At 66.5% G+C, this 51,675-nt stretch carries 50 protein-coding genes (1 of these 50 cut by a window edge); 26 read left to right on the top strand and 24 right to left on the bottom strand.

The annotated features are described in order from the left end of the window. The 13 genes from ISF28_RS27640 to ISF28_RS27580 all read right to left on the bottom strand — a co-directional run. Positions 1–306 (bottom strand): helix-turn-helix domain-containing protein (locus ISF28_RS27640; protein WP_198120389.1); only part of this gene is annotated, 306 nt, incomplete at its 3' end. A 57-nt stretch (positions 307–363) separates the two neighbouring features. Continuing rightward, positions 364–768 carry a hypothetical protein gene (locus tag ISF28_RS27635; RefSeq protein ID WP_198120388.1) on the bottom strand — a complete coding sequence of 135 codons (405 nt, stop codon included), beginning with the start codon at positions 766–768 and terminating at the stop codon, positions 364–366. 1 nt (position 769) lies between these two features. Then, a complete protein-coding gene (locus ISF28_RS27630) occupies positions 770–979 on the bottom strand; it encodes a hypothetical protein (RefSeq protein WP_198120387.1) in 210 nt (69 codons plus the stop codon). A gap of 116 nt (positions 980–1,095) precedes the next feature. Next, on the bottom strand, positions 1,096–1,491 hold the full coding sequence (locus tag ISF28_RS27625) for a hypothetical protein (RefSeq protein WP_229519429.1): 396 nt from the start codon (positions 1,489–1,491) through the stop codon (positions 1,096–1,098). 2 nt (positions 1,492–1,493) lie between these two features. Further along, entirely contained in the window at positions 1,494–2,024 is a 531-nt protein-coding gene (locus ISF28_RS27620) for a M74 family metallopeptidase (RefSeq protein ID WP_198120386.1), read from the bottom strand. Positions 2,025–2,035: 11 nt separating this feature from the next. Then, on the bottom strand, positions 2,036–2,527 hold the full coding sequence (locus tag ISF28_RS27615; protein ID WP_198120385.1) for an Hcp family type VI secretion system effector: 492 nt from the start codon (positions 2,525–2,527) through the stop codon (positions 2,036–2,038). A 97-nt stretch (positions 2,528–2,624) separates the two neighbouring features. After that, on the bottom strand, positions 2,625–2,813 hold the full coding sequence (locus ISF28_RS27610) for an oxidoreductase-like domain-containing protein (protein ID WP_370663507.1): 189 nt from the start codon (positions 2,811–2,813) through the stop codon (positions 2,625–2,627). Beyond that, the gene (locus ISF28_RS27605) at positions 2,810–3,193 is read right to left on the bottom strand and encodes a BlaI/MecI/CopY family transcriptional regulator (RefSeq protein ID WP_198120384.1); all 384 of its coding nucleotides are present in this window, start codon (positions 3,191–3,193) and stop codon (positions 2,810–2,812) included. The genes ISF28_RS27610 and ISF28_RS27605 overlap by 4 nt, the downstream gene beginning before the upstream one ends. A 497-nt stretch (positions 3,194–3,690) precedes the next feature. Next, positions 3,691–3,972, bottom strand: coding sequence for a hypothetical protein (locus tag ISF28_RS27600; protein ID WP_198120383.1), 282 nt, complete (start codon positions 3,970–3,972; stop codon positions 3,691–3,693). Positions 3,973–4,064: 92 nt separating this feature from the next. Then, positions 4,065–4,763: a hypothetical protein gene (locus tag ISF28_RS27595; protein WP_198120382.1), complete on the bottom strand. Its 699-nt coding sequence runs from the start codon at positions 4,761–4,763 to the stop codon at positions 4,065–4,067. Between the two features lie 408 nt (positions 4,764–5,171). Beyond that, positions 5,172–5,528, bottom strand: a complete 357-nt coding sequence (locus tag ISF28_RS27590) for a hypothetical protein (protein WP_198120381.1) — start codon at positions 5,526–5,528, stop codon at positions 5,172–5,174. A gap of 89 nt (positions 5,529–5,617) precedes the next feature. After that, on the bottom strand, positions 5,618–6,295 hold the full coding sequence (locus tag ISF28_RS27585; protein ID WP_198120380.1) for a response regulator: 678 nt from the start codon (positions 6,293–6,295) through the stop codon (positions 5,618–5,620). Continuing rightward, positions 6,292–7,836 carry an ATP-binding protein gene (locus ISF28_RS27580; RefSeq protein WP_502572578.1) on the bottom strand — a complete coding sequence of 515 codons (1,545 nt, stop codon included), beginning with the start codon at positions 7,834–7,836 and terminating at the stop codon, positions 6,292–6,294. The genes ISF28_RS27585 and ISF28_RS27580 overlap by 4 nt, the downstream gene beginning before the upstream one ends. A gap of 170 nt (positions 7,837–8,006) precedes the next feature. Here ISF28_RS27580 and ISF28_RS27575 point away from each other — a divergent pair, with 170 nt between their 5' ends. After that, on the top strand, positions 8,007–9,446 hold the full coding sequence (locus ISF28_RS27575; RefSeq protein WP_198120378.1) for a methyl-accepting chemotaxis protein: 1,440 nt from the start codon (positions 8,007–8,009) through the stop codon (positions 9,444–9,446). A gap of 47 nt (positions 9,447–9,493) precedes the next feature. On the opposite strand, the gene ISF28_RS27570 is transcribed toward ISF28_RS27575, so the two are convergent. After that, on the bottom strand, positions 9,494–10,906 hold the full coding sequence (locus ISF28_RS27570; RefSeq protein WP_198120377.1) for an OmpP1/FadL family transporter: 1,413 nt from the start codon (positions 10,904–10,906) through the stop codon (positions 9,494–9,496). 89 nt (positions 10,907–10,995) lie between these two features. Beyond that, a complete protein-coding gene (locus ISF28_RS27565) occupies positions 10,996–12,207 on the bottom strand; it encodes an SGNH/GDSL hydrolase family protein (RefSeq protein ID WP_198120376.1) in 1,212 nt (403 codons plus the stop codon). A 196-nt stretch (positions 12,208–12,403) separates the two neighbouring features. On the opposite strand from ISF28_RS27565, the gene ISF28_RS27560 reads away from it, so the two are divergent. After that, positions 12,404–13,789, top strand: a complete 1,386-nt coding sequence (locus tag ISF28_RS27560; RefSeq protein ID WP_198120375.1) for a carboxylesterase/lipase family protein — start codon at positions 12,404–12,406, stop codon at positions 13,787–13,789. On the opposite strand, the gene ISF28_RS27555 is transcribed toward ISF28_RS27560, so the two are convergent. The 4 genes from ISF28_RS27555 to ISF28_RS27540 all read right to left on the bottom strand — a co-directional run bounded on the left by ISF28_RS27555 (position 13,783) and on the right by ISF28_RS27540 (position 17,414). Next, positions 13,783–15,150 carry a sulfite reductase subunit alpha gene (locus tag ISF28_RS27555; protein WP_229519428.1) on the bottom strand — a complete coding sequence of 456 codons (1,368 nt, stop codon included), beginning with the start codon at positions 15,148–15,150 and terminating at the stop codon, positions 13,783–13,785. The genes ISF28_RS27560 and ISF28_RS27555 overlap by 7 nt on opposite strands. Further along, positions 15,129–16,136 (bottom strand): FAD:protein FMN transferase, encoded by a 1,008-nt coding sequence (locus ISF28_RS27550; RefSeq protein ID WP_229519427.1) that lies wholly within the window; start codon positions 16,134–16,136, stop codon positions 15,129–15,131. Before ISF28_RS27550 ends, ISF28_RS27555 begins: the two co-directional genes overlap by 22 nt. Positions 16,137–16,228: 92 nt before the next feature. Further along, positions 16,229–16,741 (bottom strand): DUF2271 domain-containing protein, encoded by a 513-nt coding sequence (locus tag ISF28_RS27545; protein ID WP_198120374.1) that lies wholly within the window; start codon positions 16,739–16,741, stop codon positions 16,229–16,231. Positions 16,742–16,760: 19 nt separating this feature from the next. Next, positions 16,761–17,414: a PepSY-associated TM helix domain-containing protein gene (locus tag ISF28_RS27540; RefSeq protein WP_198120373.1), complete on the bottom strand. Its 654-nt coding sequence runs from the start codon at positions 17,412–17,414 to the stop codon at positions 16,761–16,763. Positions 17,415–17,714: 300 nt separating this feature from the next. Here ISF28_RS27540 and ISF28_RS27535 point away from each other — a divergent pair, with 300 nt between their 5' ends. The 6 genes from ISF28_RS27535 to ISF28_RS27510 all read left to right on the top strand — a co-directional run bounded on the left by ISF28_RS27535 (position 17,715) and on the right by ISF28_RS27510 (position 25,736). Then, a complete protein-coding gene (locus ISF28_RS27535; RefSeq protein WP_198120372.1) occupies positions 17,715–20,570 on the top strand; it encodes a 2-oxoglutarate dehydrogenase E1 component in 2,856 nt (951 codons plus the stop codon). A 70-nt stretch (positions 20,571–20,640) separates the two neighbouring features. Then, positions 20,641–21,903: a 2-oxoglutarate dehydrogenase complex dihydrolipoyllysine-residue succinyltransferase gene (odhB, locus tag ISF28_RS27530; protein ID WP_198120371.1), complete on the top strand. Its 1,263-nt coding sequence runs from the start codon at positions 20,641–20,643 to the stop codon at positions 21,901–21,903. A gap of 59 nt (positions 21,904–21,962) precedes the next feature. Next, positions 21,963–22,295 (top strand): PspC domain-containing protein, encoded by a 333-nt coding sequence (locus ISF28_RS27525; RefSeq protein ID WP_198120395.1) that lies wholly within the window; start codon positions 21,963–21,965, stop codon positions 22,293–22,295. 51 nt (positions 22,296–22,346) lie between these two features. Then, the gene (lpdA, locus tag ISF28_RS27520; RefSeq protein WP_198120370.1) at positions 22,347–23,780 is read left to right on the top strand and encodes a dihydrolipoyl dehydrogenase; all 1,434 of its coding nucleotides are present in this window, start codon (positions 22,347–22,349) and stop codon (positions 23,778–23,780) included. A 141-nt stretch (positions 23,781–23,921) separates the two neighbouring features. Then, positions 23,922–25,019: a cell division protein ZapE gene (gene zapE, locus ISF28_RS27515; RefSeq protein ID WP_198120369.1), complete on the top strand. Its 1,098-nt coding sequence runs from the start codon at positions 23,922–23,924 to the stop codon at positions 25,017–25,019. 18 nt (positions 25,020–25,037) lie between these two features. Then, positions 25,038–25,736 carry a hypothetical protein gene (locus tag ISF28_RS27510; protein WP_229519425.1) on the top strand — a complete coding sequence of 233 codons (699 nt, stop codon included), beginning with the start codon at positions 25,038–25,040 and terminating at the stop codon, positions 25,734–25,736. A gap of 31 nt (positions 25,737–25,767) precedes the next feature. Here the strand turns inward: ISF28_RS27510 and ISF28_RS27505 are convergent, their stop codons facing one another. Then, positions 25,768–26,535 carry a PP2C family protein-serine/threonine phosphatase gene (locus tag ISF28_RS27505; RefSeq protein ID WP_198120368.1) on the bottom strand — a complete coding sequence of 256 codons (768 nt, stop codon included), beginning with the start codon at positions 26,533–26,535 and terminating at the stop codon, positions 25,768–25,770. A gap of 174 nt (positions 26,536–26,709) precedes the next feature. On the opposite strand from ISF28_RS27505, the gene ISF28_RS27500 reads away from it, so the two are divergent. From ISF28_RS27500 to rlmD, 9 genes are all read left to right on the top strand, one after another. Further along, entirely contained in the window at positions 26,710–26,910 is a 201-nt protein-coding gene (locus ISF28_RS27500; RefSeq protein WP_166865309.1) for a YdcH family protein, read from the top strand. 38 nt (positions 26,911–26,948) lie between these two features. Further along, positions 26,949–28,988 (top strand): DNA repair helicase YoaA, encoded by a 2,040-nt coding sequence (gene yoaA / locus ISF28_RS27495; protein ID WP_502572577.1) that lies wholly within the window; start codon positions 26,949–26,951, stop codon positions 28,986–28,988. Positions 28,989–29,196: 208 nt separating this feature from the next. After that, the gene (locus tag ISF28_RS27490; protein WP_198120367.1) at positions 29,197–29,805 is read left to right on the top strand and encodes a toll/interleukin-1 receptor domain-containing protein; all 609 of its coding nucleotides are present in this window, start codon (positions 29,197–29,199) and stop codon (positions 29,803–29,805) included. A gap of 8 nt (positions 29,806–29,813) precedes the next feature. Further along, entirely contained in the window at positions 29,814–31,334 is a 1,521-nt protein-coding gene (locus tag ISF28_RS27485; RefSeq protein ID WP_198120366.1) for a hypothetical protein, read from the top strand. A gap of 83 nt (positions 31,335–31,417) precedes the next feature. Next, positions 31,418–32,155 carry a 5'/3'-nucleotidase SurE gene (gene surE / locus ISF28_RS27480; RefSeq protein ID WP_198120365.1) on the top strand — a complete coding sequence of 246 codons (738 nt, stop codon included), beginning with the start codon at positions 31,418–31,420 and terminating at the stop codon, positions 32,153–32,155. Continuing rightward, complete coding sequence (locus ISF28_RS27475) at positions 32,152–33,006, top strand: protein-L-isoaspartate(D-aspartate) O-methyltransferase (RefSeq protein ID WP_198120364.1); 855 nt, start codon at positions 32,152–32,154, stop codon at positions 33,004–33,006. Before surE ends, ISF28_RS27475 begins: the two co-directional genes overlap by 4 nt. Before the next feature lie 33 nt (positions 33,007–33,039). Then, a complete protein-coding gene (locus ISF28_RS27470) occupies positions 33,040–33,936 on the top strand; it encodes a peptidoglycan DD-metalloendopeptidase family protein (RefSeq protein WP_198120363.1) in 897 nt (298 codons plus the stop codon). A 9-nt stretch (positions 33,937–33,945) separates the two neighbouring features. Beyond that, a complete protein-coding gene (rpoS, locus tag ISF28_RS27465; protein ID WP_198120362.1) occupies positions 33,946–34,959 on the top strand; it encodes an RNA polymerase sigma factor RpoS in 1,014 nt (337 codons plus the stop codon). A 78-nt stretch (positions 34,960–35,037) separates the two neighbouring features. Continuing rightward, complete coding sequence (gene rlmD / locus ISF28_RS27460; protein WP_198120361.1) at positions 35,038–36,423, top strand: 23S rRNA (uracil(1939)-C(5))-methyltransferase RlmD; 1,386 nt, start codon at positions 35,038–35,040, stop codon at positions 36,421–36,423. On the opposite strand, the gene ISF28_RS27455 is transcribed toward rlmD, so the two are convergent. The 4 genes from ISF28_RS27455 to ISF28_RS27440 form a co-directional block, all read right to left on the bottom strand. Continuing rightward, complete coding sequence (locus tag ISF28_RS27455) at positions 36,398–39,064, bottom strand: hybrid sensor histidine kinase/response regulator (RefSeq protein ID WP_198120360.1); 2,667 nt, start codon at positions 39,062–39,064, stop codon at positions 36,398–36,400. The genes rlmD and ISF28_RS27455 overlap by 26 nt on opposite strands. Positions 39,065–39,398: 334 nt before the next feature. Continuing rightward, positions 39,399–41,405 (bottom strand): TonB-dependent receptor, encoded by a 2,007-nt coding sequence (locus tag ISF28_RS27450; protein ID WP_198120359.1) that lies wholly within the window; start codon positions 41,403–41,405, stop codon positions 39,399–39,401. 86 nt (positions 41,406–41,491) lie between these two features. Further along, positions 41,492–41,836, bottom strand: a complete 345-nt coding sequence (locus tag ISF28_RS27445; protein WP_198120358.1) for a hypothetical protein — start codon at positions 41,834–41,836, stop codon at positions 41,492–41,494. 350 nt (positions 41,837–42,186) lie between these two features. Further along, a complete protein-coding gene (locus ISF28_RS27440; RefSeq protein ID WP_198120357.1) occupies positions 42,187–42,870 on the bottom strand; it encodes a Bax inhibitor-1/YccA family protein in 684 nt (227 codons plus the stop codon). A 266-nt stretch (positions 42,871–43,136) separates the two neighbouring features. On the opposite strand from ISF28_RS27440, the gene ndk reads away from it, so the two are divergent. The 9 genes from ndk to der all read left to right on the top strand — a co-directional run. Beyond that, the gene (gene ndk, locus ISF28_RS27435) at positions 43,137–43,562 is read left to right on the top strand and encodes a nucleoside-diphosphate kinase (protein ID WP_198120356.1); all 426 of its coding nucleotides are present in this window, start codon (positions 43,137–43,139) and stop codon (positions 43,560–43,562) included. Positions 43,563–43,681: 119 nt separating this feature from the next. Continuing rightward, a complete protein-coding gene (gene rlmN / locus ISF28_RS27430) occupies positions 43,682–44,854 on the top strand; it encodes a dual-specificity RNA methyltransferase RlmN (protein ID WP_198120392.1) in 1,173 nt (390 codons plus the stop codon). Then, a complete protein-coding gene (pilW, locus tag ISF28_RS27425) occupies positions 44,854–45,663 on the top strand; it encodes a type IV pilus biogenesis/stability protein PilW (protein WP_198120355.1) in 810 nt (269 codons plus the stop codon). Before rlmN ends, pilW begins: the two co-directional genes overlap by 1 nt. 10 nt (positions 45,664–45,673) lie before the next feature. Beyond that, complete coding sequence (locus tag ISF28_RS27420) at positions 45,674–46,684, top strand: helix-turn-helix domain-containing protein (RefSeq protein WP_198120354.1); 1,011 nt, start codon at positions 45,674–45,676, stop codon at positions 46,682–46,684. A 16-nt stretch (positions 46,685–46,700) separates the two neighbouring features. Then, a complete protein-coding gene (ispG, locus tag ISF28_RS27415; protein WP_198120353.1) occupies positions 46,701–47,981 on the top strand; it encodes a flavodoxin-dependent (E)-4-hydroxy-3-methylbut-2-enyl-diphosphate synthase in 1,281 nt (426 codons plus the stop codon). 112 nt (positions 47,982–48,093) lie between these two features. After that, on the top strand, positions 48,094–49,437 hold the full coding sequence (gene hisS / locus ISF28_RS27410) for a histidine--tRNA ligase (RefSeq protein ID WP_198120352.1): 1,344 nt from the start codon (positions 48,094–48,096) through the stop codon (positions 49,435–49,437). Positions 49,438–49,475: 38 nt separating this feature from the next. After that, the gene (locus tag ISF28_RS27405) at positions 49,476–50,126 is read left to right on the top strand and encodes a YfgM family protein (protein WP_198120351.1); all 651 of its coding nucleotides are present in this window, start codon (positions 49,476–49,478) and stop codon (positions 50,124–50,126) included. A 44-nt stretch (positions 50,127–50,170) separates the two neighbouring features. Further along, positions 50,171–51,325 carry an outer membrane protein assembly factor BamB gene (gene bamB, locus ISF28_RS27400; protein ID WP_198120350.1) on the top strand — a complete coding sequence of 385 codons (1,155 nt, stop codon included), beginning with the start codon at positions 50,171–50,173 and terminating at the stop codon, positions 51,323–51,325. A 7-nt stretch (positions 51,326–51,332) separates the two neighbouring features. After that, positions 51,333–51,675, top strand: the 5' end (the start) of a protein-coding gene (gene der / locus ISF28_RS27395) for a ribosome biogenesis GTPase Der (RefSeq protein WP_198120349.1). Its footprint extends 1,001 nt past the window's final position; only the first 343 of its 1,344 coding nucleotides appear in the window; it begins with the start codon at positions 51,333–51,335; its stop codon lies off the right edge, out of view.

The raw sequence follows: 51,675 nt of genomic DNA, 5'->3' as shown, positions 1-51,675 counted from the left end.
CACGCTTCCGCCCTCGGAATGGGCCAACGCGCCAAGAGCCTGCTGCTGTTGGGGTGTCCATTTCCTGGGCCGACCGGTATGACGTCCCTCGTACAATCCGGCCAGACCAAGCTTGTTCCAGCGTTGCCGCCACTGCTCGACGCTGTTCAGGTGCACTCCGAATTCGTCTGCCGTTTTCTGCAGCGTCAATCCCTGACTCAACCGCAAAATTCCCTGCGCCCGCATCCGCGTGCGAGCATGCGGGTGGAACACGCCCATCTCACGCAGCGTGCGCCGCTCGTCCTCGGACAGCTCCAAGTGCTTCATCGCCCAACCCCTGCTGCGTGATCAATTCAACTTTGACAGCAAAAATTGGGCGACTACTTAGCAACTTATCGTGCCGACCGTATCGCCAGTTCTGAGATCCATGCCGATCCAGCACCGGTACGGTCCATCCTTGTCCTTCTCGTCCTCGGCGGTGTAAAAGCACACGATGCCTTTCTTGCGACGATGCCGGTCGCCTTTGGCATCGGAACACGTTTCCGGGTAATCCGGACCTATCGAATCAAAAATCTCCTTCGCGGTTTTTCCGTCCAGTAACACGGTCAAGCGTCGTTCGTTGCTCGTCGGCGGACTCGCATCGGCCACGAGCCCCGAATGGAATTTGTAGACCGCTCCACGTAACGGTTTCCATAAACCATAAGGGTCTCCGGAAAGATCCACGGCCAGCGCCAGAGAGAATGTTGCGGTGAGCGCGGCGCCAGATATTAGCCAAGTCGTGATTTTCACCTCAACCTCGCAGTTCGATATGCATGTGGTTGTCGTGGTCGGGAAACGGCCTGACGAACGGAACACGCGCGTCATTGAATAAGACTTTAATGACCGGCGTAAAAGTGCGGAACAATTCCAGCAGCTTTTTCGTGGCTTCCAGATCGTACTCGGCTTCGAACCATCGCACCGGTTCTTCGCGCCCATCTTTTCGCAGTGGACGAATGTCCACCTGTAGACCATCTCTGTGTGAATTATGGTCGGTCGGCTTCCTTCCACCCGGTAAGCTGACGTTACCGACGTCAGCCACCGCTCGGCGGAGCGGCGACGATGGCAGTTCCCATCAAGCTAGCATGCGACCCGCACGTCTCCGTCGCCCGTGCGTAAGTTGATACCGATCCAGCACCGGTAATGGGAGTCTTTTGGATCGTTGAGCTGCGCCGTATAAGTGCACTCGACTCCTTTTCTGCGGCGCTCCCGATCGCGATTGTCGGGGCTGCATTGGGGATGGGCGTCGGGACCGATCAGGTCGAACACCTCCTTGGCGGCGTTGCCATCGATGAGCACAGTCAGTGCCCGATCGCTTTTCGTCGGCGGCTCCGCATAGGTGGCCGAACCGGAATGGATGATGTATTTGGCATGCACTGCATCCCATTGGCCCGGCTGGTCATCGCCCTCTCCGGCGATAGAAAGTCGGCAGACCGCAGCCAGACCGCATATCAGCAATAGAGCGGGTTTATGCATGCTTAACCTTTCAACTCGACGTGAAAATGATTATCATGACCCTTCAATGGCAGCACAAAAGGTATGCCAAGGTCGTTGAAAAACACCCGCGTGACCGGGGCGAAAGTGCGGAAAAGTTCGATCAGTTTTGCGGTCCCGGCCTGATCATATTGTCCGTCCATCCAAGTTACAGGCACCTCGAGCCCATCCTTGCGTAACGGTCGAATGTCGACTTGCAGACCGTTCATGTGCCCTTTGTGATCGTCATTTTGCCGGCCGCCCGGCAAGCTGATGTTACCCACGCCAAACCGTCGACTGTCAATGGCCTGCCACTCCAGCCCGACGCGCAGGATGGCCGTCATCATGATCGGATGCGCGTATTGATAAGCACCCTTGTCCGGCTTGTGATACAGCATGCCATAGGTGTAGTAACCGGATTCCATCGGCGCCTGCGGGAGCATGAAGTAGCCGCGCGAATCTTGCGGCGGGCGTGGGCGCAGCGGATCGGGACATTTGTCATTGTCCTCGAGCGCAAAATCGGATGTATTTGACATCGGCCGCTCCTTCAAGCGACCTTGTTGGCCGCGAGATCCCAGCCGCCCGATGTATTGCCGCCCGCGCCACCGCTGATCTTCTGCTGGGTGTACGACCACTTCACCTTCGAGAATCGCAGGCCGATATTGTCGTGCAGGATGCTGCCCTGGCTGATCATCTGCTCCATATTCGCGATCATGACGTTCTCCAACTCGACCTGGTAATACTTCACGGGCTTGCCGTCGGCATCGGCGCGCATGAACTCCAGCTTCGCTTTTGGAATGGTTTTGCCCATCGAGCAGTGCTGCATCAGCAGAGGCGATGCCAGGTCGGCCAACTTGGACACCGCCAGGGCACGGTGCTCGCAACGTTCGGCCGTGTGACCGCCAGCGGTGGAGGCGGTTGCACTCCTGGGTTGAAGCACGCCCCATTGGGCCGAAGTCAATTCGATCCAACCCTGGTGAGCGGAATCCTGGGATTCGCCCTTGATGCCGTCGATCTGCAGATATACGTCGATTGCCATGATGTCTCCATTGTCGAGTAACGAGACATCGTTGCAGAGCCGGGGCGCCAGCGGTTTGGCTACAGTCAACGAAAGGTCCGGCGCGGCCGGCAGGCGATCAATCCCGGGTCGGGCTCTCCGTCTCCGCCGGATGTCGCGTCTCCCACGCCGCCAGCGCCTCCTTGTAATTGGCGAGCAGCATCTGGTAGACGTCGATGATGCAGTTTGGGCAGCCCGAGCCGCAGCAATCCTCCAGCGCGGGTTCGATGGGCGGCAGCGGGCGCGGGTCGGATTCGGGTACGGTCACGATTCTTTCTTGTCGTTGAGGATGGCCTGGATTTCCTCGCGTTCCTTGGCGCTCAGGTGGCCGCGCAGGGCGGCCAGCACGAGGGCCTTGCCGGAGCCGGAAAAGACCTTGTGGATCAGGTCGGAGACGAGGCTCGTCTGCAGCGTGTCCTGCGGCTGGGCGGGCGCGTAGACGTGGGCGCGCTGGCTTTCGTCGCGCAGCAGCAGGCCCTTGCCGTGCATGAGCTGCAGCAGGCGCAGCACCGTGGCGGCGGTCATGTCGGGACGCTCGGCCGCGACGGCTTCATGCACCTGTTTCGCCGTCGCGGGGCCGATCTGCCACAGGATGCGCAGGAGTTCCAGCTCGGACGGCGTGGGCTTGGGCGGGACGGGGGAGGACATGCGGGCGAGCATACCCAATCGCGCCGCGAAAGTCGAGGCGCGGCCGCCTTGCCTGCGGCCGCTCAGCCGTTCAGATCATCGTCGGACGACACGTAAATCTGCATTGGCGACACATAAAGCTGCGCCCGACGATGCATAAAGCTGCATGCAAGGTGAGCCATCAGGTAACTGGCACTCGTGCACCGGAATAGCCGAGCTTCGATCTGGCTGATTCACGGATGACAACCCACGCGATGATAGCGAGAACCAAATCCGACCACGATGGCATGGGCGTTCTTCGACGACTTCACCGCTTCTTCCACTGGCTGGCGAAATAGAGCAAATCAAGCATAGTCGTACGCTCAGTCGTCATCGGCAAAGATTTCCCGCAACTGGCTTTCAGTAAGCCAACCGAAGCCCGATTCAAATCGAGTTGAAGGTCCGAGAGAAGGGTGTCACGTCTCTCGTCGTCTCGCATACTGCATACTGATGGCAGCGACAAAAGGTCAGCACACGGATCACTCGCCTCGCTCTTCGATCCGCTTGGTGACATCGTTTCTGACTCGGGCGTTGTCAGCTTTAATCCGCGTCTTTGCTGCGCGTCGAATCTTTTCCAACTCTGCTATAAGCCCATCAACTGCGTAGTCAACTTCCCCGTCAGTCGCAAGTTGCGCACTTATCAGCAACTCCCCATTCGGAAGCGCAATGTGTTCGTTAACTCCAATCGAAACAAACGCATTCGCAGGGCAGTCGCCTGACTTCCAATTTTGTAAATTAGAAGATACAAAAAATTTACTCATGAATCCTCCGCTATTTCGAGGCAACCGGGATCGTGTTCTTCACGAACAACTGCGAAGCGACAGCGACACACGCCGCCGCCCCAAACTACATACTACGGTGCCATTTTCTCCTCAAGTACAGCGAGGCGTAGGCGAGCCTTGGGATCATAGTAAATTCCTCGCGCTTGTTCTCGTAACTTTCGCCACTCAAAGATAGGGGAGCGGCTACTTATGTTGACGTGCACATTGGGACCGCCAAGACGGGTCGCCCGAACTTCAAATCCGAGATGCAGTGCGGCGCAAATGAATGAACCGTTTGATACGTAGTCGCCGCTGTCGTGCTCACTGGGGAGTGTTCGGCAAAAATACTCAACTTGGTGCTTCAAGCCGTAGCTAGAACCGGCTCTTGGATTGATCGTTTTGCGTTTCTCAGCATGCATCAAGAAGCGAGCCGCGCGGTTGCACTCATCGACCGCAGCCTTGAGCCGTTCGCGGTTTTCCGCCAAAGCAATATGGTAAGGCTTCTCGGTGCGCGCGCTTACTTCGAATCCAAAGTGATTAAGCGTGGGCCACCTTTCCATCACCGCGAGAATATCGTTGGCGGTCATGATCGCTCTGGAGTGGCGAGGCGCGATGCAGTGACCATCGAGAGTTGACAGAGCGCGTGCCCATGAATGCGCGCCACCGTTCGCGATTGCCACGCGGTCTTGAGCTTCGCACAGCGGAATACGGTCTTGCCGCGCCAGGCGCTTAGCATCTTTGCGGCAGTTACCGACCGAGCGGCCGGATGGGAACTTCAATAAGTCAGACATGATCGTCTCCAACGAAAGGCAGGCAGCCGACAAACCGTACCTGAGTTAGAGGACGGACTGACAATTTATTACCCGCTGATCTGAGGCGATCTTCGCCATGCATGCGCAAGGTCGGCTTACAGGCCGGACGGTCGGCCTTCAGCGAATTCTAGCAGCATTTTGGCAATACAAGGCTCAGGTGATCGATCTCCCCACAAAGTTACCCAAAATCAATTCTCGAGCGTATATGCGCAGCGCAAGGTTATGGAAGTGCTGATTTAATCGATTTTCCGCGAGTGAGCACCTCGTAAGTCATTGATCTGTAAGAGACTCAACTTCCGGGGAGCGAATAAATCAGCGGTTCCTTATGTGTCGTTTTCAGCCCGTAGCGCAGCCTTATGTGTCGTCCGGTGCAGATTTATGTGTCGCTCAACGCTCATAGCTACGCAGCACGAACACCATCTTGCCGTCGCGCCGGGCGCAGACGCCTGTCATGACGCCGCCCTCGCTCAGGTCCCACGTGAGGGCGCTGCCGGCAGGCTTGGACGCGCAGGCCGCGTGCGCCTCGGCCGGGACGGACGGCAGCCTGGGCGGCGGAGGTGGTGCCGGTGGTGCGGGTGGTGCGGGCGGAACCGGTGGCGCGGGCGGCGGCTTGCATTTGCCGGTGTCCGTCTCGCAGTGGATGCGCACGTGGACGGGCGCGTCGCGGTCATGGTCATCCGTCGTTTGCGCCAGCGCGGGCAGCGCGGCGGCGCCCAGCAGGATCGCGAAGGTGGCTGCTTTCATGGTCTTCTCCTTGTCGAAGCCCGCGCCGAGCGGCGGGGCATGCGTGCATCCTGCCGCCCGATTGTGGAGAAAACATGAAGATGCCCGGATCAGGGATCGAACCGGTAACCGAGCCCGTAGATCGACCGGATGGCGTCCACGCCCGGCAGCGCCGCGTCCAGTTTTTTTCGCAGGTTCTTGACGTGGCTGTCGATGGCGCGGTCCGTCACGTCGAGGTTCGCGTTGCCCTCGCGCGCCACGTCGAGCAGCTGGGCGCGCGAGAACACCTGGCCCGGGCGGCGCGCCAGCGCGGCCAGGATGCCGTATTCCGTCGGCGTCAGGTCGAGCGCCTTGCCGTGGACGGCGATGCGGCGCGCGGCCGTGTCGACGGCGATGACGGGCGCCGGGCTTCCCGCGCGCCGCAAAATCGCCTTGATGCGCGCGATGAGTTCGCGCGGGCTGAAGGGCTTGCACAGATAGTCGTCGGCGCCCGCGTCGAGGCCCAGCAGGCGGTCGATCTCTTCCACGCGCGCCGTCACCATCACGACGGGCAGGCCGGCCAGCACGGGGTTCGCGTCCGCGCGCAGCGCGCGGCACAGGGACAGGCCGTCGAGGCCGGGCAGCATCAGGTCGAGCACGACCAGCGCCGGCGGGTCGCGCCGCACGGCATCCAGCGCGGCGGCGCCGTCGCCGAATATGTCGGCCGTGTAGCCGGCCGCGCGCGCGTAGTCGGCCACGAGCGCGGCCAGTTCCGGCTCGTCCTCGACGATGGCGATGCGCGCGTTCATGCGCCGTCTCCCGCGAGCGGCAACGTGACGATGGCGCGCAGGCCTTTCGTCGGCGCATGCGCGAAGGCGAGCGTGCCGCCCTGGGCTTCCAGCAGGCGCCGGCACAGCGCGAGTCCCAGGCCGGCGCCGCCGTGGGCGCGGCTGCGCGAGGCGTCCACGCGATAGAAACGTTCGGACAGGCGCGCCAGCGCGGCGTCCGGCACGCCGGGCGCGCTGTCGTCCAGGAACAGGTGGAGGCGGCGGCCGTCCGCGCGCGCATGCAGGTGCACGCGGCCGCCGGGGGCCGTGTAGCGCAGGCTGTTCTCGAACAGGTTGTCGAGCACCTGGCGCATGCGGTCGGGGTCCGCGCACACGGCCGCCGCGTCCGGCGCCGGCCCGAGTTCCAGCGCGAGGCCGGCTTGCGCGAGGCGCGCTTCGACGCCGCGCGCGTGGTCGCAAGCGAGCGCCCACAGGTCGAGCGTCACGGGTTTGCAGTCGAGCGCCCCGACGTCGGCGCGGGCCAGCGCATACAGCTCGTCGATCAGCTTGTTCAGCGCGAGCACCTGACGCAGCATGGCGTCCAGCGTGTCCGGCGTGGCGCTGCGCACGCCGTCCTGCAGCGCTTCCAGCTGGGCGCGCAGCACGGCCAGCGGCGTGCGCAATTCGTGCGACGTGTCGGCGACCCATTGGCGGCGTGCGGCTTCCGCGCTGGCCAGCCGGCCCGCGAGCGCGTTGAAGTGGCGCGCCAGGTCGCCCAGTTCGTCGCTGCGGCGCGCATCGAGGCGCACGTCGAAATCGCCTTCGGCCAGTGCCCGGCTGCCCGCGGCCAGTTGCCGGATCGGGCGGCGGAAGTGGCGCGCCAGCAGCACGGCGGCGAGGGCGCTCAGCAGCACGGCGAGCCCCACGATCTGCCACAGGCTGCTGGTGAGCTGGCGCAGGAAGGCGTAGGCCAGCGCGTCGCTGGGCCGGGCGCTGCGGGCGACGGCGAGGTAGCCGACCGTGCGGCCGTCGACGGCCAGTGGGCGCCGTGCCAGCGCGGTGACGGAACCGGGACGGCGGCCCGCGAGCCAGGCGCCGTGCGCGTCGAGCAGGGTGATGCGGCGGGCCAGCGGCAGCGGGCCGGGATCGGGGACGGGCGTCGGCACTGGCGGGACGTCCGGTACGGTTGGTCCGGGCAGCGGCGGCAGCGGCGGAGCCGGGGGCGCCGGCGGGGCCGGTGGCGCGGGCGGCGCGGCCGGGGCGGCGACGCCCGGCACGCCGGCCTCGCGCACGCGCTGCAGGCGCGCGAGCTCGCGCGCGATCCAGTCCTGGCGGTCGTCCCGGGGGATGAAATCCCAGCCGCCGCGGGTGCGGTACTGGCGCGCGAGCGCGGTCGACAGTTCGTCCAGGCGGTCCAGCTCGATGCCGACGGCGTAGTCGCCGAAGCCGGCCAGCACGTTCTGGCGCAGCAGGACGACGGCGCAGACGGCCACGGCGAGGACCGCCAGCAGGACCGAGGCAAACAAGCGGTGGCCGATCGAGAATGTCAAGGCAGGGAGAAGCTGACCGTGGCGATGGGCCATTTTAAGATATTTCGTGTGGTAAATACGACGTGATGGCTGCATTTACCCGATTTAGCTAGACAGAATATTGATTTTTGCCGAATGATACATGTATCCAGGGTGAACCTATACTTTCTATAAATTAAGTCGGCCGTCGAACAAATAGAGCCGATCCCCCGAGGGAGACATGAATGTTGAATTGGTTGAAAGGGACGCTGGTGCCTTACGCATCCGCGTTTGCGCCGACCGGAAGGTCCGGCATGACGGCCCGCGTGCGCAGCCTCGTGCTGAATGCGCGCGACGGCAGCATTCGCACCGCGATCAACGCGGCGCGCTTGCGCAAGGAGGTCGATCAGTCGCTCGACAAGGCGCGCCAGCAGTATGCGGCCGCGCGCGAGCTGGCGGCGTCGGCGCGCGACGTGACGGCGCTGTCGGCCAGCGTCAAGGCCGGCACCGACGACATCGCCGGCACGGCGGACCGTAACCTGGGCGTCGCGCGCGCGTCGATGGACGAACTGGTACGCCTGGAAGCGCGCATGCGCGCGATCGAGGACAAGGTGGACGGCTTTGCGCGCACCGTCGGGCAGCTGGATCACCATGCCCGTTCGATCAGCGAATTCGGCGGCATCATCCAGCGCATCGCCAACCAGACCAATCTGCTGGCCATCAACGCCGCGATCGAGGCGGCGCGCGCGGGCGAGGCCGGGCGCGGCTTCGCCGTCGTGGCGGCCGAGGTGCGGCGGCTGTCGCAGCTGGTCAACGAGGAGACGTCCAAGATCGCGGGCGTCAACAGCGAGATGCGCACGCTCGTCGAATCGACGACCGGCGCCACGCACGACATCCTGGACGGCGTGAACGTCTCGGCGCGCGAGATCGGCATGGCCGCCGGCCACTTCAAGACCTTTGTCGCCGACTTCGAGCGCATGACGGGCACCGTCAACGAGATGGCCGCGGCGATGCAGTCGCTGGACACGGTCAGCCAGGCCATCGGCCGCCAGGTGGACGACATGGCGACGAATGCGTCGGAGACGGGCAAGTCGATGGCCGATGCGTCGCGCCGTGTCGACGAAGTGCGCGCGACCACCGAGGAGATGCAGGGCGTGCTGGCCGAGTTCCGCACGGGCGGCACGCCGTTCGACGGTCTCGTGGACGCGACGACGCACCTGCGCGACGCCGTCGGCCGCAGCCTGGCGGGCCATCTGGCGCGCGGCGTCGACATCTTCGACCAGGCGTACCGGCCGATTCCCGATTCCGACCCGCCGCGCTTCACGACGGGCTACGACCGCGCGGTGGAGCACGACCTGCAGGCGCTGTACGACCGCGTGCTGGCCGACCTGCCGGGCTGCACGTACGCGCTGGCGGTCGACGCGCGCGGCTATGCGCCCACGCACAACAGCAAGTTCTCGCAGACGCCGACGGGGCGCCGCGAGCACGACCTGGTCTATTGCCGCAACAAGCGCATCTTCGACGATCCGGTCGGGGCGAAGCTGGCGGCGAACCGCAAGCCGTTCCTGTTCCAGACCTATCTGCGCGACACGGGGGAGGTGATCAACGACCTGTCGATGCCGCTCGAGATCGGCGGGCGGCATTGGGGGGCGGTACGGGTCGGGTTCGATTCCTCGAAGTTGTAAAAAGTTTGGTGGGCACTCCGTGCCCACCATGCATCACGCAAACGCGATCAGAACTTGTAGTTGTACGCGAGACCGATCAACTGCATGCGCGTCTTCCACGTCCCGCGCGTGGTCTCGCCGTTGCCGGTGCAGGCCGTCTGCGCCGGGTTGCAGTCGTTCGTGTAGTTGCCGCTCGCATCGCTGAAATGCAGCCAGCTGTAGGCCAGGTCCAGCGACGAGGCCGGGGTCAGCTTCCAGTTTGCGCCGAACGACAGTTGCAGGCGGTCGGCGTCCGGCAGGGCGGCGTGGCGCAGCGTGTCGTTGCGGACCGGCGCGTCGTCGTGGGCGATGCCCGCGCGCAGGACCGTCGTGTCGTCCAGCCGGTAGTTCGCGCCGAACGCCACGCGCACCGTGTTCTTCCACTGCTGGCGGATCACGAGGTCGCCCACGCCGGCGCCCACGAACTGGATGTTGATGTCCTGCAGGCGCGAGTTGCGCGTCCAGGTCACGTCGGCCATGCCGGCCCATTTCGGATCGAACTGGTGGAACGCGTTCACCGACAGCGTCTCGGGCGTGCTGATGTCCACGCGCGACGCCGAGTTGACGTGGTGCGAGGCGCCCTGCAGCACCTTGTTGACGACGGCGTCGCCCGTGACGGTCGAGAAGTCCCACACCGCGCCGCCCTTCAGTTCATGCTTGATCGACGAGCGGTAGGCGATGCCGAAGCGCGTGTCCGGCGTCGGCGAGTACAGGTAACCCAGGTTGAAGCCATAGCCCCAGTCCTTGCCGTCCACGCCCGCGTGGGCGTCGCGCGCGGTCGCCAGGGCGGCCGGGTTGCCGCCCAGCGCGGCGATCTGGCCCACCAGCGCGGCGCCGCTGCCCGTGGCCTGCGCGGCGGCGATGGAGCCCGGCACGTCCACGGCCTGGCCCAGGCTCGCCTTCATGTATTCCATGTCGATGCCGAAGCCGAAGCTGTGCTGCTCGGAGAGCTTGAACGCCACCGACGGGTTCACCGTCACCGATTGCAGCTTGATGTTGGTGAGCGAGTAGCGCCCCGACCAGTCGTTGTCGTAATCCAGCTTGGTGCCGTACGGGACGAACACGCCGACGCCGGCCGTCCACTGGCCGTCGATCTTCTGGCTGTAGTACAGCGACGGGCCGGCGACGACGCCCGGCACGTAGTCGTCCTGCGACGCCAGGCCGCCCGCGGGCGTGTGCGTGAAGCGGGTCGAGCCGGCGTCCTGGTAGGTCGAATGGGGCACGACGGCCGTGATGCCGCCCATGATCTGGCGGCCGTCCAGGCGCGACAGGCCGGCCGGGTTGGCGAAGATGGTGGATGCGTCGGCAGCTTCGGCGCCGTTGGCCTCCGCCGTGCCCTGGGCGGATACGCTCTGGGAGCCGAAGCGGTAGCCGGAAGCCGTCGCATCGAGCGACGTGCCCAGGGCCAGGGCGACGAGCAGGGTCAGGTGTTTCTGGTTCATCGGTCTCACTCCAAGTATGGGGTGCCGAAGCATACACCATTTCGCACGACCGTTCTATTTGCGTTGTGAAAGAGACACACGTTCGCTTTTTAACGATTCAGCAGCCGTAGATCGACCTGTTGCGCCATCAGGCGGTGGCCCGGTTCGTTCGGGTGCAGGTGGTCGCCGCTGTCGTATGCCGGGTTCAGGTGCGCGGGGGCGGCCGGGTCGCGCAGGGCGGCGTCGAAATCGACGACGGCGTCGAACACGCCGGCCGTGCGGATCCACGCGTTCACGGCCTGGCGCTCGCGTTCGACCGCATCGGAATAGAACCGCCTGGTGCCGGCCAGCGGCGTCAGGGTGCCCGCGAAGATGCGCACGCCCCGGGCGTGGGCGCGTTCGGCCAGCGTGCGCAGGCCCGCTTCGATCTGCGCGGCCGTCACGTGCTGCGCGGGCGCGGCCAGTATCTGCGCGGCCGTGATGTCGTTCACGCCTTCGTGCACGAGGATCCAGCGCACGCCGGGCTTGGCCAGCGCGTCGCGCTCGAAGCGGGACAGCGCGCTCGGGCCGACGAAAGGAGCGGCGGCGTCGTTCAGCAGGCGGTTGCCGGCGATACCCCCGTTCGCGATGCCGATCGAGGCAAGGGCCGGATCCTCCTGCAGGCGGGCGGCCAGCGCGTCCGGCCAGCGGGCGTCGTGATCGGTCCCGGAACCGATGCCGTCCGCGATCGAGTCGCCGACGATGGCCAGCGTGCGTCCCGCGTCCGTTCCGAACACCTCGACGTCGGTGAGGAAGTAGCGCCTGTCGTCCGTCGCTGCGGACGGGAAGTCGGCGGCCCCGGTCGCGTCGCCGGGCGCGTTCAGGTAGGCGGTCTGCAGCGCGGCGCCGTGGATCGTCGACACCTCGACCCTGGCGGGCAGGTACAGGCTGACGGCCAGCAGTTGGCGCGCGCCGACGGCGAGGTCGACGGGATCGGACAGCGCGCTGGCGCCCGCCGCGATCGTCACCGTGGGCCGGCCGCCGAACCGCAGGGCGCGGTCGGCGCCGGGCGCGACGCGCGATCCGCCGGCGGACAAGCCCACGCGGGCCGCGCCGACCGTCAGCGGCGCCTTGCCGAACAGGTTCGACAGGCGGATGCGCACGCGCGTGCCGGACGTCGACGCGCGCACGACCTGGCGTAGCGTTTGCGCGGGCAGGGCGGGGCCGGCCGAATCGGGTGCGGTCGACCAGGCCGTGCGCCAGTCGTCGTGCGGCGCGGGCGCGGCCGCGGCCACGGTCAAGGTGAGAGAAAGCAGCAGAGCAGTCGATACGCGTTTGAACATGGTCGGAGCGTCGGAACGTCGGAGTGAAAGAGATTGCATGCTCGCATTCTATTGCCGCCGGGGCAACTATTACGTGTGCTCATTGACGAACCGACATCCCGTCATTAGCATCGAGCGCATTCCCATACGAGAATCAAGGAGACTGTTCATGCACCGTCCACGCGCGCTTCCCCTGTTGATGTTAGCGGTAACTGCGATGTTCGCCACGGCCCCGGCCGGCGCGCACGGCGGCCCGGTCGTCGCCACCGACGCGGGCAAGGTGCAGGGCGCCGTCGCCGGGGGCGTGGCCAGCTGGAAGGGGATTCCGTTCGCCGCGCCGCCCGTGGGCGACCTGCGCTGGCGCGCGCCGCAGCCGCCCGCGCCGTGGTCCGGCGTGCGCGAGGCCACGGCGTACGGCAACGACTGCATGCAACTGCCTTTCCCCAGCGACGCCGCGCCGCTCGGCACGCCGCCGGCCGAGGACTGCCTGTACGTGAACGTGTGGCGTCCGGCCAAGGCCAGGGCGTCGGCCAGGCTGCCCGTGATCGTGTGGATCTACGGCGGCGGCTTCGTCAACGGCGGTTCGTCGCCGCCGACGTATGCCGGCGCCGCGCTGGCGAAACAGGGTGTCGTCCTCGTCAGCTTCAACTACCGGCTGGGCCGCTTCGGTTTCTTCGCCCATCCGCAGCTCACGCAACGGGCGGACGGCGAGGCGCTCGGCAACTACGGCTATATGGACCAGCTGGCGGCGCTGCGCTGGGTCAAGCGCAACGTGGCGGCGTTCGGCGGCGACGCGTCCAACGTGACGATCGTCGGCGAATCGGCCGGCGGCATGTCCGTCAACGCGCTGCTGACGTCGCCGCTGGCGCAGGGCCTGTTCGCGAAGGCCGTCGTGCTGTCCGGCGGCGACGGCACGTCGCCCGATCCGGGCCTGGCGGCCGTCGAACAGGTCGGCGTGAATTTCGCGCGCGCCAAGGGCATCGCGGCCGACGATCCGCACGCGCTCGAGAAACTGCGCGCGCTGCCGGCCGACCAGGTCGTCGACGGCATGAACCTGGCCAACCGCGCGCCGCAGGATCCGTCCACGTATTTCGGCCCGTTCGCGGACGGCAAGGTGGCCGTCGACGCGGGCGCCGCGTTCGCGGCGGGCCGCTTCGCCAGGGTGCCCGTGATGATCGGCGCGACGAGCGCGGACATCGGCGGCAGGACCGGCTTCATGGTCGCGGGCGCGCGCAGCCTGGCGCGCCGCCTCGCCGCCCAGGGCGTGCCCGTGTACGCGTACCGCTTCTCGTACGTGGCCGACAGCATAGGCCAACCCGGCGCGCAGCACGCGAGCGACATCCCGTATTTCTTCGCGACGGTCGACGTCAAATACGGCGCCGCGGCCACGAAGAAGGACGTCGCGATGGGCCGCGCGATGAGCGCCTACCTCGTCAACTTCGCGAAGAAGGGTGATCCGAACGGCCGCGCGCTGCCGGCGTGGCCGCGCTACGCGGGCGACCAGGACGTGATCATGGACTTCGCGGCCAGCGGCAAGCCGGTTGCCGGGCGCGATCCGTGGGGACCGGAGATCGACGCGACGACGGTCGCGCACGCTCAGTAGACGTCGCGCCGGTAGCGGCCCTCGTTCGCCAGCCGCTCCAGCGCTTGTTCGCCGAGGATCGCGGCGAGCGCCTCGTGCACGCCGCCGGCCATGCCCTGCAGGCTGCCGCATACGTAGATCGCGGCGCCGCGTTCCACCCAGTCGCGCACGCGCGCCGCTTCGTCGCGCAGCACGTCCTGCACGTAGCGGCGCGCGGCCTGGTCGCGCGAGAACGCGAGGTCCAGGTGCGCCAGCCGGCCGCTGTCGCGCCACGCCTGCAATTCGTCGCGCAGCAGGAAATCGTGGATCTGGTTGCGTTCGCCGAACAGCAGCCAGTTGTCGTGCCGTCCAGCGTCGATGCGCGCCTTGAGCAGGCCGCGCAGTCCCGCGAGGCCGCTGCCGTTGCCGATGGCGACCAGCGGCCGCCCGGCATTCGCGCCCAGGCGGAAGCGCGCGTGCGCGCGCAGGCGCAGGTGGACGGCGTCGGTGCCGCCGGCCCGCGTGCACAGCCAGCTCGACGCCGCGCCCGGGCTGCCGTCGTCTCGCGCCTGCAGGCGCACCAGCAGTTCCAGCCGGCCTTCGCCCGGCAGCGACGCGATCGAGTATTCGCGCGGATGGTCCGGATCGTCCGGCGGCGCGACCTGGGCCAGGTCGCCCGCTTCCCACGCGGGCAGCGCGCCCACGGCGGGTGCCAGCGCGACGCGGTACAACGGGGCGCCGGCGCTGCCGGGATTTTCCAGGGTCCGCGCGACGATGCGCCAGTCGCCGTAGGCCGGCGCGTCCCAGTCGGGCGCGTCGACCGTGCCGGCCAGGCGCCCCACGTGGTGCTGCCACGCGGCCAGCGCGCGGGCGTCGCCGCGGTCGACGTCGATGCGGTCGAACAGCCGCGTCGCGCCCCGTTGCGCGAGCCACGCATCCAGCGTGCGGCCGAAGCCGCAGTAATTGGCGTAGTGCCTGTCGCCCAGCGCGAGCACGGCGTAGTGCAGGTGCGCGAGGTCGATGCCGGCCGTCGTCAACAGGCCGGCGAAGCGCGCGGCCGTGTCGGGCGGATCGCCTTCGCCGTATGTGCTGGCGACGAACAGCACGCGCGTGGCGGATGCGAGCCGGCCGCGGTCCAGCCGCGAGATGCACAGGGCGCGCGCCGCCAGGCCGCCCGTCGCGAGCAGTGCCGCGGTGCGCTGCGCGAGCGCTTCCGCGCTGCCCGTCTGGCTGGCGTGGACGACGAGCCAGTCGGCGTCGCCGGTGTCGGATCGGCTGCTGGTCCGCCGCGCGCGCCACACGCCCGCGCTGAGGGTGAGCCAGCCCGCGGACAGCAGCAGGGCGCCGCCGAGGCGCAGCGGGTCCGTCGTGAGCAGCGCCGTCATTGCAGCAGCGCTTTCCATGCCGCCGTCCGGATCTCGTCCAGCGCGCCCGCGCGGCGCACGAGGAAGCGCGCGGCCAGCGCGTGCCGCTCGGCGAACGCGAGGCCGTCGACGGGGCCGAGCACCGTGAGGACCGTCGACGCCGCGTCGGCCGCCATGCACGTGGGCGCCAGCACCGTCACCGCGGCGACGCCGTTGGCGACGGGCCGGCCGGTGCGCGGATCGAGCGTGTGCGACATGCGGCGCCGGTCGTGCGTGAAGTACTGGCGGTAGTCGCCCGACGTGGCGATGGCCAGGCCGTGCAGCGCGACGATGGCTTGCGGCGCAGCGGCATCCGGCACGCCCTCGATGTCGACCCACCACGGCTGCCCGTCCGGCTTCACGCCCGCGCCGCGCAGCTCGCCGCCCACTTCGACGAGGTGGTGGCGCAGGCCGCGCCGTTCCAGGCACCGCGCGAGGCGGTCGACGGCGTACCCTTTGGCGATGGAGGACAAGTCCAGCACCGCGCCGCCCGGCTGCAGCAGGCGCCGGCCCGCGCGGTCGAGCTCCACGCGCGCGCTCGCGCGCCGCGCCTGCACGCGCGCGACAGCCGCGGCGTCCGGGGCGTAGAAGCCGGCCTGGTCGTAGCGCCGCGCGGGACCGAAGCCCCACAGCTCGACGAGGGCGCCCGCGGCCGGATCGTAGGCGCCGCCGCTGGCGTCCATCGCGCGCAGCGCGGCATCCATCACGTCGAAGAATTGCGCCGGCAGGTCGACCCACGTGCCGGCCGGCGCGCGGTTGTAGCGGGACAGGAGCGAATCGGGTTCCCAGTGGCTCATCTGCGCGACCAGCGCATCCAGCTCGGCCTGCAGCGCCGGCGCGGGATCGCCGCCGCCGTTCATGGCGACGCGGGCCGACCACGTCGTGCCCATGCTCGCGCCGCCGAACGCGCGCACGCGGCTGCCCGGCGCCGGCATGGCCGGGTCGAGGTCGTGCGGGATCAGGACGGCGCGTTCCAGGTCGGACAAAGCGGACTTACTCCGGCAGGATCTCGAACGCGGCCGAATGACTGTAGCGCTTCAGGGCGACGGCGATTCGCCGGATGTGCATGCCGGTCTCCTTACTGGATGGCGAGCGAGACGGCGCCCAGTTCTTCCTTGCCCGCGGCGGCGGCGGCCACCTTCGCGTTCGGCGCCCAGTGGAACGGCACGCGCACCAGTTCGCGCCCGCCCGCTTCGCGCGCGGCTTCGATCACGAGCTTGTAGTCGCCCGCGGGCAGCTTGTCCAGGCCGGCGCGGGCGGCAGGGAAGGTCAGCGTCTGCACGCCCGCCGCGCGGGTGGCGCCGCTCACGCCGTCCAGCGGCAGGGTGACGTCGCGGCCGGCCTTGCGCCACCACGTGCGCAGGTCCTTGACGTACTTGGTGCCGCCGTTGTTGCGCTTCCGGACGTCGTACAGCACGGCCAGCGTGTTCGCCACGCCCTGGTCCGCGCGTTCGATCCAGATCGCGACATAGGGCTTGTGGTATTCGGCCACGTTCAGTTGCGGCAGTTCGAACTTGACGGTGAGGTCGGCGCCCATGGCCCAGCCGGATGCGAGCGGCAGGGTCAGGGCGAGCGAGTGGGACAGTTTCATGGCGGCTTTCGGTGGTGAATCAGTGGACGAACAGCAGGGCCAGCACGACCGGCAGCACGATGCCCAAGCCGATCACGGGCCACGTCGACGGCCGGTTGGCCGCGTGGTATTTGAGGATCAGGAAGCCGGTGACGCAGAAAACGACGCAGGCGAAGGCGAACACGTCGATGAACCAGCCCCACACGGGACCGGCATTGCGGCCCTTGTGCATGTCGTTCAGCCACGCGAGCCAGCCGCGGTCCGTCCTTTCGTATTCCGCGCGGCCGTCGGCGCCGATGCGCAGCCAGGCGTCGCCGCCGGGGCGGGGCAGGGCGACGTAGGCGTCTTCCTCGCTCCATTCGGCGCGCACGCCGCGGACCTGCACGGGGAACGTCTGCTCGGCCCAGTCCGCAAGCGGCGCCGGCAGCGGCACGTCGGCGTCGGCATGGCCGGCGGCGAATGCCGCCAGCCGCGTGCGCAGCGGCGCCGGCAGCGTGGCCTTCTGGCGCGTGACGACGGGCTTCGCTTCGATCTGCGCCGCGTGGTTCAGGGTAAAGCCCGTGACGGCGAACAGCAGCATGGCCATCAGGCACAGCGCGGAGCTGATCCAGTGCCATAGGTGCAACTGGCGCAGCCAGGCGGCGCGGCGGAGGGTGGAGGCGGGTGGAGAGGACGGTGAACCGGTCTGGTGCATGCGCAAATGATAACGATTATCATTTATGGGGTCAACCCGGCGGTTCATGATCGGGTTGACAAGATGAAAAAAAGTAATAACGGAATGAATAAAATATCGATGCGGGGGCGGCGGCGGACCTATCCTTGCGTTACAATACCGTGCGCAAATGGGCAGGTCGTCCGCATTGATTTGCCTTTAAAGTCCTTCCCCCACAACTTGATATGTAGTAAGTGCGATCCGCTAACCGGTCAGGCCGTGTCGCGGAAGGTTAGATTAACCCGCCCTAAACTCGCGAAACGCGAAGAAAGGTGAGCAAGAATGATGCAACAATATAACGCCAACTCGTACCTGTTCGGCGGTAATGCGCCGTACGTGGAAGAGTTGTACGAAGCGTACCTGAACAACCCGGGTTCCGTGCCGGACAACTGGCGCGCCTATTTCGACGCGATGCAGCACATGCCCGCCGTCGACGGCACCGCCAAGCCGGACGTGGACCACTCGTCCGTGATCGCCTCCTTCGCCGAACGCGCGAAGCAGGGCCCGATGCGCACCGTCGTCGCTTCGCCGGACGCCGAGCTCGGCCGCAAGCGCGTCGCCGTGACCCAGCTGATCGCCGCCTACCGCTACCTCGGCTCGCGCTGGGCCAACCTGGACCCGCTGCAGCGCCAGGAACGTCCGCCGATCCCGGAACTGGAACCGTCGTTCTACGGTTTCACCGAAGCCGACCTGGACACCAAGTTCAACATCAGCAACACCTATTTCGGCCAGGAGACCGCGTCCTTGCGCGACCTGCTGAACATGTTGCGCGACACCTATTGCCGCTCCGTCGGCGCAGAATTCATGTACGTCAGCGATCCGACCGAGAAGCGCTGGCTGCAGGAGAAGCTCGAGTCGATCCGCTCGACCCCGAGCTTCACCGCTGAAAAGAAAAAACACATCCTCGAGCGCCTGACCGCGGCCGAAGGCCTGGAGCGCTACCTCCACACCAAGTACGTCGGCGCCAAGCGCTTCTCGCTGGAAGGCGGCGAATCGTTCATCGCCTCGATCGACGAGGTGATCCACCGCGCCGGTTCGCAAGGCGTGCAGGAAATCGTCATCGGCATGGCCCACCGCGGCCGCCTGAACGTGTTGGTCAACACCCTGGGCAAGGCCCCGTCCGAGCTGTTCGAGGAATTCGAAGGCAAGCACGCCGACGACCTGCCGGCCGGCGACGTCAAATACCACCAGGGCTTCTCGAGCGATATCTCGACGCAGGGCGGCCCGGTCCACCTGTCGCTGGCGTTCAATCCGTCGCACCTGGAAATCGTCAACCCGGTCGTGGAAGGTTCGGTCAAGGCGCGCATGGACCGCCGCGGCGACCGCCAGGGCAAGGAAGTGCTGCCGATCCTGGTGCACGGCGACGCCGCCTTCGCCGGCCAGGGCGTCGTGATGGAAACGCTGAACCTGGCGCAGACCCGCGGCTACGGCACGGGCGGCACGGTCCACATCGTCATCAACAACCAGATCGGCTTCACCACGTCCGACCCGCGCGACGCGCGCTCGACCCTGTACTGCACGGACGTCGTCAAGATGATCGAGGCGCCGGTGCTGCACGTGAACGCGGACGATCCGGAAGCCGTCGTGCTGGCGTCGCAGATCGCGATGGACTACCGCACCGAGTTCCACAAGGACATCGTCGTCGACGTGATCTGCTACCGCAAGCTGGGCCACAACGAGCAGGACACCCCGGCCCTGACCCAGCCGCTGATGTACAAGAAGATCGCCAAGCACCCGGGTACCCGCAAGCTGTACGCGGACAAGCTGTCCGCGCAGGGCACCATCGGTGCCGAGGACGGCGATGCGCTGGTGGCCGCCTACCGCAACGCGATGGACGCCGGCAAGCACACCGTGGATCCGGTCCTGACCGACTTCAAGAACAAGTACGCCGTCGACTGGGCGCCGTTCCTGAACAAGAAGTGGACGGACTCCGCCGACACCGCCGTGCCGCTGACCGAGCTGAAACGCCTGGCCCAGCGCGTCACGACCGTGCCGGAAAACTTCAAGCTGCACTCGCTCGTCGAAAAAGTGCTGGCCGACCGCGCCAAGATGGGCCAGGGCGAGCTGAACCTCGACTGGGGCATGGGCGAACACCTGGCCTACGCATCGCTGCTGGCTTCGGGCTACGCCGTCCGCCTGTCGGGCCAGGACGCCGGCCGCGGCACGTTCGTGCACCGCCACGCCGTGCTGCACGACCAGAACCGCGAGCGCTGGGACCAGGGCATCTACCTGCCGCTGGCCAACGTGTCGGAAAACCAGGCGCAGTTCACCGTCATCGACTCCGTGCTGTCGGAAGAAGCGGTGCTGGGCTTCGAATACGGCTACTCGACCGCCGAGCCGAACACGCTGACGATCTGGGAAGGCCAGTTCGGCGACTTCGTGAACGGTGCGCAGGTCGTGATCGACCAGTTCATCGCGTCGGGCGAAGTGAAGTGGGGCCGCCTGTCGGGCCTCGTGATGATGCTGCCGCACGGCTATGAAGGCCAGGGTCCGGAGCACTCGTCGGCGCGCATCGAGCGCTTCCTGCAGCTGTCGGCCGACCACAACATGCAAGTCGTGCAGCCGACGACGGCCGCGCAGATCTTCCACCTGCTGCGCCGCCAGATGGTGCGCCAGTTCCGCAAGCCGCTCGTCATCTTCACGCCGAAGTCGCTGCTGCGTAACAAGGACGCCGGCTCGCCGCTGACCGACCTGGCCAAGGGCGGCTTCCAGACCGTCATCGGCGAACAGGACGACAAGATCGACGCCAACAAGGTCAAGCGCGTGATCGTGTGCTCGGGCAAGGTGTACTACGACCTGGTCAACGCACGCAAGACGCGCGGCACGACGGACACCGCCATCGTCCGCATCGAGCAGCTGTATCCGTTCCCGCACAAGGCGTTCCAGGCAGAACTGAAGAAGTTCTCGAACGTCACCGAAGTGGTGTGGGCGCAGGACGAGCCGCAGAACCAGGGCCCGTGGTTCCAGATCCAGCACAACGTGTTCGAAAGCATGGAAACCGGCCAGCGTCTCGCGTACGCCGGCCGTCCGGCTTCGGCGTCGCCGGCCGTCGGCTACACCGACAAGCACGTCGCGCAGCAGAAGGAATTGCTGGACACCGCGTTCTCGAAGCTCAAGGGCTTCGTCCTGACGAAATAAGCAGCGCTCATTGACCCCGCGCCATCCGCGCGGGGTTTTTTGCACAGAATACAAAATCGGAGTTTTTTAAATGGCACAAATCGAAGTCAAGGTCCCCCAATTGTCGGAATCGGTCGCGGAAGCGACCCTGCTGTCGTGGCACAAGAAAGTCGGCGAAGCCGTCTCGCGCGACGAGAACCTGATCGACATCGAGACCGACAAGGTGGTCCTGGAACTGCCGGCCCCGGCTGCCGGCGTGATCGTGCAAATCATCAAGAACGACGGCGGTACGGTCGTCTCGGGTGAAGTCATCGCCATCATCGACACTGAAGCTTCGGCAGGCGCCAGCACCGGCCAGGTGAGCGCAGCCCCGGCACCGGCCGTGGAAACCGCAGCGGCCGCGCCGGCCGCCGCCGCCGCTGCCACGGGTTCGAAAGGCAACGTCGCCATGCCGGCCGCCGCCAAGATCCTCGCCGACAACAACCTGACCGCCGCCGACGCCACCGGCACCGGCCGTGACGGCCGCGTGACCAAGGGCGACGCTTTGGCCGCCGTCGCCAACAAGCCTGCGGTCGCGGCACCGGCCCCGCTGCAGCAAGCCGCACCGAAGGCAGCCCTGCCGCAAGTCGCTGCCCCGGCCGTCAACCTGGGCGACCGTCCGGAAGAGCGCGTGCCGATGAGCCGCCTGCGCGCCCGTATCGCCGAGCGCCTGCTGCAGTCGCAGTCGACCAACGCGATCCTGACGACGTTCAACGAAGTCAACATGGCGCCGGTCATGGAACTGCGCAACAAGTACAAGGACAAGTTCGAGAAAGAGCACGGCGTCAAGCTGGGCTTCATGTCCTTCTTCGTCAAGGCCGCCGTCGCCGCGCTGAAGAAGTACCCGATCCTGAACGCGTCGGTCGACGGTAACGACATCATCTACCACGGCTACTTCGACATCGGCATCGCCGTCGGTTCGCCGCGCGGCCTGGTCGTCCCGATCCTGCGCAACGCCGACCAGATGTCGATCGCCGACATCGAGAAGAAGATCGGCGAATTCGGCCAGAAAGCCAAGGACGGCAAGCTGACCTTGGAAGACCTGACCGGCGGTACGTTCTCGATCTCGAACGGCGGCGTGTTCGGCTCGATGCTGTCGACCCCGATCATCAACCCGCCGCAGTCGGCCATCCTGGGCGTGCACGCGACCAAGGACCGCGCCGTCGTCGAGAACGGCCAGATCGTCATCCGCCCGATGAACTACCTGGCGATGTCGTACGACCACCGCATCATCGACGGCCGCGAAGCCGTCCTGGGCCTGGTCGCGATGAAGGACGCGCTGGAAGATCCGGCCCGCCTGCTGCTCGACCTGTAATCATCGAGGAGGGCGCGCCGGCCTGGCGCGCTCGTGCGTTTGTCTGATGGAAGGGAACGATCATGATCTCCGATGAAATCAAGCGTTTGCACGAACTGCACCAGGCCGGCGCCTTGACCGACGCCGAATTCGAACAGGCGAAGGCGAAGGTGTTGTCCGGCGCCTCGTCGACGGTCAACCTGAACAAGCGCGAGGGCGACTTCGCGTCCGAGCTGAACACCCTGCGCCGCTCGCGCACCGACCGCTGGCTCGGTGGCGTGTGCGGCGGCCTCGCCCGCGTGTCGGGCGTGGATGCGTGGGTGTGGCGGCTCGTGTTCACCTTGTTCACCGTCACGTTCGGGTTCGGGATCGTGGTTTACCTGTTGTTGTGGATTTTCGTCCCAGAAGAATAACGCGCCATGGGCGGCCGCGCCGCCCATGCCGCGACATCAAGGAATCGATTAATGAGCACTGAAAAACAATTCGACGTCGTCGTGATCGGCGGCGGCCCCGGCGGCTACATTGCGGCGATCCGCGCTGCGCAACTGGGCTTCAAGACCGCCTGCATCGACGAATGGCAGAACGCCAAGGGCGGCCCGGCACTGGGCGGCACCTGCACCAACGTCGGCTGCATCCCGTCGAAGGCGCTGCTGCAATCGTCGGAACACTTCGAGCACGCCGGCCACGCGTTCGCCGAGCACGGCATCGACGTCGGCGGCCTCTCGCTGAACCTGGGCCAGATGCTCAAGCGTAAGGATGGCGTCGTCAAGGCCAACAACGACGGCATCGTCTACCTGTTCAAGAAGAACAAGGTCACCTTCTTCCACGGCCGCGGCACGCTCGCGGGCAAGGCCGGCGACGGCTACGCGGTCAACGTGTCGGGCACGACCACCGATTCGATCAGCGCCAAGAACGTGGTCATCGCCACCGGCTCCAACGCCCGCGAACTGCCGGGCGCACCGTTCGACGAAAAGCTCATCCTGTCGAACACCGGCGCGCTGACCGTCGACGCCGTCCCGGCCAAGCTGGGCGTCATCGGCGCCGGCGTGATCGGCCTGGAGATGGGTTCCGTGTGGCGCCGCCTGGGTGCCAAGGTCACCGTGCTGGAAGGCCTGCCGACGTTCCTGGGCGCGGTCGACGAGCAGATCGCCAAGGAAGCGCACAAGCTGTTCACCAAGCAGGGCCTGGACATCCACCTGGGCGTGAAGATCAACAGCGTCACCAAGGGCGACAACTCGGTCACCGTCGACTACGCCGATGCATCGGGCGCCGCCCAGAGCGCGACGTTCGATCGCCTGATCGTCTCGATCGGCCGCGTGCCGAACACCAATGGCCTCGGCATCGAGACCGTCGGCGTGCAGCTGGACGAGCGCGGCTTCATCGCCGTCGACGACGACTGCCGCACCAACGTCCCGGGCATCTGGGCCGTGGGCGACGTCGTGCGCGGCCCGATGCTGGCGCACAAGGCGGAAGAAGAGGGTGTCGCCGTGGCCGAGCGCATCGCCGGCCAGCATGGCCACGTCAACTTCAACACGATCCCGTGGGTGATCTACACCTCGCCGGAGATCGCGTGGGTCGGCAAGACCGAGCAGCAGCTCAAGAAGGAAGGCGTCGCCTATAAAGCCGGCACGTTCCCGTTCATGGCCAACGGCCGTGCGCGCGCGCTGGGCGACACGTCGGGCATGGTGAAATTCCTGGCCGACGCGGCGACCGACGAAATCCTGGGCGTCCACATCGTGGGCCCGATGGCGTCGGAGCTGATCTCGGAAGCCGTCGTCGCGATGGAATTCCGCGCGTCGTCGGAAGACATCGCCCGCATCTGCCACGCCCACCCGTCGCTGTCCGAAGCGACCAAGGAAGCCGCGCTCGCCGTCGACAAGCGTTCGCTGAACTTCTAAGCAATACCGACATGTCGCCCTGCCGTTGGCGGGCGATATGCGCCGTAGGGTGGGCACCCCGTGCCCACCATGACGTTTGCGTGATGCGGACGTTTTGGTGGGCACAGGGTGCCCACCCTACGTTCTCACAACGGTTTCTTCATGAACGTCCAAGAGTACTACCAGCACGCGCTGACCGAGCGCGGATTCAAGTCCGACCCCGCGCAGCAGCGCGCCGTCGACCGCCTGCAGGAGGCCTACGACGAATGGGTCGCGTACAAGGCCCGGCGCTCGTCCACGTTCAAGCGCCTGATCAACCGTCCCGACGTCCCGCAGGGCGTCTACATGTGGGGCGGGGTGGGGCGCGGCAAGTCCTTCCTCATGGACAGCTTCTACTCGGTCGTGCCGGTCGTGCGCAAGACGCGCCTGCACTTCCACGAATTCATGCGCGCCGTGCACCGCCAGCTCGACGAGCTCAAGGGCATGGAAGACCCGCTGCTCGAGGTCGCCCGGCGCATCGCCAGGAAATACCGCCTGATCTGCTTCGACGAATTCCACGTGAGCGACGTGGCCGACGCGATGATCATGTACAACCTGCTGTCCGCGCTGTTCGGCCACGGCGTGTCGTTCGTCATGACGTCGAACTACGACCCGGGCAAGCTGTACCCGGACGGCCTGCACCGCGACCGCATGCTGCCGACGATCGCGCTGCTCAAGGACAAGCTGGACGTGCTGAACGTCGACGCCGGCATCGACTACCGCCACCGCGCCCTGGAACAGGTGCAGGCGTATTACACGCCGTTGGGGGCAAGCGCCGACCAGGCCTTGCGCGACGCGTACGCGAAAGTGGCCGACACGGCCGACGAGGACCCGCGCGTGCACATCGAACAGCGCGAGCTGCGCGCGCTGCGGCGCGCGGGCGGCGTCATCTGGTTCGACTTCGCCACCTTGTGCGGCGGCCCGCGTTCGCAGAACGATTACCTCGAACTGGCGAGCCAGTTCCACACGGTGATCCTGTCCGGCGTGCCGCGCATGTCGGCCTCGATGTCGTCCGAGGCGCGCCGCTTCACGTGGCTGATCGACGTGTTCTACGACCACAAGGTCAAGCTGATCATGTCGGCCGAGGTCGAGCCCGAGCTGCTGTACACGGAGGGCGCGATGTCGAACGAGTTCCATCGGACCGTGTCGCGTATCATTGAGATGCAGTCGCGCGAATACATGCTGGCCGAGCGCCGTGGCGCGGCGGATGCGCTGGCCTGACACGATCAAGGGAACCGAATGAAAGCTGACTTCGTAACAGACACCCGCACCTTGCGCCCGCTTGCCGCCGCGCTGACGGCGGCGCTGCTGGCCGCCTGCGCGGGCCCGGACGTGGTGCCGCACGAGGTGCCGCCGCCGCCCGTGACCTCCGTCGCCCAGGCCGACCGGCAACTGGCGGCCGTCGCGCGCGAGCGCGTGGCGATCGAGGCCCGCTTCGCCGAGCGGGAACGCGTCTGCTACGACAAGTTTTTCGTGAACAGCTGCCTGGACGAGGCCAAGGAACGCCGCCGCAGCGCCCTCGCGGCGCAGCGCGCGATCGAGGTGCAGGCCGACCGCTTCAAGCGCCAGGCCATCGTCGAGGAGCGCGACCGCAACGTGGCCGAGGCGGAGCGCCGTTTCCACGAAGCCGAAGCGCGCCTGGCGGCCGAACCGCCCAAGCCGACGCCGGAACCGGCCCCGCCGCCGCGCAAGCCGGCGGCCCCCGCCCGCATCGCCGAGCGCGACGCCCGCCTGCGCGCCGCGCGCCAGGCGGAAGCAGCCGATGCCGCGAAGCGCGCGCAGAACGTGCGCGAGTTCGAGGCGCGCAAGGCCGAATCGGCGGCGCGCCAGCGCAAGGTGGCACAGCGCAAGGCGGAACGGGCCGCGAAGGCGGCGAAGGAAGCCGAGGACGCCAAGGCGAAAGCCGCGCAGGACGCGGCGCAGCCGGCAGCGAAATGAATGCGGGGCGCGCCAGCGCCCATCCCGCGGGTTACGCGGCTTGCGCCGGCTTGACGAGCTTGAGGATCGCCATGCTGCAATTCCCGCCCTTGCCCTGCGACCGCTCGCCGGCCTTGTTGATGAGCATCTCGGACGCCTGGCGCGGACTGGACTTGGCCGTCACGGCGCCCAGTTCGGCATCCGTGAAGAAATGCCACAGGCCGTCCGAGCACAGCAGGAAAACGTCGCCCGCCGCCACGTCCAGGCGCTGGCCGAACGTGATGTAAGGCTCCTTGCGGCTATTGCCCAGCAAATTCAGCAGCAGCTTGGATTTGCGGTGGTTCTTGGCCGCGTCGGGCGGCAGGCGGTCGCTCGATACGAGGTGCTCGATATAGGCTGCATCGCTCGTACGCGCGAGACATTTCCCTTCGTGAAAGCAATACAGGCGCGAGTCGCCCACATGGGCCCACACGGCCTCGCCGTGCGGCGTGAGCACGAGGCCGACGAAGCTGGCGTGGGCCTGCACCTGGGTCGTGACCGCGTTCATGTTGATGATCAGATGGGTTTCCTGCACGATGTCCCGCAGCAATTGCTGCAGCCGCTCGACGGTGGGGCGGTCGCCCGGCTTGAACTCGTCGAACACTTGCTTGGCCGTGTGCAGGACCTGGTCGGCGCCGCCCGCGCCGGCGACGCCGTCGGACAGCACCGCCAGCACATAGCCGGGCGCACGGGCGCCGGTCATGAGCGCGACCCGGTCGTTCTGCTGCGGGCGGTTACCGATATGCTGGGCGGTTCCCGCTTCTAACTTGTATGAGGTCATAAACGTGGCTTTCCGATGCCGCCATGCTGGACTTTGTTGGCGGCAACGACAGTGTAGTTTAAACTATGCACCGGTTTGCAGTGGAGTTGCAAGCCGTAACAATGATAGTGCCGCCCCGAGCCAGCGGGCTTGTGCTTCCCATCCCTTTACGCTAACTGTTCGGAAATGCCTACCATGATCGACGTCCAGGAGATCCAGCGCCGTATTATTGAACTCGACGTGGAACACCGAGATCTTGACGCAGTCATCGAAATGCTGACCCGCGACGGTCACGCCGACCAGTTGCAGCTGCGCCGTCTGAAGAAGCGCAAGCTGCAGTTGAAGGATCACATCACACTGCTGAAAATGCAGTTGGTGCCCGACGTTCCCGCCTGATTTTTCCGGCATAAGCCTCCCAGTGTAAGCAGTCCACCTTGACCGATCACCTTCCCCTGTCCGGCGCCGATGCCGGACCCGAGCACGACGCCGCGCAGGCGGACGCCGCATCCACCGGCAAGTACGACGCCGAAGTCGAACGCATCTTCGGCGCCGGTGGCCCGCTCGCGCCCGCCGTCGGCACGTTCAAGCCGCGCGAGTCGCAGACCGAGATGGCGAAGGCGATCGCGCAGGCGATCGGCGCCCAGGGCACCTTGATCGCCGAGGCCGGCACGGGCACGGGCAAGACGTTCGCCTACCTCGTCCCCGCGCTGTTGTGGGGCGGCAAGACGATCATCTCGACCGGCACCAAGAACCTGCAGGACCAGCTCTTTTCGCGCGACATCCCGACCGTGCGCGCGGCGCTGCGCGCTCCGGTCTCGGTGGCGCTGCTGAAGGGCCGCTCGAACTACGTCTGCCACTACCACCTGGAACGCACGCTGTCGAACGGCCGGTTGACGTCGCGCGACGACGTCGGCCACCTGCGCGAAATCTCGCGCTTCATCAAGATGAGCCAGTCGGGCGACAAGGCCGAGTTGACCAAGGTCCCGGAAACGGCGTCGGTGTGGAACCTCGTGACGTCCACGCGCGAGAACTGCGTGGGCCAGGAATGCCAGTACTACCAGGACTGCTTCGTGATGAAGGCGCGGCGCGAAGCGCAGCAGGCCGACGTCGTCGTCGTCAACCATCACCTGTTCTTCGCCGACGTGGCGCTGAAGGAAGGCGGCATGGCTGAACTGCTCCCTTCGGCCAACACGATCATCTTCGACGAGGCGCACCAGTTGCCGGAAGTGGCGACCCTGTTCTTCGGCACGACGGTGTCCACGGGCCAGGTGCTGGAACTGTGCCGCGACGTGCTGGCCGAGGGCCTCGCGCACGCGCGCGGCGGCGTCGACTGGGCCAAGGTGGTCACCGTCGTCGAGAAGGCGGCGCGCGACCTGCGCCTGACGTTCCCGGAAGGCGGCACGCGCCTGTCGCTGCCGCAGATCCCGCCCAGCTCGGAATTCTTCCCCGCATTGGAAAAGCTGAAGGAAGAACTGGAAGGCTTGATCGACGTGCTGGAAGGGCAGGCCGAGCGCGCCGAGACGATCGAACAATGCCGCGTGCGCGCGGTCGAATTGCTGGACCAGGTCAAGGCGTGGAAGTCCGAACCGAAAAAGAGCAAGGAAGGCGAGGGGGACGACGCGGTGCTGTGGGTCGAGGCGTTTTCCTCGTCGCTGCAGCTGCACAAGACGCCGCTGTCGATCGCGCCGATCTTCGCCGGCCAGCGCGCGGGCACGCCGCGCAGCTGGATCTTCACGTCGGCCACGCTGGCCGTCAAGAACGACTTCAAGCATTTCACGGCGCAGCTCGGCATGACGGGCGAACCGGCGCAGAGCTGGCCCAGCCCGTTCAACTACCAGGAGCAGGGCATCCTGTACGTGCCGACCGGCTTGCCGGAACCGAACACCTTCGGCTACACGGACGCGGTCGTCGACATGGCGCTGCCCGTAATCGAGGCGGCCGGCGGCCGCTGCTTCTTCCTGTGCACGACGATCCGCGCCGTCAACCGCGTGGCCGAGCGCCTGCGCGAAGAGTTCGCCGCGCGCGGCCTCGACTTCCCCCTGTTCGTGCAGGGCGAACGGGGCCGCAACGAGCTGCTGGACTCGTTCCGCAATGCCGGTAACGCCGTGCTCGTCGGCAGCCAGAGCTTCTGGGAAGGCGTCGACGTGCGCGGTGAGGCGTTGTCGCTCGTCATCATCGACAAGCTGCCGTTCGCCCCGCCCGACGATCCCGTGCTGGCGGCGCGCATCGAAGTGATGGAAAAGAAGGGGATGAACGGCTTCGTCCATCACACCTTGCCGGAAGCCATCATCAACCTGAAGCAGGGGGCTGGACGGTTGATCCGCGACGTCGAGGACCGCGGCGTGCTGATGCTGTGCGATCCGCGCGTGATCAGCAAGCCGTATGGGCGACGTATCTGGCAGAGTTTGCCGCCGTTTCGCAGGACGCGGGTGCAAGCCGACGTTATCGAGTTTTTCAAGGCCCCTAACGTCTGATCCGTCGCGGGGTTGGAAATTCGGGGTCAGGGCCCAAAAAAGCAAATTCGGGCCCTGACCCCTGGCTTCGTTTTGCGCTACCTTTGGGCTCGTCTCGCGGTACGCCGCGCTTTTCCGATCCCTTCGCTTGTGCTCCCACAACATGCAGGATGGGTGACTTGTTTAGAGTCTCACTGGCCCAGCCCGTGGCACACTACAAGGGGGAGCAATGGCGATTCGTTACGGCTGCTTTTTCAGCTATGCCCATGGACGGCATGAGCTGATGCAGCGCTTCAAGGCCACGCTGGCCGATGCACTGCGCTGCTACCTCGAACCGTATTTCGACAACGAAGACGAACTGTTCGTCGACACCGAACAACTGGGCGGTGGTGACGACCTCGACCGCAAGATCGCCCGCGCGCTGTGCGAAAGCGCGTGCATGGTGCTGATCTACACGCCCAAATACGAAGCCCACGCCTACACGCGGCGCGAATATGCCGCGATGCGCCTCATCGAGGCCGAGCGCAGCACGTGGTACACGCTGCCCAGCCAGCTGATCATTCCCGTCATCATGACGCAGCACCCCGACCGGCTGCCGCCGCAGATCAGCGAGTCCACGTTCTACGTCGACTTCTCGCGCTTCACGATGGCCACCGCCGATCTCAAATCGAACCCCGATTTCCTGCCGGACATCGACAAGATGGTCCGGCGTATCGTGACCCATTACCAGTATCAGAAAAAGACCATGCCACCGGCCCATGACTGCAACCAATTCGTACTTCCCGCTGTCCCACCCGCATGGCGTGAGTTACCGGATCCAACCTTCCCAAAAAAATGAGGAGCCTTATGGAAACCAACCGCATCACCGCAGTACCGGCCGCAGGCGCCGGCGAGGTGACGACGTTCTACTCCTACGACAGCGCACCCGTGCGCAGCCTTGCGCTGGCCCATGCGGCCTGGCTGCTGGCCGGGCGCGCGCATGCGAAGACACCGGTACTGATGATCGACTGGGACCTCGAAGCGCCGGGTCTCCATCATTATTTCCCCTGCACGGACGGCGCCCACCCCGTCGGCGGCTTGCTCGAACTGTTTGAAGCTTGTCGCGAGCAACTGCACGGCAGCACATCGAGCGACGACGCCGAGGCGGTGGCCGCCCGCGTGCTCGACGCGCTGCCGTGGGACGACTACATCGTGCGCGTGGACGACAGCCGTCCGCTGTACCTGATGCGCGCCGGCCGCTTCGACGACAGTTACGGCGAGCGCGTCGACCGGCTCGACTGGGATGCGCTGTTCTGCGCCTGTCCGGCCCTGTTCCGCACGTTCGCGGCCCACGTGGCGCGGCGCTTCGCCCACGTGCTGATCGATTGCCGCAGCGGCCGCTCGGCCGCGGCCAGCGTCTGCACGGCGCTGTTGCCGGACAAGATCGTCGGCCTGTTCACGCCCGACGCGCGCAGCCTGGACGGGCTGCAGGGCGTCGTCGGGCGCGCCCTCGACTACCGCTGCAGCCACGAGGACGAGCAGCGCCCGCTGCTGGTCTATCCGCTGCCTTGCCCCGTCGACGGCGCGGGCGAGGGCAGGCTGCGCTGGCGCTTCGGCGACGTCCAGCGCTGCCCGTCCGGCCAGGCCGGCTACCAGGCCCGGCTGGAACGGATGCTGGCCGAGTGCTACGGCCTGTCCAGCGTCGTGCTCGACAGCTATCTCGACGAAGTCCTGCTGCCCCAGGCCGCGATCGTCGGCATGCCGCCGGCCGGCAGCCGGGTCCAGGCGGGCGACCACGACCGGTTCGGACCCCAGTGCGCCATCGAAGCCCTGCTCGAATGGCTCGAGCCCGGCCACTTCCCATGGCGCCCGCTGGCCGAGGTGCGGCTCGTGCAGGCCGTCGAGTCCTTGCGCGAACGCGCGGCCGATCCGCAGGCGCCCGCGCTCGTGCGCGAACTGGCCCGTCTGGCGCAATTGTATTTGGGGCAACAAAGCGAGCTGGAAGCGGCGCGCCGCATCGAGCAGCACGTGATCGCGCTGGAGCAGGGCCTGCACGCGATGGAGGAGGGCAAGCGAGGCCACGCGGCGCCGCGCCGGCCGGGCGAGCCGTCGCCGGACGCGCTGGACGACAAGCTGTCGCGCCTGCAGGAACTGATCGACAACCGCAGTCCGCGCGAGGCGCGCGCGCTGGCCGACAGCCTGCGGTCGACGATCCTGCGGCCGAGTGTGGCGCATCCGCTACGACGACGCGGGGCCGCGATGATCAAGCAGGTCTATCTGCAGGAAGGCGACAAGGACGCGCTGCTGGCCTTCACCCTGGACGAAGTGTCGTCGCTCGAAGGGGCCCTGATCCAGGCCGCGGGAGGGTGTCCGCTGGTGGCGGGCTGACGCCGTGCGGCGCCGCCCCGGGTGGCGAATAAATGTGCAATCCGATAGGTCGATCTCGTCGTTGCTTCAGGTAAAATCGCGGCATGCGTATCCTTATCAGTAACGACGACGGCTATCTCGCCCCCGGTATCAACGCCCTGGCCGATGCATTGGCGCAGGTCGCCGACATCGTGGTGGTCGCGCCCGACGGCAATCGCTCGGGCGCGTCCAACTCGTTGTCGCTGGACCGTCCGCTGTCGGTGACGAAGGCTGCCAATGGTTTTTATTTTGTCAACGGCACCCCGACCGATTGCGTGCACATCGCGTTGACGGGCATGCTCGACACGCGTCCCGACCTGGTCGTTTCCGGCATCAACAATGGCCAGAACATGGGCGATGACACCTTGTACTCGGGTACGGTGGCGGCGGCGACAGAAGGCTATCTGTTCGGCATTCCGGCCATCGCCTTTTCCCAGGTTCACGGCGGCTGGGCCGAGGTCGAATCGGCCGCGCGGGTCGCGCGCGACATCGTGCTGCGCGGCTTCGACATGCTTGAGTCGCCGTTTTTGTTGAACGTAAATATCCCGAACCTGTCGTACGAGCAGATGGGACCGCTCACGCCGACCCGCCTGGGCCGGCGCCACCAGTCCGAACCCGTCATCCGCGGCCAGGATCCGCGCGGGCGCGAGATCTTCTGGATCGGGGCGCCGGGCGCCTGCCGCGACGCGGGCGAGGGCACGGATTTCTATGCGACAAGTAAAGGCTGCGTGTCGGTGACCCCGCTGCAGGTCGACCTCACGCACCGCGACCAGCTGGACCTGCTGCGGCGAGGGTTGGGATGAGCGAAAAGCGCAGCCAGTTTCCTCTGCCGCTCTCGTCCGTGACGGGCGGGAGTACGCGAAAGCCCGCTGCGCCGGCGCCCGTCGCCACGCCGCAGACGGCGACGCAGAACGCGCGCCAGAACAACCAGCACCGCGCCGGCACGGCGCCCGGCGTGCCCGGCCCGGCCAAGCCGGCCCAGGTGCCGCCGCAACAGACGGTGGCGCGGTCCGACCTGGCGGCCACGGAAGCGCCGCGCCGCGCGATGGCGGCCCGGGTCGCGCGCCAGGGCGTCAAGGACACGCAAGTGCTGGCCGCGCTGGAAGTCGTGCCGCGCCATATGTTCGTCGAGCCGGGCATGCTGGGCCAGGCCTATGCGGACATCTCGCTGCCGATCGGTCATAATCAGACGATTTCGCAGCCTTATATTGTGGCGCGCATGATCGAATTGCTCAAGGGAAGCGACCGGCCGCTGAGCCGCGTGCTCGAGATCGGCACGGGCTGCGGCTACCAGGCGGCCGTGCTGTCGCGCGTGGCGCAGGAGGTGTATTCCATCGAGCGCATCAAGCCGTTGCACGAGCTGGCGAAGGCCAATCTGCGTCCGTTGCGTATCGCCAATCTGCGCTTGCAGTTCGGAGATGGTATGCTAGGGCTACCGCAGGTGGCCCCGTTCGACGGCATCATCCTGGCGGCGGCCGGTCTCGAGGTGCCCCGCGCACTGCTCGAGCAGATGGCCATCGGCGCCCGCCTGGTGGCGCCCCTTGGTGCTCAGGTCCAGCACCTGCAGCGCATCATCCGTATCGGCAAGGCGGAATGGACCAGCGAGACGCTGGAAGCCTGCCATTTCGTGCCGCTACGGCCAGGCACTGCTTGACTGCCAGAACGTTGTAAAAGAATTATAGAGAGAATGAAACCCACACCCCGCTTAGCCCTGTTGACCCTCAGTCTCGGCATCCTGTCCGCCTGCACCACCGAGAACCGCGTTGCCCCCGTGATCGATCGTCCGGCCCCGACCGCTTCCAGCTTCCGTCCGCGCCCGCAACCGGTGCCGGCGCCGGCCGCCGAGGAGAATAAACCGGACGCACGGGGCACCTATACCGTGCACCGCGGCGACACCCTGCTGCGCATCGCCCTCGACCACGGCCAGAACTACCGCGACCTCGTCGCCTGGAACAACCTGGCCGATCCGGACGACATCAAGGTCGGGCAGGTGCTCAAGGTGGCGCCGCCCGAACGCGGCGGCAATGCCGTCGTGACGTCCCCGATCGCGATGCCCGGCGCCGAGAGGGCGCCCGCCGTGCCCAAGAAGACGGAACCGAACGGCGCCAAGAAGCCGTACAGCGAGTCCAACCTGGCCAAGGAAGACAATCCGAAGGCGGAGAAGGTGGTCGCGGCAGGCGTCACGACGGGCAGCACCGTCACCGCCAGCGACGACGAAAAGCTGAGCTGGATGTGGCCGTCGGACGGCAAGATCATCGCCACCTTCGACGAGGGCAAGAACAAGGGCATCGACATCGCCGGCAAGATGGGCCAGCAGGTGATGGCGGCCGGTTCCGGGAAGGTGATGTATGCGGGCAGCGGCATTCGCGGATATGGTAATCTCGTGATTGTTAAGCACAGCAACAGCCTGCTGTCGGCCTACGCGCATAACCGCACCATCCTGGTGAAAGAAGGTCAGACCGTGACCAAGGGCCAGCCGATCGCGGAGATGGGCGATTCCGATGCCGACTCGGTCAGACTGCATTTCGAGATACGCCAGCAGGGCAAGCCGGTCGACCCGGCGAAGTTCCTGCCCAGTCGCTAGAGAGAGCCGATGACGCTGCCGCCCGAACCGCTGGACCACGACGCGCCGGAAGACAATCCGGACGAGCCGCTGGACGACGGCGAGTTCGGGGCGGACGGCGCCGACCGCGCCGAGCTGCTGCCGGAGGGCGGCACGGTGGCCGTCGTCGACACCGTCGACGAACTCAAGAGCGTGCTGCAGGCCGAGCTGTCGACGGACACCACCCAGCACTACCTGAACCGCATCGGCGCCAAGCCTTTGCTGGGCGCCGAGCAGGAAGTGCATTTCGCGACCCTCGCCAAGGCGGGCGACTTCAATGCGCGCCAGAAGATGATCGAGCATAACCTGCGCCTCGTCGTCTCCATCGCCAAGCACTACATCAACCGCGGCGTCGTGCTGCTCGACCTCATCGAAGAGGGCAATATCGGCCTGATGCGCGCGATCGACAAGTTCGAGCCGGAGCGCGGCTTCCGCTTTTCCACGTACGCCACGTGGTGGATCCGCCAGAGCATCGAGCGCGCGATCATGAACCAGGCCCGCACCGTGCGCCTGCCCGTGCACATGGTGCGCGAGTTGAACCAGGTGCTGCGCGCGAAGTATCACCTGGAAGCCCAGCATCACGACGGCAAGGAAGCGAGCGCGGAAGACATCGCCAGCCTCGTCGGCCGCCCCGTGGAAGAAGTGCAGGACATCCTCGCGCTGTCGGAACACGCCACGTCGCTGGACGCGCCGCTCGACAACGATCCGCAAAGCAGCCTGATGGACATGTTGCCGGACGAGGGCGACGTCAGCCCGGATGCGCACGCGGAACAGCACGAGATGACGGTGCTCGTGCGCGACTGGCTGCAGAAGCTGCCGGACAAGCAGCGCCTCGTCGTCATGCGCCGGTTCGGCCTCGACAACGACGATCCGGCCACGCTGGAAACGCTGGCCGAGGAGATGGGCGTGACGCGCGAACGCGTGCGCCAGATCCAGCAGGAAGCCCTCGTCAAACTGAAGCGGGCGATGGCCGCCCGTGGCGTCGTCCGCGATTCGCTGCTATGATGCCCGGCTGGCCGAAATAGGTCTCAAACCGTTCGGCCTCCAGCCGTTTGGTCTTCCCGTTTTGCTTCTTCTATCCCCATGCAAGAAACCTTCATCAACATCAAATCCCTCGACATGGACGCGCGCGGCGTCGGCCACCTGGAGAACGAGGACGGCACGCCGGGTAAAGTGATCTTCGTCGAAGGCGCGCTGCCGGGCGAGCGCGTCAGCTTCGAGACGCTGCGCAAGAAGAAGAACTGGGAATCGGGCCGCATGGTCACCCTGCAGAAGGCGTCGTCGATGCGCGTCGAACCGAAGTGCCCGCATTTCTGGCACTGCGGCGGCTGCTCGATGCAGCACCTGGAGCCGTCGGCCCAGGTCGCGATGAAGCAGCGCGTCCTGGAAGACAATCTGTGGCACATCGGGAAGACGAAGGCCGAGAACATCATGCGCCCGATGTACGGCCCCACGTGGGACTACCGCTACCGCGCCCGCCTCTCGGTCCGCTATGTGGCGAAGAAGGGCACGGTGCTGGTCGGCTTCCACGAGCGCCACTCGTCGTACGTGGCCGACATGACGAGCTGCGAGATCCTGCCGGACCACCTGTCCGCCATGCTGGTGCCCTTGCGCGAATTGGTCGGCGCGCTGTCGATCTACCAGCAGATGCCGCAGATCGAGATCGCCGTGGGCGAAGAAATCACCGTGCTCGTGCTGCGCATCATGGCGCCGTTGACGCCGGCGGACGAGGTGCTGGTCAAGGCGTTCGCGGACCAGTGGAACATCCAGTGGTGGCTGCAGCCGAAGGGCCCGGACACCGCGGCGCCGTACTACCCGGTGGGCAAGGAGCTGTATTACTCGCTGCCGGAATTCGGCATCAAGATGCCGTTCAAGCCGACCGATTTCACGCAGGTCAACCACCAGATCAACCGCCTGCTCGTGCACAAGGCGCTGACCCTGCTCGACGTGCAGAAGGACGACCGCGTGGCCGACCTGTTCTGCGGCCTCGGCAACTTCACCCTGCCGCTGGCCACGCAGGCGCGCGAAGTCGTCGGCATCGAGGGCAGCACGGCGCTGACGACGCGTGCGCTGGAAAACGCCCGCGCCAACGGCCTGGACGCCAAGACGACGTTCTACACCCGCAATCTGTTCGAGGTGACGAAGGACGACCTGATCGCGCTCGGCAAATTCGACCGCATGCTGGTCGACCCGCCGCGCGACGGCGCCGTTGCACTGGCCATCGCGCTGGCCGAGCTGCGCCTGACGAATCCGGAGCTGATGCCGCGGCGGATCGTGTATGTGTCGTGCAGCCCGTCGACCCTGGCGCGCGACGCCGGCATCCTCACGCACCGCGCCGGGTACGTGCTCAAGAAGGCGGGCGTGGCGAACATGTTCCCGCATACGTCGCACGTGGAATCGATCGGCGTGTTCGAGCTGCTCGACGAGTTCCAGCCGCGCGAGTTCAACACCCCGCAAGTCGCGGAGTGACCGCCACCCGGTCGAGCAGCGCAAACAACCCCGCCGGATCGACCGGCTTGACGAAATAGCTGTCGAAGCCGGCGTACGTCGCGCTCGCCTGGTCCGATTGCTGGCCGTAGCCCGTGATCGCGACCAGCGTCGCGTCGCGGCAGCCGGGCAGCGTGCGCAGCCGCCGCGCCAGTTCGTAGCCGTTCATGCCGGGAAGGCCGATGTCGAGCAGGAAGGCATCGTAATGCCCCTGCGCGGCCTGCTCCAGCGCTTGGGCCGGGTTGTGCATCACCGTCACGTCGTGCCCGCCGGATTCCAGCAGGAGGCCCAGCGTCATCGCGGCGTCGACGTTGTCGTCGACGAGCATCAGCGACAGGCTTTTCGCGGCGCCGGGCGCTTGCGTGCCGGGCACGGACGCGGCGCCGGACGGCGCGCCCGCGCCGTGCAGGCGCGGCAGGCGGAGCGTGAATTCGCTGCCCTGGTTGCGGCCCTCGCTGGCCACCGTCACCATCCCGCCGTGCAGTTCCACCAGGCTCTTCACGAGCGCGAGGCCCAGGCCCAGGCCGCCCTGCGAGCGGTCCGGCGTGCGCTCGGCCTGGGAGAACAGGTCGAACACGGTGGGCAGTAGTTCGGCCGAGATGCCGATGCCGTTGTCCGATATGGAGACGAGCACCTGCTCCGGCGTGATGCCCATCCAGACCGACAGCCGGCCGTCTTCCTGCGTGTATTTGGCGGCGTTGTTCAGGAGGTTGGCGATCACCTGCACGAGACGCTTCGGATCGCCCTGGACGATCGCCGGTTCCGTCGACAGGTGCAGCGCCAGCTGGTGCCGGCGCGCCTCGATCAGCGGGCGCACCTGTTCGACGGCGTCGCCGATCACGCGGCGCAGGTCGACCTCCTCGCGGGCCAGCACGACGAGGCCGCGGGTGACGCGCGAGACGTCCAGCAGGTCGTCGATCAGGCCCGTCATGTGCGCCACCTGGCGCGCGATGATGGCGCTCGTGCGCTCCACGCGCCCGCCGTCCGGCGGCCCCATGTTGAGCAGCTGGGCGGCGGCCGAGATCGGGGCCAGCGGATTGCGCAGCTCGTGCGCGAGCATCGCGAGGAATTCGTCCTTGCGGCGGTCGGCCAGGCGCAGCGCGTCCTCGGCGCGCACGCGCTCGACGGCGCTCCAGGCGCGCTCGGCGACGTCCTCGATCAGGCGCACGATGTCGGCGCTCCACACGCGCGGCAGGTTGTCGTTGATGAACAGGCAGGTCGTCAGCGCGCCGTTGCGGTTCAGCGGCACGACGACGGCGGAGCGGATCTGCAGGGCCGCGTAGTTCGGCCAGAGGTCGGGGCCGCTCGTGCGCGGATCGCGCTGCAGGTCGCTCGACACCCACGTGCCCTGGGCCAGCGACGCGAAGTTCGCCACGCCGAACAGGGCGGCGGGAAAGGTGCCGTTCAGTTCGGCGACGATGCCGTCCGTGTAATTCGAGTGGAAGGTGACGAGCTGCTTGTCGGCGTCGTAGTCGCCGTACAGCACGCGGCTGGCCTGCAGGAAGCGGCCCAGCATGGCGCCCGTCTGGGCGAAGATCTGCGTGGGGTCGTTCAGGCGGCGCAGCAGGTCGGACACTTCGAGCCGGAACTCGTTCATGTCGAGCAGCGTCGTCTGGCGCGCGACGGCGTCGCGCAGGGCCTGCTCGGCGCGCACGCGGTCCAGCGCGTCCCAGCTGCGTTCGGCGATGTCGGTGGCGAGGCGCTGCGTTTCCTCGTCCCAGTCGCGCGGCTGCGTGGAATAGCCGACGAGGGCCGCCACGAGCTGGCCGCGCCTGACCTTGGGCACGACGAGGATCGCGCGCGCGCCCGCCGCCGCATAGCGTTCGCCGCGCGCGGGCAGGCGCGGGTCGGCCATGGCGTCGCGCACGGCCAGCGGCGAGCCCGTGCGCAGCAGGGCCAGCGCCTGCGGCCCGAAATCGTCGAGGCGGGCGCGCCGGCCGACGAGCGGCGTGCCGGCGTCGCGCGCCCAGTCGTGCATCACTTCGAAGCTGCCGTCCGCTTCGTCCGTTTCGACGTAGCAGGCGCGCTCGAGTTCCAGGTGCTTGCCGAGCAGGGTGCACGAGCATTCGATGATGTCGGACGGATGATGCATGCGGCGCAGGCTGTCGACCACCTGCAGCTGCACGGCGTGGCGCCGCTCCAGCTGGACGCGCTGGGTCGTCTCGCTCGTCACGCACAGCACGCCGCGCACGGTGCCGGTATCGTCGCGCAGCGGCGAGTACGCCAGCGTGAACCAGGCGTTGTAGGGCTTGCCGTTGCGGTCGATCGGGCTCGGCACGTCCTCGCCGTACGTGGCGTGGCCGGCGAGGGCGCGCTCGACGAGCGGCTTCAGGCCGGGCCAGCGGTCGGGCCAGACCTGGGCCAGCGGACGCCCGAGCGCGGCGGGATGGGTGCCGTCGAGGAGCGGGATGAAGGCAGCGTTGTACAGCAGCGCCAGGTGGGGGCCCCAGGCGAGGTACATGGGGAATTCGGATTCGAGGATCAGGCTGACCGCATTGCGCAATGCGGGGCTCCAGCGGTCCGGCGGGCCGAGTGGGGACGCCGACCAATCATGGACGTGGTAACCGGCGCGGACGGCGCCGGTGCTGCCGAGGAGATGAAAGTCGCGCGTCGCCGCTTCCATGCCGATCGATTCCGAGTCCGAAAGCGGTCATTCTATGCGCAAATGCATAAGCTGGAACGGCTATGAAAAAAAATACATTTTCCGTGCGTGAAACTCCATTGATACCTGGAGAACAAAATGTCTCCGAAGGACCATTTTAGGCGGCAAAGGTCGTGCTGATGCCGATGGGATTGGGTTTGATGGCAAGACTATAAAGGAGCTCGCGCCGGCGCGGCGCACGGGATGTCAATACGTGGCGTGGCGGAGCGGTGGTGGGCTCGGGGAGCCCACCCTACGTCAGGTTCCCGTAGGGTGGGCACCCCGTGCCCACCAATTGCATGCGCAACACATGCGCTCAGAACTTCGCCCGCACCCCGAACGTGATGTTCCGGCCCGGCAGCGGCGCAATATCCTTCAGGAGCGACGTCGACAGCCGGATGTCCTCGTTCAGCAGGTTTTTCGCCGAGAGGAAATAGGTCAGATCAACCTTCTCGAGCTTTTGCGTGTACGACAGGTTCGCATCGACCTGGTTGTACGACGGCGCCGGCGTCGTCTCGAACGCGGCGAGGCGGTTCTGGCCGCGCGCATGCGTCCAGTCGATGCCGGCGCGCCAGTTCGGCTGGCGGTAGCCGACGGCGCCGCCGATGCGGTCGGCCGGCTGCAGCGGCAGGTTGCCCGCGTCGTCGAGGTAGCCGCGCGACGTGTCCGTGAACACGCGGCCGTTCCAGCCCATGCCGAGCTGGTTCCACGTCATCTCCGCTTCCGCGCCCTGGATGTGCGCCTTGGCCTGCTGGAACAGGCGCTGGCGGAAAGCGCCGCCCGGGTTGCCGTCCTCGTCGAGCATCGTGTCCGTGATGTGGCCGTAGACAAAGTCGTTGACGTTGTTGCGGTAGGCGTTCACGCGCCAGCGCAGCAGACCGCTCGTCTTTTGCAGCGACAGCTCGAGGTTGCGCGAGATTTCCTTGTGCAGGTCCGGGTTGCCAACGTCGAACGTGAGCGTGGCGTCGTGCGGGCCGCCCGAGTACAGCTCGTCCGTCGACGGCGCGCGTTGCGCATACGAGATCGTCGCGCCGAACGAATAGCCTTTCGTGAACGGCCACAGCGCGCCGATCGAGCCGGATTCCAGCCCGAAGCTGCGCTCGCGGTTGGAGACCGGCTTGCGGTCGACGTTTTCGTAGCGCAGGCCCGCGTTCCAGCGCAGCGGGCCCTGCTTCCATTCCTCGACGACGAACGCGGCTTGCGACGTGGAGTGCGTGACGGGCACGGTGTCCGGGCCGCCTTGCGCGCTCAGCGCCGAGAAGTGCGTGTTCTCCGTCTGCATGCCGACCGTGCCGTGCAGGCCCAGGCTGGTGACGGGCTTGTGCGTGAGTTCCACGCGCGACTCGAACGACTTGTTCGAGAACAGCGTTGCGGGCACGCCGTCGTCCAGTTCGGCGTGGTGGTAATCCGTGTAGCCGGCTTTTACGCGCGCGCTCTCGAAGCCGGCCAGCGGGTTCTTGACGATGCTGTCGAAGTCGTAGCGGTTCTGGCTCTGGCTGATGTGCGAGCCCGCGTTCGTCGGAATGCCGTAGAAATTCGTCAGGTGCGATGCCGACAGGCCCGCATAGCCCCAGTCGTCGATGTACGAGCCGCCGATCCCGATGTTGCGCTCCTTCGTGTCGCTGTTCGGCAGGCGGTTCATGCGCGACGTCGGGTCGTTCATCACGCGCAGGTCGGGGATCTGGTAGTCGTCCGTGTTGCGCATATTGCCGTCGAGGTGGAGGCCGAGCTTGCCGACGGCGCCGTCCATCGTGCCGGACAGATCTTTTCCGTTGTCGACCGAACTGTAGCGGGACTCGATCTGGCCCGTGGGCTTGGGTTCCAGCGCCGTCGGGATGCGTTCGTTGACGACGTTGACGAGGCCGCCGATGGCGCCCGACCCGTACAGCAGGGCGGCGGGGCCGCGCAGGATCTCGATCTGGCGCGCGACGGCGCCTTCGGAGGCGACGGCGTGGTCGTTCGACAGGCCGGACACGTCCGACGTCGCCATCCCGTTCTCCAGCATCTTCACGCGCGACCCTTCCATGCCGCGGATGATGGGGCGCGACGCGCCGGCGCCGAAGGCGGAGGCGGAGACGCCCAGTTCGTTCTGCAGCGTCTCGCCCAGCGAGCTGCCGACCTTGTCGCGCAGCTCGTCGCCCGCGAGCACCTTGGCCGGGGTCAGGATCTGGTCGCCTTCGCCATTGCGCAGCGGGCTGGCGGTGACGACGACTTGCTGGACCTTGCCTTCGTTGATGATCTGCCCCGCGTCGTCGGCCGCGCGGACGGCCGGGTGGAAGGCGAGCAGGAGCGCGCTGGCGAGCAGCGTACGTTCGATTTTCATGACTGTTTAAAACCTCAAGCGAATGGATAACGGCCCGCACCGCCGGGACGCGCCGGGCGGTGCGGATCAAAAACGGGGATGCGTCATCAGGCTTGGGGCGGGCCGCGCGAGTGGAACGGGCATTCGGTGAGGAGGCAGATGCCGGGCGTGACCGGCACGACCGGGGCCGCGTAGGCCAGCTCGGCGGGGACGAACCGGCGCAGCATGGTCGGCAGCGCAAACGCGATCTGGGCGCTGGCCGCGCACTGGCCGCACAGGTCGTGCAGGCCCGGCTTGGGCAGCTTGCCGCTGCCGTCGCTGCTGCTCGCCGCGGCCTGCTGGACGAGCAGCTCGTCGATCTCGGCCCAGTGCGTATAGCCGTGGCCGAGCGACAACTGCTGCGTAACGAGCAGCAGCAGCGACAGCAATACGTGGACCAGGCTACGGGACATGGGTGACGGGATCTGAATCGAACGGATATTGTACGCAGGGCCGTTCGATTCTGCCAACGAGACTTTTGGTGACGCGCGATACGCCAACAAAAATTCGGGGTCAGAGCACTTTTTGGCGAAGATTCGGGGTCAGAGCACTTTTTGCTGCATGATCTTCGGAGCAACTCCTGCTTGGGTTGCCGCTGCATTCTCGCCTTCGCGCCGCGCTGGATCGGCCGGGTGCCCGGGAAGCTTGTGCATCGAGACATTGATCGGAAATGTGCTCTGACCCCGAATTTATGCTCTGACCCCGAATTTTGCGGGCGTAAAAAAGCCGGCCCGCGGGCCGGCTCGTCGGTGCGGTGCGACGGTCAGTCGCGGTTGCCGAATCCGACGCCCAGCAGTTGCAGCATGCTCGTGAACACGTTGTAGATGTCCAGGTAGATGGCCAGCGTGGCGCTGATGTAATTCGTCTCGCCGCCGTTCACGATGCGGTTCACGTCGAACAGGATGAAGGCCGAGAAGATCACCATCGCCATCGCCGACACCACCAGCATCAGCGCAGGCAGGTGCAGGAAGATGTTCGCCAGGCCGGCCAGGATCACGACGATGGCGCCGGCGAACAGCCAGTTGCCCAGGCCCGAGAAGTCGCGCTTGGACACGGTCGCGATCGTCGCCATCGTGGCGAACACGGCGGCCGTGCCGGCGAACGCGGTCATGATCAGCGTGCCGCCATTGGAAAAGTGCAGCGTGTAGCGCAGCAGCGGGGTCAGCCACAGGCCCATGAAGAACGTGAACCCGAGCAGGATCGGCACGCCGGCCGCCGAGTTCTTGGTCTTTTCGATCGCGAAGATGAAGCCGAACGCGATCGCGAGGAAGAGCAGCACGCCCATGCCGCCGGCAAAGATCGGCAGGGCCATTTGCAGGCCGATATAGGCGCCGAGCACTGTCGGGATCATGGACAGCGCCAGTAACCAGTAGGTGTTGCGCAGGACGCGGTGACGCGTGGCGCGGACGGCCGAAACGTCGTAGGTTTTTTGCAGGCTGGGAATCATAATGCCTCCGTTGGAAGAAATCGCTTTGCTCCCCATATGGGGACTGGCCCCGCCGTCAACAGGGGTCAAACTGGCGCAAGCGCAAGATTTAAGCCTTGCATAAGTGCCGGATCGCCGCCCATATGGACGAGGTCTCATCGATGTCACTGTATCATCCGGGAGCGAAGCGGCGCAATATCGGTAGCATGACGGATGTATGGTAAAATAGAAGGTTGATTGAGTTCCCAAATCTCGATTTAAACCTTTCTTTTTATTGGAGTTTTTAAATGGCAATCGAACGCACCCTGTCGATCATCAAACCTGACGCTGTCGCCAAAAACGTGATCGGCCAAATCTACAGCCGTTTCGAAGGCGCCGGCCTGAAGATCGCCGCTGCCCGCATGGCCCAGCTGTCGCGCGCCGAAGCCGAAGGTTTCTACGCCGTCCACAAAGAGCGTCCGTTCTTCAAGGACCTGGTCGACTTCATGGTCTCGGGCCCGGTCATGATCCAGGTGCTGGAAGGCGAAGGCGCGATTGCCAAGAACCGCGAACTGATGGGCGCAACCGATCCGAAGAAGGCCGACAAGGGCACCATCCGCGCCGACTTCGCCGACTCGATCGACGCCAACGCCGTGCACGGTTCGGACGCTGCCGAGACGGCTGCTGTCGAGATCGCTTACTTCTTCCCGGCCTTGAACGTTTACTCGCGTTAATTTTTTGTATCAATTTATTTCTGTTGAACAGGCCTAGGCCGGTTTAACATTGCAATATCCCGCTCGCCCATGCTCGAGGAGCTCGGCGGGCGGAACTTATTTTGAAGGCACAGGATTCAATCATGGCAACTCTCACCAACTTGCTGGACTTCGATCCCGCGCAGCTCGTCGCTTACTGCGCCGAGTTGGGGGAGAAGCCGTTCCGCGCCAAGCAGCTGCAGCGCTGGATCCACCAGTTCGGCGTCGCCGATTTCGACGACATGACGGACCTCGCCAAGTCGCTGCGCGAAAAGCTGAAAACGCGCGCCGAAGTCCGCGCGCCCGCCATCATCAGCGACCACACGTCAAGCGACGGCACCCGCAAATGGCTGGTCGACGTGGGCAACGGCAACGCCGTCGAGACCGTGTACATCCCGGAAGAGACGCGCGGCACGCTGTGCATTTCCACGCAGGCCGGCTGCGCCGTCAACTGCCGCTTCTGCTCGACGGGCAAGCAGGGCTTCAACCGCAACCTGACGGTCGCCGAGATCATCGGCCAGCTGTGGATGGCCGAGTTCGAACTGCGCCGCACGAAAGGCATCGAGCCGGGACCGAAGGGCGAGCGCCAGATCACCAACGTCGTCATGATGGGCATGGGCGAGCCGCTGCTGAACTTCGAGCCGACCGTAACCGCGCTCAAGCTGATGCTGGACGATAACGCCTACGGCCTGTCGCGCCGCCGCGTGACCGTGTCGACGTCGGGCGTCGTGCCGAACATGGACAAGCTGTCGCAGGAATGCGCGGTGGCGCTGGCGGTGTCGCTGCATGGATCGAATGACCCGCTGCGCGACATGCTCGTGCCGCTGAACAAGAAATACCCGCTGCGCGAGCTGCTGGCCGCGTGCAAGCGCTACCTCGAATTCGCGCCGCGCGACTTCATCACGTTCGAATACTGCATGCTGGACGGCGTCAACGATACCGACCAGCATGCGCGCGAGCTGGTTGCCCTCGTCAACGATCCGGAGGTCGGCGTGTCGTGCAAGTTCAACCTGATTCCGTTCAATCCGTTCCCGGAATCCGGCCTCGTGCGCTCGAAAAACCCGCGCATCAAGGCGTTCGCCCAGGTGCTGATGGACGCCGGCATCGTCACCACCATCCGCAAGACGCGCGGCGACGACATCGACGCCGCCTGCGGCCAGCTGGCGGGCGAGGTCAAGGACCGTACCCGCGTGAACGAGCGCATGAGCAAGATGGCTGAATACCAGGAAAAATTCGGCCCGAATTTCGGCAAGATCGTGGAGATCGCGTCCTGATGCCGCGGCTGTCCGGACGCCTGGCCTGCGCGCTCGTCCTTCCGCTGCTGCTGTCGGCTTGTGCCGGCAATCGCGGCATGGAGGGCGATACGCACGAGCTCAAGACGCTGTCCGACCAGACGGCCGCGGAAAAACGCGCCCTGATCCGCCTGGAACTGGCGGTGGGCTATTACCAGGAGCGCAAGTACGACGTCGCGCTGGACGAGGTCAAGCAGGCCATCGCCGCTAACCCGGACTATGCCGACGCGTACGGCGTGCGTGCGCTGATCTACACCGAGATGGGCGAGAATCGACTCGCCGACGAGAACTACCGGCACGCGCTGCGCCTGGCGCCGCGCAATCCGGATCTGTCCAACAACTACGGGCTGTTCCTGTGCGAAGCCGGCGGCAAGCCGGTAGAGGCCATGACTTATTTCGACGCGGCGCTGAAGAATCCGAATTACGCGACGCCGGTCAAAGCCTTGATCAATGCCGGGAATTGCAGCCTCAAGATGAAGAATGTCGACGCGGCCGAGCGCTATCTGCTCGATGCGCTGCGTTACGATCCCGAGCTGGTGGCGACGAATGCCGGCCTGGCGCGGGTGTATTTCGAGCGGCGCGATTATACCCGCGCCGGGTTTTTCATTAACCGCCTGACGGAGACAGCGAAGCTCGACACGCTGTCGGCCGACGTGCTGTGGCTGGCCATCCGGGTCAAGCGCAAGCTCGGCGACCGGGCCATGGAAGCTTCGCTGGCGGCGCAGTTGCGCAAGCGCTTCCCCGGTTCGGCCGAATACGCGGCCTTCGAGCGCGGTGCATTTAGTGAGTGAGACAACGACAATGAGTTCCGAGCGTGCAGATCAGCCGTCGACGCCCGACAACCCGCCGCCGGCGCGTGGCGTCCCCGGCCAGGCCCTGGCCGCACAGCGCGAGGCGCTGGGATGGTCCGTCGAACAGGTGGCCGACCAGTTGAAACTGGCCGTGCGCCAGGTCATCGCACTGGAGGCGGGCGATTACGCCTCGCTGCCCAGTCCCGCCGTGACCCGCGGCTTCGTGCGGGCCTACGCCAAGCTGGTGAAGATCGATCCGGCGCCGCTGGTGGCCCAGATCGCGATGGAGAGCCCGCCCCCGGCCGACACGAGCGCGGCCACGGCGAATCGCCGCCCGACGCCGGCTTCGTTCTCCGAATCCAAGTTCCCCAGCCACGGCAAGCGCTCGAGCCTGCCGCTGGGCTGGATCGCCGGTGCCGTCGTGGTCGTCGTCGCGGCCGCGGCGGCGTGGCACTTCGGTCTCGTGCCGGTCGGCCAGCATGCCGAGACGGCCGGCAACGGCGTCGCGACACCTGCCGCGCCCGGCACCGCGACCGAGGCGGCCGTCAACGGCAGCGCCGTCGAGCCCCTGCAGAATCCGTCCGTGCCGCTGATCTCCGTGCCGGGCCCGAGCGCCGCCGCGTCCGCGCCGGCCCCCGCGCCCGCGACCAATGCGGCGCCGGGCGCCGTCGTCAATGTGCCGGGCACGACCGCGACCGGCGCACCGCCCGCGGCCGTTCCCGCGCCGGCCGCGACGCCGCCCTCCACGCAGACCCCGGCCGCGGCCCCGGCCGCCGCGGGCGCCAACGCACTCGTCTTGAACGTGCGCGAGGATTCGTGGATCGAAGTACGGCCGGCCAAGGGCGGCGCGCCGCTGCTGTCGCGCCTCGTCAAGGCCGGCAGCACGGAGACCGTCAACGTCGACCAGCCCGTGCGCATGGTCGTCGGCAATCCGGCCGGCGTCACGGCGACGTTGCGCGGCAATGCCGTCGCGCTGCCTTCGGTGCCCGGCAAGACGCTGTCCCGCGTCAATCTGCAATAACACGGAACGAACAGAGATGACTTTTTCGAACAACGCCACCGAGCCGATCCCATCCGGCCCGCTGCCGCGCCGTGCCAGCCGCGGCGTGCTCGTGCAGCACGGCGCGCGCAAGGTGATGGTCGGCGGCGACGCCCCCGTCGTCGTGCAGTCGATGACGAACACCGACACGGCCGACGTGATCGGCACCGCGATCCAGATCAAGGAACTGGCGCGCGCCGGCTCCGAGATCGTGCGCATTACCGTGAACACGCCGGAAGCGGCCGCCGCCGTGCCCGCCATCCGCGAACAGCTCGACAAGATGGACGTCGACGTCCCGCTCGTCGGCGACTTCCACTACAACGGCCACCTGCTGCTGCGCGATTATCCGGAGTGCGCGCAGGCGCTGTCGAAATACCGCATCAACCCGGGCAACGTGGGGCAGGGCGCCAAGCGCGACACCCAGTTCGCCCAGATGATCGAAACCGCGATCAAGTACGACAAGCCGGTGCGCATCGGCGTCAACTGGGGCAGCCTGGACCAGGCGCTGCTGGCGCGCATCATGGACGAGAACGCCGCGCGCGCCCAGCCGTGGAGCGCGCAGTCCGTCATGTACGAAGCCTTGATCACGTCGGCGATCGAGAACGCGCAGCGCGCCGAGGAGCTAGGTATGCGGCGCGAGCAGATCGTCCTGTCGTGCAAGGTGTCCGGCGTGCAGGACCTGATCGCCGTCTACCGCGAACTGGGCAAGCGCTGCGACTATGCGCTGCATCTGGGCCTGACGGAAGCGGGCATGGGCAGCAAGGGTATCGTCGCGTCGACCGCGGCGTTGTCGGTGCTGCTGCAGGAAGGCATCGGCGACACGATCCGCATCTCGCTGACGCCGGAACCGGGCGGCGACCGCACGAAGGAAGTGGTCGTCGGCCAGGAAATCCTGCAGACGATGGGCCTGCGCAAGTTCACGCCGATGGTGATCGCATGCCCGGGCTGCGGGCGCACGACGTCGACCGTGTTCCAGGAACTCGCGGACAATATCCAGACTTTCCTGCGCGAGCAGATGCCGGAGTGGAAGAAGACGTATCCGGGCGTGGAAGCGATGAACGTGGCCGTGATGGGCTGCATCGTGAACGGTCCGGGCGAGTCGAAGCACGCGAACATCGGCATCTCGCTGCCGGGCACGGGCGAGTCGCCGGCGGCGCCGGTCTTTGTGGATGGGCAAAAGGTCGCTACACTGCGGGGCGAGCGGATCGTGGATGAGTTCAAGACGATCGTGCTCGAATACGTACAGAAGAATTACAGCCGCGAGGCCGCGGTGTCGTGACGACGTTGGTGGGCACGGGGTGCCCACCCTACGGCAATAGCAATTCCGTCGATGCCACCAATAATGTAGGGTGGGCGCTCCGCGCCCACCATGCGTAGCAAGAGCAAACAATATGTCCGAGAAAAAAGAGAAAATCGTCGCCATCAAAGGCATGAACGACATCCTCCCGGCCGACGCGCCGCTGTGGGAACTGTTCGAAAACACCGCGGAATCCGTGCTCAAGAGCTACGGCTACCAGAAGATCGTCACCCCCATCGTCGAGGAAACGGGCCTGTTCGCGCGCGCCATCGGCGCCGTCACCGACATCGTCGAGAAGGAGATGTATTCCTTCACCGATTCGATGAACGGCGACCAGCTGACCCTGCGTCCGGAAGGCACGGCGGGCGTCGTGCGCGCCGTCATCGAGCACAATCTCGCCTACGACGGCCCGAAGCGCCTGTGGTACAAGGGCCCGATGTTCCGCCACGAGCGTCCGCAGCGCGGCCGCTACCGTCAGTTCTTCCAGTTCGGCGCGGAAGCGATCGGCTTCTCCGGCCCGGACATCGACGCGGAACTGATCATGCTGTGCCGCCGCCTGTGGGACGACCTGGGTCTCGATAACATCCGCCTGGAACTGAACTCGATCGGCAACGCCGAGGAGCGCCAGCGCCACCGCGCCGACCTGATCGCCTATTTCGAGGCGAACATCGACGTCCTGGACGCGGAAGCCAAGCGCCGCCTGCACGCGAACCCGCTGCGCATCCTGGACACCAAGAACCCGGCGATGCAGGACCTCGTCAACGCGGCGCCGAAGCTGCTCGACTACCTGGGCGGCGAATCGCTCGCGCACTTCGAGGGCCTCAAGCAGATCCTCGATGCGAACAACGTCCAGTACACGGTGAACCCGCGCCTCGTGCGCGGCCTCGATTACTACAACCGCACCGTGTTCGAGTGGGTCACCGACCTGCTGGGCGCGCAGGGCACCGTCTGCGCGGGCGGCCGCTACGATCCGCTGATCGAGACCTTCGGCGGCAAGCCGACGCCGGGCATCGGCTTCGCGATGGGCATCGAGCGCCTGATCGAACTGATGAAGGCGCAGGGCGAACCGGCCGAGCCGGCCCAATGCGACGTCTACCTCGTGCACCAGGGCGAGGACGCCCAGATGAAGGCATTCATCCTCGGCGAGCGCCTGCGCGACGCGGGCCTGGACGCCGTCCTGCACTGCGCCACGCCGGCGGGCGCGGGCAGCTTCAAGAGCCAGATGAAGAAGGCCGACGGTTCCGGCGCCGCGTTCGCCGTGATCATCGGCGCGGACGAAGTGGCCGGCGGCGTCGTGGCCGTGAAATCGCTGCGCGAGGCGGAAGGCCAGCAGCAGACCAGCGTGCCGTTCGACGAAGCCGTCGACTTCATCGTCGACCAGATCGTGGGCGGTCACGACCACGATCACGACCACGAGCACGTGCACTACCATCCTTAATTCCCGATTAATCAACGAAAACACAAAGACCGACGTCCATGGCATACGATCTCGAAGAACAGGAACAGATAGCGAATTTCAAGGCCTTCTGGGAGCGCTTTGGTAACCTCATCACCTGGGCGCTGATCATCGCGCTTGGCAGCTATGCCGCCTACAATTTCTGGAACTCGCACCAGCGCACGCAGGCCGCGGAAGCGTCCGGCCTGTACGACGGGCTGACGGCGGCGATCCAGGCCGGCGACAAGGCCAAGACCCAGCGCATCACGGGCGACATCGAGGACAAGTTCGGCTCGACCGCCTACGGCCCGATGGCCGCGCTGGCAGCCGCCAAGGCCGCCTTCGACGCCAACGACCTGAAGACCGCGAAGGCCCAGCTGCAATGGGCGATCGACCATGGCGACGACGAGTACAAGGCCATCGCCAAGCTGCGCCTGTCCGGCGTGCTGCTCGACGAGAAGGCCTACGACCAGGCGCTGGCGCTGCTGAACGGCGAATTCCCGGCGCAGTTCGCGGCCGAGGTACAGGACCGCAAGGGCGACGTCTACGTCGCGCAGAACAAGCTGGCGGACGCCCGCGCCGCCTACCAGGCCGCGCTCGACAAGATGGAGAAGAACCATCCGGGCCGCCAGGTCGTGCAGGTCAAGCTGGATGCCATCGGCGGCGCGCCGGCGCCGAAGGCAGCTGCGTAACACAACCCCGCCGAATGGTGTATCTAGAACAAGGTAAGAAGAATATGCGTATTACCCGGAAGCTCGTTGGTGTCGGTATGTTCGCCCTGATGACGGGCTGCTCCACTCTGCATTCGCTCAATCCGTTCGCGTCCAAGCCGAAAGGCAACCTGCCCGCGCCGCTGGTCGCCCTGAAAGGATCGATGGCCGTGCGCACGGCGTGGAAGCTGGAAGTCGGCAAGGCCGAGACCTATATGTTCTCGCCGGCCGTCGCCGACAACACCATCATCGCGGCCGGGGGCGACGGCACCATCGTGCGCGCGGAAGCCGCCACGGGGCGCCAGATCTGGCGCACGAAGGCGGGCACGGACCTGACGGCGGGCGTCGGCACGGACGGCACCGTCATCGTGCTGGGCGGCGCCAAGGGCAAGCTGCTCGCGTTCGACATGGACGGCAAGAAGCTGTGGGAGACCCAGCTGTCCTCCGAGATCCTGTCGTCGCCGGTGGTGGGCCAGGGCATCGTCGTCGCGCGCAGCATCGACAACCGCATCAACGGGTACGACGCCAAGACGGGCCAGAAGAAATGGACCGTGCAGCGCACGGCGCCGGCGCTCACGCTGCGCCTGGCGCCGGGCATGGTCATCCACGACAAGGACGTGCTGATCGCCCAGCCGGGCGGCAAGCTGCTGTCGCTGATCCTCGCCACCGGCGCGCCGCGCTGGGAGGTCGAGGTGGGCGTGGCGCACGGCGCGACGGAACTGGAGCGCGTCACCGACATGGGGGGCACGCCGGTCATCGTCGACAACGACGTGTGCGCCGTGTCGTACCAGGGCCGCGTCGGCTGCTTCGACGTCGCCACGGGCAGCCCGCGCTGGACCCGCGACATCTCGTCCGAGGTGGGCGTGGCCGCCGACGAACGCTTCGTCTTCGTCCCGGACGAGAAGGGCGCCGTCTACGCGTACAACCGCGAGACCGGCACCAGCGCATGGAAGAACGACAAGCTGGCCTACCGCCGCCTGTCCACGCCGGTGTCGTACGGCCGCGCCGTCGCCGTCGGCGACTACGAGGGCTACGTGCACTTCCTGTCGCGCGAGGACGGGGCCTTCCTGGCCCGCGCCGCGACGGACGGCAGCGCCATCGAATCCACGCCCCTGGTCGTCGGTTCGAACCTGATTTTTCAAACACAAAATGGAACCGTGACCGCCATCGCGGTCGAATAAAGATTCAATGAAGCCGGTAATCGCACTCGTAGGTCGTCCAAACGTCGGAAAGTCGACCTTATTCAATCGCATGACCCGCTCGCGCGACGCGCTGGTGGCGGACTTGCCCGGCCTGACGCGCGACCGCCACTACGGCGAAGGGCGCATGGGCGAACGGCCGTTCCTGGTCATCGATACCGGCGGTTTCGAACCGGTCGCGAAGGAAGGCATCATGCACGAAATGGCGCTGCAGACGCGCCAGGCCGTCGCCGAGGCGGACGTCGTGATGTTCATCGTCGACGGCCGCCAGGGCCTCACCCCGCACGACAAGACCATCACGGACTTCCTGCGCAAGTCCGGCCGCAAGGTCA

This window comes from Massilia rhizosphaerae (assembly GCF_016093545.1).
Taxonomy (GTDB): Bacteria; Pseudomonadota; Gammaproteobacteria; order Burkholderiales; family Burkholderiaceae_D; genus Telluria; species Telluria rhizosphaerae.
Note: the sequence above shows the minus strand (reverse complement) of the source record. Positions and strands in the feature narration are given on the sequence as shown.

Excerpts from the sequence above, each read along its gene's own strand:
- ISF28_RS27625 (WP_229519429.1), bottom strand. The coding sequence starts at position 1,491 with ATGCATAAACCCGCTCTATTGCTGATATGCGGTCTGGCTGCGGTCTGC.
- ISF28_RS27620 (WP_198120386.1), bottom strand. The coding sequence starts at position 2,024 with ATGTCAAATACATCCGATTTTGCGCTCGAGGACAATGACAAATGTCCC.
- ISF28_RS27615 (WP_198120385.1), bottom strand. The coding sequence starts at position 2,527 with ATGGCAATCGACGTATATCTGCAGATCGACGGCATCAAGGGCGAATCC.
- ISF28_RS27605 (WP_198120384.1), bottom strand. The coding sequence starts at position 3,193 with ATGTCCTCCCCCGTCCCGCCCAAGCCCACGCCGTCCGAGCTGGAACTC.
- ISF28_RS27600 (WP_198120383.1), bottom strand. The coding sequence starts at position 3,972 with ATGAGTAAATTTTTTGTATCTTCTAATTTACAAAATTGGAAGTCAGGC.
- ISF28_RS27595 (WP_198120382.1), bottom strand. The coding sequence starts at position 4,763 with ATGTCTGACTTATTGAAGTTCCCATCCGGCCGCTCGGTCGGTAACTGC.
- ISF28_RS27590 (WP_198120381.1), bottom strand. The coding sequence starts at position 5,528 with ATGAAAGCAGCCACCTTCGCGATCCTGCTGGGCGCCGCCGCGCTGCCC.
- ISF28_RS27585 (WP_198120380.1), bottom strand. The coding sequence starts at position 6,295 with ATGAACGCGCGCATCGCCATCGTCGAGGACGAGCCGGAACTGGCCGCG.
- ISF28_RS27580 (WP_502572578.1), bottom strand. The coding sequence starts at position 7,836 with ATGGCCCATCGCCACGGTCAGCTTCTCCCTGCCTTGACATTCTCGATC.
- ISF28_RS27575 (WP_198120378.1), top strand. The coding sequence starts at position 8,007 with ATGTTGAATTGGTTGAAAGGGACGCTGGTGCCTTACGCATCCGCGTTT.
- ISF28_RS27570 (WP_198120377.1), bottom strand. The coding sequence starts at position 10,906 with ATGAACCAGAAACACCTGACCCTGCTCGTCGCCCTGGCCCTGGGCACG.
- ISF28_RS27565 (WP_198120376.1), bottom strand. The coding sequence starts at position 12,207 with ATGTTCAAACGCGTATCGACTGCTCTGCTGCTTTCTCTCACCTTGACC.
- ISF28_RS27560 (WP_198120375.1), top strand. The coding sequence starts at position 12,404 with ATGTTCGCCACGGCCCCGGCCGGCGCGCACGGCGGCCCGGTCGTCGCC.
- ISF28_RS27555 (WP_229519428.1), bottom strand. The coding sequence starts at position 15,150 with ATGGAAAGCGCTGCTGCAATGACGGCGCTGCTCACGACGGACCCGCTG.
- ISF28_RS27545 (WP_198120374.1), bottom strand. The coding sequence starts at position 16,741 with ATGAAACTGTCCCACTCGCTCGCCCTGACCCTGCCGCTCGCATCCGGC.
- ISF28_RS27540 (WP_198120373.1), bottom strand. The coding sequence starts at position 17,414 with ATGCACCAGACCGGTTCACCGTCCTCTCCACCCGCCTCCACCCTCCGC.
- ISF28_RS27535 (WP_198120372.1), top strand. The coding sequence starts at position 17,715 with ATGATGCAACAATATAACGCCAACTCGTACCTGTTCGGCGGTAATGCG.
- odhB (WP_198120371.1), top strand. The coding sequence starts at position 20,641 with ATGGCACAAATCGAAGTCAAGGTCCCCCAATTGTCGGAATCGGTCGCG.
- lpdA (WP_198120370.1), top strand. The coding sequence starts at position 22,347 with ATGAGCACTGAAAAACAATTCGACGTCGTCGTGATCGGCGGCGGCCCC.
- zapE (WP_198120369.1), top strand. The coding sequence starts at position 23,922 with ATGAACGTCCAAGAGTACTACCAGCACGCGCTGACCGAGCGCGGATTC.
- ISF28_RS27510 (WP_229519425.1), top strand. The coding sequence starts at position 25,038 with ATGAAAGCTGACTTCGTAACAGACACCCGCACCTTGCGCCCGCTTGCC.
- ISF28_RS27505 (WP_198120368.1), bottom strand. The coding sequence starts at position 26,535 with ATGACCTCATACAAGTTAGAAGCGGGAACCGCCCAGCATATCGGTAAC.
- ISF28_RS27500 (WP_166865309.1), top strand. The coding sequence starts at position 26,710 with ATGATCGACGTCCAGGAGATCCAGCGCCGTATTATTGAACTCGACGTG.
- ISF28_RS27490 (WP_198120367.1), top strand. The coding sequence starts at position 29,197 with ATGGCGATTCGTTACGGCTGCTTTTTCAGCTATGCCCATGGACGGCAT.
- ISF28_RS27485 (WP_198120366.1), top strand. The coding sequence starts at position 29,814 with ATGGAAACCAACCGCATCACCGCAGTACCGGCCGCAGGCGCCGGCGAG.
- surE (WP_198120365.1), top strand. The coding sequence starts at position 31,418 with ATGCGTATCCTTATCAGTAACGACGACGGCTATCTCGCCCCCGGTATC.
- ISF28_RS27475 (WP_198120364.1), top strand. The coding sequence starts at position 32,152 with ATGAGCGAAAAGCGCAGCCAGTTTCCTCTGCCGCTCTCGTCCGTGACG.
- ISF28_RS27470 (WP_198120363.1), top strand. The coding sequence starts at position 33,040 with ATGAAACCCACACCCCGCTTAGCCCTGTTGACCCTCAGTCTCGGCATC.
- rpoS (WP_198120362.1), top strand. The coding sequence starts at position 33,946 with ATGACGCTGCCGCCCGAACCGCTGGACCACGACGCGCCGGAAGACAAT.
- rlmD (WP_198120361.1), top strand. The coding sequence starts at position 35,038 with ATGCAAGAAACCTTCATCAACATCAAATCCCTCGACATGGACGCGCGC.
- ISF28_RS27455 (WP_198120360.1), bottom strand. The coding sequence starts at position 39,064 with ATGGAAGCGGCGACGCGCGACTTTCATCTCCTCGGCAGCACCGGCGCC.
- ISF28_RS27450 (WP_198120359.1), bottom strand. The coding sequence starts at position 41,405 with ATGAAAATCGAACGTACGCTGCTCGCCAGCGCGCTCCTGCTCGCCTTC.
- ISF28_RS27445 (WP_198120358.1), bottom strand. The coding sequence starts at position 41,836 with ATGTCCCGTAGCCTGGTCCACGTATTGCTGTCGCTGCTGCTGCTCGTT.
- ISF28_RS27440 (WP_198120357.1), bottom strand. The coding sequence starts at position 42,870 with ATGATTCCCAGCCTGCAAAAAACCTACGACGTTTCGGCCGTCCGCGCC.
- ndk (WP_198120356.1), top strand. The coding sequence starts at position 43,137 with ATGGCAATCGAACGCACCCTGTCGATCATCAAACCTGACGCTGTCGCC.
- pilW (WP_198120355.1), top strand. The coding sequence starts at position 44,854 with ATGCCGCGGCTGTCCGGACGCCTGGCCTGCGCGCTCGTCCTTCCGCTG.
- ISF28_RS27420 (WP_198120354.1), top strand. The coding sequence starts at position 45,674 with ATGAGTTCCGAGCGTGCAGATCAGCCGTCGACGCCCGACAACCCGCCG.
- ispG (WP_198120353.1), top strand. The coding sequence starts at position 46,701 with ATGACTTTTTCGAACAACGCCACCGAGCCGATCCCATCCGGCCCGCTG.
- hisS (WP_198120352.1), top strand. The coding sequence starts at position 48,094 with ATGTCCGAGAAAAAAGAGAAAATCGTCGCCATCAAAGGCATGAACGAC.
- ISF28_RS27405 (WP_198120351.1), top strand. The coding sequence starts at position 49,476 with ATGGCATACGATCTCGAAGAACAGGAACAGATAGCGAATTTCAAGGCC.
- bamB (WP_198120350.1), top strand. The coding sequence starts at position 50,171 with ATGCGTATTACCCGGAAGCTCGTTGGTGTCGGTATGTTCGCCCTGATG.